This window comes from Fischerella sp., assembly GCF_013388695.1.
Taxonomy (GTDB): Bacteria; Cyanobacteriota; Cyanobacteriia; order Cyanobacteriales; family Nostocaceae; genus PCC9605.
This window is the reverse complement of sequence record NZ_JACAEU010000187.1, coordinates 1-51,744: the sequence shown is the minus strand read 5'-3', so window position 1 is coordinate 51,744 and position 51,744 is coordinate 1. Positions and strand designations below refer to the sequence as shown.

The 51,744-nt window shown below is 43.0% G+C and carries 36 protein-coding genes and 3 pseudogenes; 22 read left to right on the top strand and 17 right to left on the bottom strand.

Annotated features, from left to right (window positions below; translation table 11 throughout):
• Positions 1-667: 667 nt before the first annotated feature.
• The gene (locus HXY43_RS25090) at positions 668-3,631 is read right to left on the bottom strand and encodes a methyl-accepting chemotaxis protein (protein WP_290889409.1); all 2,964 of its coding nucleotides are present in this window, start codon (positions 3,629-3,631) and stop codon (positions 668-670) included.
• A gap of 1,214 nt (positions 3,632-4,845) precedes the next feature.
• Between HXY43_RS25090 and HXY43_RS25085 the strand changes: the two genes are divergently transcribed.
• On the top strand, positions 4,846-7,266 hold the full coding sequence (locus HXY43_RS25085) for a sucrose synthase (protein ID WP_290889406.1): 2,421 nt from the start codon (positions 4,846-4,848) through the stop codon (positions 7,264-7,266).
• A 90-nt stretch (positions 7,267-7,356) separates the two neighbouring features.
• Here HXY43_RS25085 and HXY43_RS25080 read toward each other — a convergent pair whose 3' ends face one another.
• Positions 7,357-8,859, bottom strand: coding sequence for a biotin/lipoyl-binding protein (locus HXY43_RS25080; RefSeq protein WP_290889403.1), 1,503 nt, complete (start codon positions 8,857-8,859; stop codon positions 7,357-7,359).
• Between the two features lie 747 nt (positions 8,860-9,606).
• Between HXY43_RS25080 and HXY43_RS25075 the strand changes: the two genes are divergently transcribed.
• The 10 genes and pseudogenes from HXY43_RS25075 to pstB all read left to right on the top strand — a co-directional run bounded on the left by HXY43_RS25075 (position 9,607) and on the right by pstB (position 21,752).
• On the top strand, positions 9,607-9,774 hold the full coding sequence (locus tag HXY43_RS25075) for a hypothetical protein (RefSeq protein WP_290889400.1): 168 nt from the start codon (positions 9,607-9,609) through the stop codon (positions 9,772-9,774).
• A gap of 236 nt (positions 9,775-10,010) precedes the next feature.
• Positions 10,011-12,167: a peptidase domain-containing ABC transporter gene (locus tag HXY43_RS25070; RefSeq protein ID WP_290889397.1), complete on the top strand. Its 2,157-nt coding sequence runs from the start codon at positions 10,011-10,013 to the stop codon at positions 12,165-12,167.
• 270 nt (positions 12,168-12,437) lie between these two features.
• Positions 12,438-13,505 (top strand): tRNA 2-selenouridine(34) synthase MnmH, encoded by a 1,068-nt coding sequence (gene mnmH, locus HXY43_RS25065; RefSeq protein ID WP_290889394.1) that lies wholly within the window; start codon positions 12,438-12,440, stop codon positions 13,503-13,505.
• Positions 13,506-13,667: 162 nt separating this feature from the next.
• Positions 13,668-16,304 carry a DNA mismatch repair protein MutS gene (gene mutS / locus HXY43_RS25060; protein ID WP_290889391.1) on the top strand — a complete coding sequence of 879 codons (2,637 nt, stop codon included), beginning with the start codon at positions 13,668-13,670 and terminating at the stop codon, positions 16,302-16,304.
• A gap of 113 nt (positions 16,305-16,417) precedes the next feature.
• Positions 16,418-16,705, top strand: a pseudogene (locus HXY43_RS25055) (CHAT domain-containing protein); the annotation flags it as partial.
• 12 nt (positions 16,706-16,717) lie between these two features.
• Positions 16,718-17,284, top strand: a complete 567-nt coding sequence (locus HXY43_RS25050) for a CapA family protein (protein WP_290889418.1) — start codon at positions 16,718-16,720, stop codon at positions 17,282-17,284.
• Positions 17,285-17,861: 577 nt separating this feature from the next.
• Entirely contained in the window at positions 17,862-18,893 is a 1,032-nt protein-coding gene (locus tag HXY43_RS25045) for a PstS family phosphate ABC transporter substrate-binding protein (protein WP_290889388.1), read from the top strand.
• A 213-nt stretch (positions 18,894-19,106) separates the two neighbouring features.
• Complete coding sequence (gene pstC, locus HXY43_RS25040) at positions 19,107-20,033, top strand: phosphate ABC transporter permease subunit PstC (protein WP_290889385.1); 927 nt, start codon at positions 19,107-19,109, stop codon at positions 20,031-20,033.
• Position 20,034: 1 nt separating this feature from the next.
• A complete protein-coding gene (gene pstA, locus HXY43_RS25035; protein WP_290889382.1) occupies positions 20,035-20,958 on the top strand; it encodes a phosphate ABC transporter permease PstA in 924 nt (307 codons plus the stop codon).
• Positions 20,952-21,752, top strand: a complete 801-nt coding sequence (gene pstB, locus HXY43_RS25030) for a phosphate ABC transporter ATP-binding protein PstB (RefSeq protein ID WP_290889379.1) — start codon at positions 20,952-20,954, stop codon at positions 21,750-21,752. The genes pstA and pstB overlap by 7 nt, the downstream gene beginning before the upstream one ends.
• A gap of 345 nt (positions 21,753-22,097) precedes the next feature.
• On the opposite strand, the gene HXY43_RS25025 is transcribed toward pstB, so the two are convergent.
• The 3 genes from HXY43_RS25025 to HXY43_RS25015 form a co-directional block, all read right to left on the bottom strand.
• Positions 22,098-22,229, bottom strand: coding sequence for a hypothetical protein (locus tag HXY43_RS25025; protein WP_290889376.1), 132 nt, complete (start codon positions 22,227-22,229; stop codon positions 22,098-22,100).
• Positions 22,230-22,285: 56 nt separating this feature from the next.
• A complete protein-coding gene (locus HXY43_RS25020; RefSeq protein ID WP_290889373.1) occupies positions 22,286-26,527 on the bottom strand; it encodes a filamentous hemagglutinin N-terminal domain-containing protein in 4,242 nt (1,413 codons plus the stop codon).
• 266 nt (positions 26,528-26,793) lie between these two features.
• Complete coding sequence (locus HXY43_RS25015; protein ID WP_290889415.1) at positions 26,794-28,443, bottom strand: S9 family peptidase; 1,650 nt, start codon at positions 28,441-28,443, stop codon at positions 26,794-26,796.
• A gap of 66 nt (positions 28,444-28,509) precedes the next feature.
• On the opposite strand from HXY43_RS25015, the gene HXY43_RS25010 reads away from it, so the two are divergent.
• Together HXY43_RS25010 and HXY43_RS25005 are read left to right on the top strand one after the other, a co-directional pair.
• On the top strand, positions 28,510-29,241 hold the full coding sequence (locus tag HXY43_RS25010; RefSeq protein ID WP_026735650.1) for a cytochrome c biogenesis protein CcdA: 732 nt from the start codon (positions 28,510-28,512) through the stop codon (positions 29,239-29,241).
• An 81-nt stretch (positions 29,242-29,322) separates the two neighbouring features.
• A complete protein-coding gene (locus HXY43_RS25005) occupies positions 29,323-30,741 on the top strand; it encodes a cytochrome c biogenesis protein (RefSeq protein ID WP_290889368.1) in 1,419 nt (472 codons plus the stop codon).
• 284 nt (positions 30,742-31,025) lie between these two features.
• On the opposite strand, the gene HXY43_RS24995 is transcribed toward HXY43_RS25005, so the two are convergent.
• The 8 genes and pseudogenes from HXY43_RS24995 to HXY43_RS24960 all read right to left on the bottom strand — a co-directional run bounded on the left by HXY43_RS24995 (position 31,026) and on the right by HXY43_RS24960 (position 40,571).
• Entirely contained in the window at positions 31,026-31,481 is a 456-nt protein-coding gene (locus HXY43_RS24995; RefSeq protein WP_290889412.1) for a Clp protease N-terminal domain-containing protein, read from the bottom strand.
• A 162-nt stretch (positions 31,482-31,643) separates the two neighbouring features.
• A pseudogene (locus tag HXY43_RS24990) lies at positions 31,644-31,892 on the bottom strand (ArsR/SmtB family transcription factor); the annotation flags it as partial.
• 307 nt (positions 31,893-32,199) lie between these two features.
• Positions 32,200-33,189, bottom strand: a complete 990-nt coding sequence (locus HXY43_RS24985) for an aspartate carbamoyltransferase catalytic subunit (protein WP_290889365.1) — start codon at positions 33,187-33,189, stop codon at positions 32,200-32,202.
• Positions 33,190-33,517: 328 nt separating this feature from the next.
• A complete protein-coding gene (locus HXY43_RS24980; protein WP_290889362.1) occupies positions 33,518-34,873 on the bottom strand; it encodes a glycosyltransferase family 4 protein in 1,356 nt (451 codons plus the stop codon).
• Positions 34,874-35,031: 158 nt separating this feature from the next.
• Entirely contained in the window at positions 35,032-35,742 is a 711-nt protein-coding gene (locus HXY43_RS24975) for a glycosyltransferase family 25 protein (RefSeq protein ID WP_290889359.1), read from the bottom strand.
• A 129-nt stretch (positions 35,743-35,871) separates the two neighbouring features.
• On the bottom strand, positions 35,872-37,062 hold the full coding sequence (locus tag HXY43_RS24970) for a DegT/DnrJ/EryC1/StrS aminotransferase family protein (protein WP_290889356.1): 1,191 nt from the start codon (positions 37,060-37,062) through the stop codon (positions 35,872-35,874).
• A gap of 216 nt (positions 37,063-37,278) precedes the next feature.
• Positions 37,279-38,970 (bottom strand): phosphoenolpyruvate carboxykinase, encoded by a 1,692-nt coding sequence (locus tag HXY43_RS24965; RefSeq protein ID WP_290889353.1) that lies wholly within the window; start codon positions 38,968-38,970, stop codon positions 37,279-37,281.
• 335 nt (positions 38,971-39,305) lie between these two features.
• The gene (locus HXY43_RS24960; RefSeq protein WP_290889351.1) at positions 39,306-40,571 is read right to left on the bottom strand and encodes a hypothetical protein; all 1,266 of its coding nucleotides are present in this window, start codon (positions 40,569-40,571) and stop codon (positions 39,306-39,308) included.
• A gap of 788 nt (positions 40,572-41,359) precedes the next feature.
• On the opposite strand from HXY43_RS24960, the gene msrB reads away from it, so the two are divergent.
• Positions 41,360-41,773, top strand: coding sequence for a peptide-methionine (R)-S-oxide reductase MsrB (gene msrB / locus HXY43_RS24955; RefSeq protein ID WP_290889348.1), 414 nt, complete (start codon positions 41,360-41,362; stop codon positions 41,771-41,773).
• Between the two features lie 98 nt (positions 41,774-41,871).
• Here the strand turns inward: msrB and HXY43_RS24950 are convergent.
• Positions 41,872-42,033 (bottom strand): annotated as a pseudogene (locus HXY43_RS24950) (cytochrome b/b6 domain-containing protein); the annotation flags it as partial.
• Positions 42,034-42,371: 338 nt separating this feature from the next.
• On the opposite strand from HXY43_RS24950, the gene nuoF reads away from it, so the two are divergent.
• The 6 genes from nuoF to HXY43_RS24920 all read left to right on the top strand — a co-directional run bounded on the left by nuoF (position 42,372) and on the right by HXY43_RS24920 (position 48,355).
• Positions 42,372-44,087 carry an NADH-quinone oxidoreductase subunit NuoF gene (nuoF, locus tag HXY43_RS24945; protein ID WP_290889345.1) on the top strand — a complete coding sequence of 572 codons (1,716 nt, stop codon included), beginning with the start codon at positions 42,372-42,374 and terminating at the stop codon, positions 44,085-44,087.
• 116 nt (positions 44,088-44,203) lie between these two features.
• Positions 44,204-44,923: a bidirectional hydrogenase complex protein HoxU gene (gene hoxU, locus HXY43_RS24940; RefSeq protein WP_290889342.1), complete on the top strand. Its 720-nt coding sequence runs from the start codon at positions 44,204-44,206 to the stop codon at positions 44,921-44,923.
• A gap of 106 nt (positions 44,924-45,029) precedes the next feature.
• Positions 45,030-45,575 carry an oxidoreductase gene (locus tag HXY43_RS24935; protein ID WP_290889339.1) on the top strand — a complete coding sequence of 182 codons (546 nt, stop codon included), beginning with the start codon at positions 45,030-45,032 and terminating at the stop codon, positions 45,573-45,575.
• Between the two features lie 86 nt (positions 45,576-45,661).
• On the top strand, positions 45,662-46,282 hold the full coding sequence (locus tag HXY43_RS24930; RefSeq protein WP_290889336.1) for a CBS domain-containing protein: 621 nt from the start codon (positions 45,662-45,664) through the stop codon (positions 46,280-46,282).
• Positions 46,283-46,383: 101 nt separating this feature from the next.
• A complete protein-coding gene (locus HXY43_RS24925; RefSeq protein ID WP_290889333.1) occupies positions 46,384-47,832 on the top strand; it encodes a Ni/Fe hydrogenase subunit alpha in 1,449 nt (482 codons plus the stop codon).
• 64 nt (positions 47,833-47,896) lie between these two features.
• Entirely contained in the window at positions 47,897-48,355 is a 459-nt protein-coding gene (locus tag HXY43_RS24920) for a hydrogenase maturation protease (protein WP_290889330.1), read from the top strand.
• A gap of 13 nt (positions 48,356-48,368) precedes the next feature.
• On the opposite strand, the gene HXY43_RS24915 is transcribed toward HXY43_RS24920, so the two are convergent.
• The gene (locus HXY43_RS24915; RefSeq protein WP_290889327.1) at positions 48,369-48,725 is read right to left on the bottom strand and encodes a hypothetical protein; all 357 of its coding nucleotides are present in this window, start codon (positions 48,723-48,725) and stop codon (positions 48,369-48,371) included.
• 290 nt (positions 48,726-49,015) lie between these two features.
• Entirely contained in the window at positions 49,016-49,435 is a 420-nt protein-coding gene (locus HXY43_RS24910; protein WP_290889324.1) for a KTSC domain-containing protein, read from the bottom strand.
• Positions 49,436-49,680: 245 nt separating this feature from the next.
• Here HXY43_RS24910 and HXY43_RS24905 point away from each other — a divergent pair, with 245 nt between their 5' ends.
• The gene (locus tag HXY43_RS24905) at positions 49,681-50,358 is read left to right on the top strand and encodes a polysaccharide deacetylase family protein (RefSeq protein ID WP_290889322.1); all 678 of its coding nucleotides are present in this window, start codon (positions 49,681-49,683) and stop codon (positions 50,356-50,358) included.
• A 145-nt stretch (positions 50,359-50,503) separates the two neighbouring features.
• Here the strand turns inward: HXY43_RS24905 and HXY43_RS24900 are convergent, their stop codons facing one another.
• Positions 50,504-50,842, bottom strand: coding sequence for a helix-turn-helix transcriptional regulator (locus tag HXY43_RS24900; RefSeq protein WP_290889319.1), 339 nt, complete (start codon positions 50,840-50,842; stop codon positions 50,504-50,506).
• 504 nt (positions 50,843-51,346) lie between these two features.
• Between HXY43_RS24900 and HXY43_RS24895 the strand changes: the two genes are divergently transcribed.
• Positions 51,347-51,706 carry a hypothetical protein gene (locus HXY43_RS24895; RefSeq protein WP_290889316.1) on the top strand — a complete coding sequence of 120 codons (360 nt, stop codon included), beginning with the start codon at positions 51,347-51,349 and terminating at the stop codon, positions 51,704-51,706.
• Positions 51,707-51,744: the final 38 nt, after the last annotated feature.

The following is a 51,744-nucleotide window of genomic DNA, read 5'->3' as shown; positions in this document are numbered from 1 at the left end:
TGGAAGTCATCTCACTTATCTTGCTCTGATGTCAAGTACGTTTTTTACACCGCTGATTATTCTTGTCTTGTTTAATTTGTCAAGCTATTTTTATACTAAATTAGATGAGCTTACCCTGCGTTTTTAGAGTACCGATAGAAAGTCTCGGAAGTCTGTTTCAATCCCTAATAGGGATTAGTAAAAGTTTCAACCTCCACAAGTGTCTGTAATCTTATTTTACATTGTTTCAATCCCTAATAGGGATTAGTAAAAGTTTCAACTATGGGGTACTATCAGAGTGGGCATACTCACTAGGTTTCAATCCCTAATAGGGATTAGTAAAAGTTTCAACATTACCTGATTATCTCTGAGGAAGTGCAACCACGTTTCAATCCCTAATAGGGATTAGTAAAAGTTTCAACTGCGGCAACCCAAAAGCCAATCTGTATTCTGTTTTCAAGGTTCGTTTGCGCGGATGGGTCAATCATAGCATGAGAAATTGGGATTGTCTAGGGTGAAAGTGGCTGAAACTCAGTCTGAGTAAGGAGCGCGGATGGTCTTGGTGGTGCGATCGCCCTCAACCCTTCTACCAAAAACAATTCAGCCATTTTTTCTGAGACTTCTTTTCCAACACCTACCCATCCGCGCATTAGACAAAGAAAATGAGGCTGTCAAAAGGCTGTTTACCCTAATTCACCTTAAATATCTCGACAGTTTCCTTTAACTGCTGGGAAATTTTCACCGTTTTTTGCAAAGATTTGGAAACTTGCACTGATGAGTCGCTGGTGTGCTTAGAGGTGGCGGCGATTTGTTTGATTAATTCGCTGACAGTTTGCGATGTTTGAACTCCATACACGCTAGCAGTAGATATCGACTGAACTAAGGCATCAATTTGCCGGGAGATTTCCAAAATTTGACTGAGGCTGTGCTTGGCATCCTCTACGATACGCATTCCCTTTGCTACCTCGGTAACTCCTAACTGCATCGCTGCCACAACTTCGTTGGTTTCCTGCTGGACATTTTCCACAATTTCTTCAATTTCTTTGGTTGCCTGTGCCGATCGCGCTGCCAGTTCGCCGACTTCTTCAGAAACGATAACAAAACCTTGACCTTCTTCACCTACACGCGCTGCTTCAATACCTGCGTTGATAGCTAACAAGTTAGTTTGCATGGAAATCTGGTTAATTAATGCCACAACACGAGAAATCTCTTGTGTAGATTCTCCCAAGCGCTTGACTTTCTTAGCAGTGTTGCTGACAATTTGCTGTAAATGCGAAATGTTTTCTACCGTTGTATCTATTGCTTCTCCACTCTTGGTAGCATTGTTAGTGGCTGTATTGGCAACTTGTGCAGCTTGTTGGGCACTAGAAGCTACTGCTTGCATTGCCGAGGTCATTTGATCCACAGCATCCAGGATACGACTAATTTCGGTAGTTTGTGTTAGTGATTCTTGTGCAAGCTGGCGGATCGCTGTCTCGTTACAGCCAATTGCCTCATTTACCTGTATGGCTGATACCTTCACTTTCGCGATCGTGTCCCGCAGGCTTTCAACGATGGAGTTAAAAAAGTCGGCAACAGTACCAATTTCCCCTTCACTCACATCAGCACGCACCGTCAAGTCACCTCTGGCTGCACCTTCAACACGATCCAGCAATTCTATCAGTTGAGTAGTTTGTTGGATTGGTTTTTGTTGCTGTTCCTCAAGGAAAACTGTTTCTGTGGTATGACGCCTTTGTTCTACTTGTTGAGTCAATTCTGCCTGTTCGAGAGCATAACCAGTTTGAATAGCTATCTGTTTAAACAAATTAATTTCTGTATCTCGCCAAGAGCGATCGCTCGAACATTGATGAGCAACTAATAAGCCATATAGTTTCTTGTTAAAGAAAACAGGTGCTAGTAAATATGCTTGGACACCCAGTGCTTCGAGTTGCTGAAAATAAGCATGACTAAAGTTATTTTCATAAATATTGTCAACTACTTTGACAGTACCTATTTGCAATTCATCAGAATACTCTTCAGCTAGAAAAGGGTCAGAATCTTTTGCTCCAAAAGCTGCTGAACAAGAGTATTCAACAGATTCAGCAATCATCTTACCTTGCCAATGTTCATCCAAATAATAGAAAAGAACTCGCTCGACTTGGAGAGCATCTCGCGTTCTCGATACTGCTGTTTTCAAGATTTTTTCACTGTGAAATAGTTCCCGGATGTGAGCAGTAATTTCATTAATTTGCAGTGCCAGTTTTGCTTCACGTTCTTGATGGTGGGCTTGTTCTATAATTCTGTCTGCCATTGTGTTAAAATCAATGGCGAATTGACCAATTTCATCATTAGCGAAAACTTCAGCCCGACAAGAGCGATCGCCTGTAGTAAATTTTTGAGCAGTTTGCAGTAAATTTTTGACTGGTTTAATAATTGCCCGTCTAAACATCACCGCCCAGATCGCAATCAAAAACGCAGCTATAACAATAATAAAGGCTTGTAAGATCAAGTTGTGTGTCAGCAAAGTATTGAGAGTTGTTTCGGGAGTTCCCCGCACTAAAATAGCCATTGGCTGCGTGTCATCAACAACTCTAGGCCCATCAGCTTCTTCAATAATCGTATTAGGTAAAGCCTTGGCTGCCATTGCGTAAGCTTGATTACCTATAACCATGCGTTGTGCTACTGTCGTGCCAGCACTGGCTTCGGCTGCTGCTGATAGTAAAGATATACCTGCTTGCGGCAACTCTACATTTGGTTGACTCTGATTGAAATCTTCTGACTGAGTTTGCAGCAGAGATGTTGCTAGAGTAAATTCTCCACTGGGTTTGCGTAGATAAACGGCACTATATCCCCCCCCAGTCGCTTGCAGTGTTTCTCGGGCGATCGCATCTTTGCCATTCACAATGTTACCAACAACTAAAGCGGCGATAACTGCTTTTGTGCTTGGGTCTTTAACAGGTGTTACCGTATAACGAACTAAGACATCTTGTTTGCTAGAACTAGCCGCTAAACGTGGGAAATCTTGATTTAATTCTGACCGGCTAATAGTTCTATTAGCTTTAATTTGTTGATTATTTTTGAAAACTTCTCTGACTAAATTACTAGGATTAAAAAATTTCCCTTGACGACCGAAATCGGAACTATCAATAATTTTTAAATCTTTTCCAACCAAGGTGGCATACTCTATTTTTATATCCTTGGCTTTATTTTTGAGAATTCGCTGAACTTCTGATTGCAAATCCTGACTTAAAGATTGACCAGAGTTATGGAGAATAGCCGCTTGCAAGATAGCAGGATTATCTGAGTTTTGCTGCGCTCCAAAAGTCATTTGATTGAATTTGTTATTGTAATTAATATCTGTAATTGTTAACTCTGATTTAGCTTGTTCTAGTAACTGAGTTCGCGCTCCTTGAGTAATAATTAATATGGCTCCAATCCCTACTCCTAAAATTGATAGCAATTCACAAGCAAACAAACCTACTAACTGTTTGCGACTAATAGGAAGATTATAAAACCACTGGAATAAGGACTTTTTGGTTGGAATACAAGTAGCAATACTATGTTGATTTGGTTGTGGAACCTGAGAATTATCAATCATTAATTTATATGAAGATTGGGAATGTATAAAATTGGAATTATCATCTTTGCTAGCACCATTAAATCTATAACTCATACCCTAATCCTCTGGATTACAAAATTTTTATTCTTAAAGACTAAGTGCAAACCAATCATGAACATAGTTGTGTTTAAATTTGTGCATTTAAAGATTAGCAATCTTTTTGCCTGTCGCATATTCTCTCAAATAGGTGACTAATTTAGATATTAATAACCCCAGAGAATCAGAAAAAGTATTTTCTTGTGATTTTTTATACAATTTTTGTGAACTGTGTATGATGGGAGAGCCAGAGGATCTTAATTCTCACCTGCCAGGTTCAACTTGGCAACAAGGGTTTAGAGGCTCTGCCTCCGACAATGTTTATAAGTTATGTATGGCTTATATCATTTGAAAAATTTTTGGCAAAAGATAAATACCTCTTGAACTCTACCTTTTGTGGGAAGGGTTTTGAGGTAATTACGGGTAGCTAAGTAGACATGATATTATACCAAGGCTTTGCGAATATCAATAAGAGTAGTATTATACAAATACTGTTTGTCAATCCCTGCTTACATCCCTCCACTTAGTAGGGAATTTGTTATTTGAATACATGGGTAAACCGTGCATGAAACTTTGGTATACACATAAGTTCCTCAAATTGCGTCTGTTAAATTTTGTTGACAAATCAAATATTGGTACGAAATTCGGTTAAAACCATTAATTGGTTGAGAAATTTAGTCTAAAAATCGTCTAAATATTAAGACCTAGACTGTACAATTCAAGTTTTTTATAGAAAACTTGTAATATAGTTCCAGTCATTACTTAGTGGGCTTTATTTAATTCGTGTGGGTAAAAATTATCTTGATTCACAGGTGGTTGTTGGCGCTATTTACTGAGGGTGCAAGAAGTCAGCGTCTACTGACTGTAAATGCGAATGTCAAAACCTAAAGAAAGTGATATTCGACTACAAGAAATTTATTTCAGGAAATATAATCTCCTGGTGGGGTGATTCTTAAGCAGGTATGTGCTTGGGATAATCACAATTCCTGCCAACAAAAAATGTAAAAGCTTAGCTCTCTTGCAAAATTACCTTTTGCCAGAAAAGGTAGGCGTTAAAGGATTATTTAGTTCCTTTAGCCTTGCCTTTTATTGTTATGACTGCTAAGATAAACATTTTTTCGGTACTCAAGATAGGGGTTGTTACTTGTGTGATTAACCCCTGTGTTCTGTTGTCTTTTCAATTCAGAATCTAGAAACCAAAGTTTCGGTTATTTGTGGACGGAGGAGTGTTAATGACTGATTTAATTCAAGATGTTTTAAATAGTGATGAAAAAAAGAATTTACGTCAGTTCGCAATTCTGTTGCGCCAGTCAGAAAAAAGGTATCTGTTACGTAACGAAATTCTCAATACTTTCCACGACTACTGTAAACAACAAGCAAATTACGAGCATCTCTATCACAACTCTTACTTGAGTAAATTGGTTTATTTTACTCAAGAAATTATTCTGGATTCTGAAAGCATTTGCTTGGTTATCCGTCCCCGCATTGCTACTCAAAAAGCCTATCGGCTGTTAGATGATTTCACAGTAGAATCGGTGAGCATCCAAGAGTTACTAGACTTACGCGATCGCCTTGTTAACCGCCATCATCCCCAAGAAGGCGGCGTGCTGAAAATAGATTTTCAACCTTTCTATGACTATTCCCCCGTCATCCGTGACCCGAAAAATATCGGTAAGGGTGTAGCTTTCCTTAACCGCTACTTGTCCAGCAAATTGTTTTACGATCGCCGTCAGTGGCAAGATGCTTTGTTCAATTTTCTGCATCTGCACCACTACAAAGGCCATCAACTGCTGATTAGCGATCGCATTCAGACTCAGCAGCAGTTATCTAACCGTGTGAAGCAAGCGTTAACCCTACTGTCTCACTACCCCGCCGATACACCTTACGAAAACTTCCGGTGGGAATTGCAGAATCTCGGTTTTGAACCTGGTTGGGGAAACACCGCCGATCGCGTACACCAAAGTCTGGAAATGCTTGACCAATTGATAGATTCTCCAGACAATCAAGTGCTAGAAGCCTTTCTTTCCCAGATACCGATGATTTTCCGGATACTTCTGGTGTCGCCTCACGGTTGGTTTGGACAAGAAGGAGTGCTGGGAAGACCGGATACAGGCGGACAGGTGGTCTATATCCTCGATCAGGTGAAGGGACTAGAAAAGCAACTTCAAGAAAACATCGAACAGACAGGATTAGATGTGCTTGGCATCCAACCCAAAGTGATTGTGCTGACACGTCTAATTCCCAACAGCGAGGGTACAACTTGTAACCAAAGGCTAGAGAAAATCTACGGTACTAGCAATGGTTGGATTTTGCGCGTCCCCTTCCGAGATTTCAACCCCAAGCTGACGCAAAACTGGATTTCCCGATTTGAAATTTGGCCCTATTTAGAAACCTTTGCCATTGATGCACAAAAAGAATTGCTGGCAGAGTTTCAAGGTAAACCCGATCTGATTGTAGGGAACTATACTGATGGTAACTTAGTGGCATTTCTACTCGCAAGGCGGATGAATGTCACCCATTGTATAATCGCCCACGCCTTAGAAAAATCTAAATACTTATTTAGTAACCTCTACTGGCAAGACCTAGAAGATAAGTACCACTTTTCATTGCAATTCACCGCAGACTTGATGGCGATGAATGCGGCGAACTTTATTGTCAGCAGCACTTACCAAGAAATTGTTGGTACACCAGACAGCATTGGTCAGTACGAATCTTACCAGTCTTTTACCATGCCGGATTTGTACCATGTGGTGAGTGGCATTGAGTTATTCAGCCCCAAGTTTAACATCGTACCTCCTGGTGTCAACGAAGATGTTTACTTCCCCTACACCAGGACAGAAGAAAGAAAATTGAGCGATCGCCAACGCTTAGAAGACCTACTGTTTACCCTCGAAGATCCGACGCAAGTTTTCGGGAAATTACAAGACCCCAACAAGCGTCCCATCTTTTCCATGGCCAGACTAGACCGAATTAAGAACCTGACCGGTTTGGCAGAATGTTTTGGTAAAAGCAAAGAACTGCAAGAACACTGCAATCTCATCCTCGTTGCTGGTAAACTCCGTAGCGAAGATTCCACCGATCACGAAGAAATTAGCGAAATCGAGAAACTTTACCACATCATTGACCAGTACAACCTGCACGGCAAAATCCGGTGGTTGGGGGTACGTCTACCCAAGGGTGACTCTGGCGAAATCTATCGAGTAATTGGCGATCGCCGAGGAATTTTTGTCCAACCAGCCTTATTTGAAGCCTTTGGTTTAACCATTCTCGAATCAATGATTAGCGGACTTCCTACCTTTGCTACTCGCTTCGGTGGCCCGTTAGAAATCATCCAAGATAAAGTCAATGGGTTCTACATCAACCCCACCGACCAAACAGAAATGGCAGATATTATCTTAGAGTTCATTGCCAAGTGTAACCATGACCCCAACTACTGGAACGAAATCTCACAACGCAGTATCGAACGAGTCTACAGCAACTACACTTGGAAAATTCATACCAACCGCCTGCTGTCTCTGGCAAAAATCTACAGCTTCTGGAACTACACCTCTCAAGAACAACGCGAGGATCTGCTACGTTACATTGAATTACAGTTTCATATGATTTACAAGCCAAGAGCCAAAGCGCTTTTGGATAAGCATATGCAACAGTAAGCCAAAAAAAGGATTTTGCTTGGTGTCTTAGTGTCTTGGTGGTGAAAAAATCATTTTTGAAACACAAAGACACTAAGACACAAAGAACTGTTACAAATTTGTGAGCAGTCTTGCCTTTCTCAGAATAAATATCAGTAAAGTCTCTTGTTTAGAAATAATGTCAGCTGTCACTTCCATCCCTGGTTGAATGGGATACTGCTGATTATCTTTCTCTAAATAAAGTCTCTCTGGCTGAATTGTCACCTCGTAGTAAGGCACAGTTGGGGCGTTGCCGTTATTTTGTGGTGTAATGGCATCGACAGTTTTTGACCTGACAGCACCTAGTAGTGTGCCATAATCCGGGTAAGGATAGGCAGAAATTCGCATTTGCACTTTGCCTGCTTGACAATCTGAGACTTTTTCTAGTTTACAAACTTGAACTTGGCTAATATCTTGAGCGGTTACACGGGCTTTTATTACCAAAGGGGCTTTGCTGGGGGCAATTTGGGCGATCGCATCTCCAGGACGCACTACTTGACCGGGGTTTCGCAGTTCCAGTTTGAGGATCGTGCCTGCCTCTAAAGTACGAATTATAGTTTTTTGCAGTTCCGTTTCAACTTGTTTTAGTTCTTTTTGGTCGCGGCTAATTTGATTTTGAATTTCAATTTTACGCTGTAGCAGACTTTCTCGTTCTTGGTTAAATCGGGCTAGGTTAGTTCCACCTATGGCACGTTCAGTGGCAATTTTCTCCTTTGCCATTGATATCACTGCGTTACTTGGATTCAGTGCAGAAGCAGCCCGGTTACGTTTGGCAATTGCCGCTTCCACAGCTTGCTTTTGACTTTCAATCACTTGTTTTTGACTCTCCACAGTCGCTTTTTGCGATTCCAAGCTTTGTTGTTCCTGAACAACCGCCAGTTGTGCTTCTTCTAGTTGATTCTGAGAAATAGAGCCGGATTCGGCTATGGATTGATAGCGATCGCGCTTGACCATAGCTGCTTTTAATGCAGCTTCAGTAGCTCTAACGTTAGCTTCGGCTGATTTTAACTCGGCTTGCGCTTTTTGCAATTCATCCTGGGCAATTTTGATGTTAGCTTCGGCTTCTTGCACTTCGCTTGTGGTAGAGACTTTTTTTTCTTGATAGTCGCGTTGGGTGCGGTTGAGTTCTGCTGAGGCGGAGGCGACAGCGCGGTTGCTACGCTCAGTTTCCGCCGCAACTTGCCCATCTAAGGCACGAATTTGGGCATCCAGCTGCGCCAGTTGTAACTGACTTTGCTCGATATTCCCTTGCAGCTGGCTTTTTTTGGTTTGGAGTTGGGAGTCATCGATGGTGGCGATCGCATCTCCCTGTTTGACCACCTGATTCTCTTTCACCAAAATGCTCTTGACCATCCCTTCACCTGCTGCCTGAACGATTCGCAGTTCTCCTGTAGGACGGATGGTAGCAGGAGCTTTCACCGTGACATTATATTTGACGACAGCAGCGATCGTGAAGGCTACGCCAACAGTTCCGATTAAAAAAAGACCGCCGAGTGTTGTCCAAAGGCTGATACGAGGGAGAAACTCATCGTTTTGGACTTGGCGGAGTAGGTCTGGGGTCGGGTCACTCAGCATAACTCAGCATGAGCAATAAATTTAGTGTTATTTAATTATTTAATCTTGGTATCAGATTCATTTTATTTGAAATCTTTCTTAACTTTTATATTCAAAATATGTTTTATAGTATACTCGCATTCCTTTATGACATTGATTGTTTTGTAATAACTTTTACAATTATCTGTAAGCATTTATTTATGTCGCGATGATTCGTTTGATGCTCAGATAACTCGCGTAATTATCATTACTTGCTCGGAACTTTTCAGACATCCTCTAAGCTGTTAGACATTGATTATATACCTTAGCAGTTGCAGTGATTTTTCCTGCAACTGCTCCTTATTTGTGTGGTTGTTATTACCCACATCTTCTGAAAAGCTAATTCTGGTTAGGAGCGGGTTTAGCTAGAGAGTAGAGCTTTTACCCGATAGTTCATAGTAAAAAACTCGCCTCTATAAAAGAGGAGGTAAAGTGTAGCATTTCGGTGAGTAATTTTACATAAATTAATACTTGTTTTTTCTCCGGAAAGACAATTATAAAAAGGTATTTATTTATTCTAGAATAAATAGGCAATAACAATTAAGAAATATACTAAAACTTATCATCAAATAATTTTGATAATACACTACAGTTGGCAATACCAAAATCTATGATTTCGTTACTAATTTGTCACTTTGTTAGATGTACAAATTTAAACATAGGAATAAATTTATTTATTCCTAGTAATTTCAGTCGAATAAACTTGCGATATTTGACATAGAGGAAAACATGAAATCCAATCTCACAAGTCCATTGTTCACTGAACTGACTACCAGCGAAGAAGAAATTCTATCTGGTGGTAGTTGTTACTACGACGACGACAAGTTTGACGACGACGATGATGACGATGACAAGTTTGACGACGATGATGACGACGACAAGTTCGGCGACGACTAGGGCAACGAAGATTAATCGACTTGTCCTTAGTCCTTTAAACCGAATCAAAAACAGAATGGGGTGTAGAAGCTTTAACTATTTCTATTCTTACATTTTGTAATATCTGATTGTAATATTAATTGGCAGGGATTTTCCCTTTGAATGCTCTCATTTTAAATGAGTGTTTGTTCAGGGAATAATCCCTGCTTTTTTGCCTTTGCTAAATTTCCTATTGGGTACTGCGGTATAAGTTGCAAATGAAATATCAGGTTGTTCTACAGCATAGTCAAGCAGATTGCGGGGCGGCTTGTATTGCTTCTATTTCCAAATATTATGGGCGTACTTTTACGCTCAACCATACCCGTGAACTAGTAGGTACTGGACAATTAGGAACAACTTTGTTAGGTCTAAGGCGCGGGACAGAAATCTTGGGTTTCAACGCTCGCTCGGTTAGAGCATCCGTTGAGATCCTACATAGAATCAAAGAAGTGCCCCTACCAGCAATCATTCACTGGAAGGGCAATCATTGGGTTGTTTTGTATGCTCAGCGCGGCAGAAAGTATGTCATTGCCGATCCTGCCGTCGGCATCCGTTATCTCTCCAGACAAGAGTTAATGGAGGGTTGGACAGATGGGGTGATGCTTTTACTGGAGCCAGACGCGATTCGCTTCTTTACACAACCTGATGACGTAGAGATACGCTATGGCACGTCTGTACAGCGATTTCTGATGCGTCTGGTGCCTTACCGAGGCATTATTTCTGAAGCTTTTCTGTGCGCTCTCACGATCGGTCTGCTCTCTTTAGCTTCTCCTTTTCTGATCCAAATCCTCACGGATGATGTCTTAATTCGAGGTGATATCGAACTTCTTACAGCTGTAGTGCTCGCGGTTGTGGCAATGTACGTTGTCAGAGCAGGTCTGGCACTAGTTGAATATAACCTGATTGCACATTTTGCCCAACGGTTGGAGTTCGGGTTAATCCTAGAGTTTGGGCAACAAATCATGCGGTTGCCTCTGACTTATTATGAAACTCGTCGTAGCGGCGAAATTGTTAGCCGACTGCGAGATATTCGTCAGATAAATAGGTTAGTCTCACACGTGGTCGTAAGTTTACCGAGTCAGTTTTTTATTGCGGTGGTTTCTTTTAGTTTGATGCTGTTCTATAGCTGGAAACTGACCCTAGCTGCCGTGGTAATTGCTGTGACGATGACGCTATCTACAGTTGTTTTCCTGCCCACTTTACAGCAAAAGACTCGCAGCCTACTGGTTTTAGAAGCAGAAAATCAAGGCGTTCTGGTAGAAACTTTTAAGGGTGCATTGACGGTGAAAACTACTACCGCTGCTCCCCAATTTTGGGAAGAATTCCAGAGCAGATTTGGTCGTCTCGCAAATCTGACATTTGGCACTACTCAAATTGGGATTTTTAACAAAGTATTCTCCAGATTAGTTTCTGATGTTGGTGGCGTTACGTTGCTTTGGTTGGGTAGTACTCTGGTGATCGGCAAGGAATTAAGCATCGGTCAGCTACTGGCATTCAATAGCCTGAATCGTAATGTTGTCTCTTTAATTACTTCTTTAGTCGAATTTATAGACGACTTTACTCGTGTTAAAACTGCTACCCAACGCCTCAACGAAGTTATTGAGTCCACTCCAGAAATTCAAGGTGATGCTAAAAAGCCCTGGGCTAAAATTCCCGATCGCGCTGACATTATTTGCACCGACTTGAACTTTTATTACCCTGGCAGAACTGAATTACTAGAAGATTTTTCCCTCACTATCCCTGGTGGCAAAGTTATTGCTCTGATCGGTAAATCAGGTTGTGGTAAAAGTACGCTGGCAAAATTGATTGCTGGGTTATATTCGCCTCAGTCTGGCAATATTCGTATTGGCGTTTATAATCTGCAAGACCTCTGTTTAGATTGTCTGCGCCAACAAGTTGTCCTTGTTCCCCAAGACGCGCACTTTTGGAGTCGTTCAATTATTGAAAACTTCCGCTTGGGTTCTCCTCATCTTAGCTTTGAGAGCATTGTTAGAGCTTGCCAAATTGCCGAAGCTGACGAATTTATCAGTAGACTACCTGATAAATATCAAACAGTCTTAGGAGAATTTGGCGCGAATATTTCTGGCGGACAACGGCAACGACTGGCGATCGCTCGTGCGATCGTCAACGATCCATCGGTACTGATTTTGGATGAATCAACCGCTAGCCTCGACCCCGTGAGCGAAAGCCTTGTCTTAGATCGGCTCCTGTACCATCGCCAAGGCACAACCACTATCTTAATCAGCCACCGCCCTAGAGTAATCAATCGGGCTGATTGGATTGTACTGCTGGAAAATGGCAAGCTGAAAATGCAAGGTTCTTTAGAGGAGTTGCTTTCCCTACCAGGCGACCATTTAGACTTTTTAACTCCTTAACCAGGAGGAAGATTGACACTCCCCAGATTTTCTGCATGAATTTTGCTCTGCTCATTCATGCGGAAAATCTGGGAATTCTGATGTGATTTGATGACAAATTGCAAAAGTGGCAAAATCAAATTATCCCATTCACACAGTAATAGCAATTCTTAACATAGTTCGTAGTAAGCACAAAGCGTGCTTACTACAAGCCAAGAAAATTTGTAGTCATTTTTTCGAGAAGCAGTATAACGAGAGTGTCAAAATTGAGCAACATAGTGTCTGATTCAAATGCCACCTTTACCTACATATACCCAACAACCTTGGATAGAAACTTACAGTGAAATCATTGATGTTCGCTCTCCCAGTGAATTTGCGGAAGACCATCTCCCAGGTGCAATCAATTTACCAGTCCTGGATGATGCCGAACGCGCCGAAGTAGGGACGATATACGAACAAGTTAACCCCTTTAATGCCAGGAAAATCGGCGCTGCATTGGTAGCAAAAAATATCTCTCAGCATCTGGTTCAACACTTTGCCGATAAAGAAAAAAACTACCATCCTTTGGTGTACTGCTGGCGGGGTGGACAGCGTTCTAATAGTATGGCTTCGGTACTTAGCCAAATTGGTTGGCGAGTAACGTTACTCGCAGGCGGTTACAAGACTTATCGCGCTTATGTGCGTCAGCAATTGGAAGATTTGCCCAAAAAATTTACCTACCAAGTAATGTGTGGTCTCACTGGTAGCGGCAAGACTTATATTTTACGCCAGATGTGTAAACGTGGCGCTCAAGTTTTAGATTTGGAAAGTTTAGCTAACCATCGCGGTTCTCTTTTGGGTGAAGAGTGGCAAGGTAAAGCTTCACCCCAACCTTCACAAAAATACTTTGAATCTCTGTTACTGCAACAATTGCAAAGCTTTAATCTTGAACAGCCAGTGTGGGTAGAATCGGAAAGTCTGAAAATAGGTAGTATATATTTGCCCCAGTCTTTGTGGGAGAAAATGAAACAAGCAAGCTGTGTAGAAATTCAACTACCCATCACTGCAAGAGTTGAGTTTCTCTTACAGACATATTCACATCTGGTAAATTATCCCGATATTTTAAAAGCGAAGCTAGAAAAACTTAAATTCCGCTATGGCTGGCAAAAATTAAACGAGTGGTATCAATGGATTGATGCTGGCAAGTGGGAATTATTTATAGAAGATATCTTGCAGTTTCACTACGATCCAACCTATCGCAAGTCAATCCAACGGCATTTTAGCAATGTAGAACGAGTGCTCTCAATACCAGATTTATGCGATCGCAGCGTGGATCAATTGTTAGATTATGTCTGCTCGAATACTTATACTATCGCTTAGGCTGCCCACAGGTGATGACGGACTCAAGGCATACCAACCCACAACCCCAACTTTAACTCCTCGACGAAAAAAATAAATAAACCTTGATCGATATTCCTGGTAGCGCTGATTACGCGCTATCATCGGATATTGGCATGTTAAAATGTGTATCCCTGAACATCCATGACCGCTTCTTACTCTTCATCCCAATCCAACACAAACAACAGTGCGAACACATTTATTACCGACCATCGACTGGTGGATCGCAGTAAGCTAACCCAAATGTTTCAGCACTATGTCGAGACGAAGGAGAAGTATCCACACGCGGTGTTGCTGTATCGAGTGGGAGACTTTTTTGAATGCTATTTTGAAGATGCTGTGACTCTGGCGCAGGAATTAGAACTTTACCTCACCAGCAAGCCAGTCGGAGAAGTAGGAAGGGTATCAATGAGTGGTGTACCGCACCACGCTTGGGAACGCCATGCTACCCAGTTGGTTGAAAAAGGATATGCGGTTGTAATTTGCGATCAAGTGGAAGATGCGGCAGAAGCTGCTGGTAGGTTGGTGCGGCGAGAGGTAACGCGCGTTCTGACTCCTGGCACTTTGCTGGAAGAAGGAATGCTAAAAGCTAGTCGCAATAATTACCTCACGGCTGTGGTAATTGCTGGGGAACATTGGGGTTTGGCTTATGCAGATATCTCTACAGGCGAATTTCTGACTACGCAAAGCAGTAATGTAGAACATTTGACACAGGAATTAATGCGCTTGCAACCTGCGGAGGTGTTAATTCCTACTAACGCTCCTGATTTGGGTAGTTTGCTGCGTCCGGGGGAGAAATCTGAGCATTTACCGGAATGCTTACCACCTGCGTTTTGTTATGCACTGCGATCGCAACTTCCTTTTTCTGCTGGCGAGGCCAGATCGAGATTGTTGCAGAAATTTAAAGTGCGATCGCTCGAAGGTCTTGGTTGCGAACATCTCCCTTTGGCAGTGCGTGCGGCTGGGGGTTTGCTGGAATACCTGGAAGAAACCCAAAAAGAAAATTCCGTTCCCCTGCAAACACTCCGCACCTATACTATTACTGACTACCTGATTGTAGACCATCAAACGCGCCGTAACCTAGAAATTACGCAAACAGTCCGTGATGGTAGTTTTCACGGCTCCCTATTGTGGGCGTTAGATAGAACTTCTACGGCGATGGGCAGCCGAGCTTTACGACGATGGTTGTTACAACCGCTACTTGATACCAAAGGCATTCGGGCGCGGCAAGATACGATTCAAGAACTAGTGGAAAATACGCCCTTGCGTCAAGATTTGCGGCAGTTGCTACGGCAAATTTATGACCTGGAACGCCTGACGGGACGGGCTGGGTCTGGTACTGCTAACGCCAGAGATTTAGTAGCTTTAGCAGATTCTTTATCTAAATTACCAGAAATAGCACTGTTGGTAATGGAAGCTCACTCTCCGTTCCTCAAAGCCTTGCAGAAAGTGCCGCCTGTTTTGGAAGAGTTGGCAAAAAAAATCCAGGCTCATATTGTTGAATCGCCGCCGATACATATCAAAGAAGGCGGGTTAATTCGTCCTGGAGTTAATCCGCAATTGGATGAGAGACGGACTTTGGTGGAGGAAGATCACAAATGGATTGCCAATTTGGAAGTAGATGAGCGAGCTAAGACAGGTATTCCGACACTGAAGGTAGGATTTAACAACACTTTTGGTTACTATATCAGTATTTCCCGAGCCAAATCCGACCAAGTACCATCTAACTATATCCGCAAGCAAACCCTCAAGAATGAAGAACGCTACATTACCCCAGAGTTGAAGGAACGGGAAGTGCGGATTCTCACAGCGCAGGACGATTTATATAAGTTGGAGTATGAAATTTTTGTAGCGTTGCGGGAAGAAGTCGGACAGCAAGCGGAGGCTATTCGTAACCTTTCTCGGGCTGTGGCGGCGGTAGATGTGTTGTGCGGTTTGGCAGAATTGGCTGTGCATCAAGGTTACTGCCGTCCACAGATGGTGGAGGGACGAGAGATTTATATTGTCGATGGGCGTCATCCAGTCGTGGAACAGTCTTTGCCAGCAGGGTTTTTTGTGCCGAATTCCACACAATTAGGGAATAGGGTTGAGGGAATAGGGAATAGTAGAGAAGAAAATTCCCCCCCTCTCCCTCTGTTCCCCTCTCCCACTCCTGATCTAATCATCCTCACAGGGCCGAATGCGAGTGGCAAGAGTTGTTATTTAAGGCAGGTGGGGTTAATTCAGTTGATGGCGCAAATTGGTAGTTTTGTGCCTGCTAGGTATGCCAAGTTGGGAGTGTGCGATCGGATTTTTACGCGTGTGGGTGCAGTGGATGACTTGGCGACGGGTCAATCTACATTTATGGTGGAGATGAACGAGACGGCGAATATTCTCAATCATGCCACATCGCGATCGCTAGTTTTGTTGGATGAAATCGGCCGGGGAACGGCAACTTTTGATGGTCTTTCGATTGCTTGGGCGGTAGCAGAGTACTTGGCAGCGGAAATTCAAGCGCGGACGATTTTTGCTACGCACTACCATGAGTTGAATGAATTGGCGTCACTATTAGATAATGTGGCCAATTATCAGGTGACAGTGAAGGAGTTACCTGACCAAATTATCTTTTTGCACCAAGTCCAACCAGGAGGCGCTGATAAGTCTTATGGTATTGAAGCGGGACGGTTGGCAGGTTTGCCAGCAGTGGTAATTCAGCGGGCAAAACAAGTGATGGGACAAATTGAGAAGCACAGTAAAATCGCGATCGGTTTGCGTGAGGGTCTTCAGGAGAATGTCGATTGACTAATTATTTGGAGTCTTGTCAACTTTTGATACTGACTTGGAAATAGATTTCTATTTCGGTTCTTCAGTAGCTGTTATGCCAAACTATTAGTTATAGCCTCCAGAGAAACATTAAAAATTTGCGATTTTGGAATCTCAATAACGCTGATTTAGTAGTATTGAGTGCCTGCGAAACCGGGTTAGGAGGAAAGTTAGGCGACGGGATTGAGATTTTGGGATTTGGCTATGTTATGCAAGAGGCGGGTGCAAAAGCTGCGATCGCCTCATTATGGCAAGTAGCTGATGACGGTACGCAAGCACTGATGCATAATTTTTATACAACACTGCAACAAGATAAGCTGAGCAAAGCTGAAGCACTGCAAAAAGCGCAATTAGCGTTAATTGATGATGTATACGATCATCTGCCAATACTGATGATTTTCATCCTATTGATATCTGGTTGCGATCAACAAATAAATCTCAATAGCAGCGCCGCTGAACTGAAAGAATCAGAATCTGACACGGAAGCGAGATTGATTGCTGTCGGTGATATTTTGATGCATATGTCTGTTATTCGTTCGGGGTACAACCCAAAAAAGAAAGTTTATAACTTTAAGAACATTTTTAAGCAAGTCAAGCCGATTATTTCGACAGGAGATTGGGCGATCGCTAATCTTGAAACAACTGTAGCCGGATCTAAATTGGGCTATTCCGGTTATCCTCTTTTTAATGCGCCAGCGCAAATAGTAGATACAGCCAAATGGGCTGGCTTTAATGTTTTAACAACGGCGAATAATCATACGCTAGATAAAGGAGAAAAGGGACTGATTAACACGATTAAAAATATTCGTGCGCGGGGAGTTGTGCCCGTTGGTACAGCTACCTCACCTCAAGAAGCCTCAAAGATTTTAATTATTAAGAAAAAAATATTTCTATGGCGATTATGGCTTACACCTATGGAACAAATGGCATTCCTATCCCCAGAGAAAAGAATTATCTAGTCTCGCTCATCGATGAAGATAAAATCCTCAAAGATATCGCCAGAGCGTTGAAATTTCGCGTTTTGCCAATTGAAGCTGTTGTGACTAGTTCAAACAATTCACTTATTCCAACTCCCATGTATCCAGTTCTAAACAATTATCTTCTAGAATAAATAGCCATCTCAAATCCCTAAGCAATCAAAAATAATTTTTTTAGCGACATAACAACTTGAGCTATAATTTGTTTGCAATCAGAACTTAAACAGTTCAAAATTTAACTATTTTTTATAGTTTAATTAATTTTTTCATAACCTGTTCTTAACCAAAAAGAATGTAGTTTATATCTCATGCTGGTGTTTCAGTAGAAACCGATCGTTAAAAAACGAAAAATGTGAATTTTTCTATCATCATCTTGAATCGTGTAGTTAGTTGTGACAACAGCAGTTGTATCTAGTGTATGTTCTGTGGCGATCGCCTAAACCGTAACTTGGAACGGTAGTTCAAAGAGTAGAAACCAGCATTTCCACTGGTTTTGAGTGGCAATTGTTTAAAAACGACTTAGTTTCAATCAAGATTTAGCATCAACGGAGCAAATATCATGGTGGTCAAGGGAATGAAATTGGGGCTTAACCGCTTTACGTTGGCTGTCTCATTAACACTAACAGCAGCGACTTTCGCTGCGTCAATGCCTTCAGTCAAATCTCAAGGCACAAACACCATTGCTATTGATGGTTCCAGCACTGTTTACCCAATTACCGAAGCAGTAGCGGAAGACTTTCAAAAGCAGAAAGGAGGTGCAGTTAAAGTTACGGTTGGTGTTTCTGGAACTGGAGGCGGTTTCAAAAAGTTTTGCAGCGGACAAACAGATATCTCTAACGCTTCCCGCCCCATCCTCGCTAAAGAAATGGAGGCGTGCAAAAAAGCTGGTGTTCAGTACATCGAACTGCCAGTGGCTTACGATGCTTTGACAGTTGTTGTCAATCCCGCCAACAACTGGGCAAAAAGCTTGAGTGTCGCTGAACTCAAAAAAATCTGGGAACCAGCAGCACAGGGCAAGATTAAAAATTGGAACCAAGTACGCCAAGGATTTCCTAACGCTCCCCTAACACTCTACGGCCCTGGCCCAGATTCTGGTACATTCGATTATTTCACCGAAGCCGTTAATGGTAAGAGCAAAGCCAGCCGTACTGATTACACACCTAGTGAAGACGACAACGTACTAGTTCAGGGGGTTAGCCGTGATAAAAACGCCCTTGGCTATTTTGGCTATGCCTATTACGCAGCCAACCAGAACAAAGTGAAGGCTGTGCCAATTGATGGCGGCAAAGGCCCAGTGTCTCCCTCCAAGGAGACAGTAGAGAATGGAACTTACCAACCCCTGTCTCGACCCATATTTATTTACGTTAGTGCCAAAGCGGCGCAGCGCCCAGAAGTGAAGGAATTCGTTGAGTTTTACCTGAACAACGGTGCTAAATATGCACAAGAAGTCAACTATGTTCCTCTACCAGCCCAGGCTTACAAGATAGCACTAGGACATTTCCAAAAGCCCAAACTCGGCACTGTCTTTGGTGGAAAGGAAGCAGTAGGGCTGCAAGTTAATGAACTGCTACAGCGCGAGGCACAGCAGTAGACTGATTGCAGAAGTTAGGGGAAAGGGGAAAGGGGAAAGGGGCATGGGGCAAAGGAACTGGAAAAGTAAAAAGTAAAAAGTAAAAAGGTAAAAGAAAAAATTCTTTCTTTTTACTTTTAGCTTTTAACTTTTGACTTATTTTTGCCCAATCCCCAATTCCCAATCCCCAATCCCCATTTTCAAGACCTGGGCTGAATGAAATGTTAATATTCCATGTACCAGCAAGCTGAGACGTCTAAACAAATTTCCATATCCCCAAAGTTAGTGCGGGATTTGCGAGAACGGGTGATAGAGTTCCTGTTATTATTTGCAGCTCTATCTTCAGTGGCAACGACTGTTGCAATTATTGTTTTATTGATATATGAATCTGTAGAATTTTTCAGTAAAGTTTCCCTGTGGGAGTTTATCACAGAAACCCAATGGTCGCCTTTGTTTGCTGATGCTCATTATGGAATCTTACCCCTTGTTTCTGGAACTTTGGTGACAACCGCCATCGCTTTATTAGTAGCAGTACCGTTGGGTACGATAACAGCGATTTATTTGAGTGAATTTGCTGATGATAGGCTGCGGGAGGTAGTTAAGCCCTTCCTAGAGTTGCTGGCAGGTATTCCTACGGTAGTGTATGGTTATTTTGCCCTGTTATTCGTTACCCCGCTGTTGCAGATTTTTCTTCCCAATCTACCCGGGTTTAATATGTTGAGTGCGGGATTAGTCATGGGCATCATGATTATTCCTCTGGTTAGTTCTATTAGTGAAGACGCCATGCGGGCAGTTCCCGTGCACTTGCGCGAAGGTTCCTATGCAATGGGGGCGACACGCTTACAAACAGCCTTGCGAGTAGTATACCCCTCCGCCATTTCTGGGATATTTGCAGCTTATATTTTAGGGATTTCTCGGGCTGTTGGAGAAACAATGATAGTGGCGATCGCAGCTGGATTGCAACCAAATTTAACCTGGAACCCAATGGATCAGGCTGCAACAATCACCGCCTACATAGTGCAGGTCAGTTTAGGAGACCTTCCTCACGGCAGCCTTGAGTACCAAACGATTTTCGCTGCTGGGCTGACCTTGGTACTGATGACACTTATATTTAACATTATTGGGTATTTTTTGAGCAAGCGCTATCGGGAAATTTACTAGTATGTTAGGAGACGAACTAGAGGAACTCCGAGCCAATATTTCTCGCCGCAAATTGCTAGATGCTATTTTTGCCATCCTTGGCTTGTTAACAATTCTCGTAGCAGTCATTACCTTGCTGGCGCTGATAATTCGCTTGGCGATCGATGGCTCACCCCGTTTAGATTGGCAGTTCTTTACTTCTTTCCCCGGCCGCAAACCCGAAGAAGCTGGTATCCTCTCAGCTTGGGTAGGAACCAGCTTAGTTATGTTGGTAACGCTTGTTGCTGCAATTCCATTAGGTGTAGCCTCTGGTATTTACCTGGAAGAATACGCCCCCAAGAATTGGCTGTCTGCACTGATAGAGATCAATGTCACCAACTTAGCAGGTGTACCTTCGATTATCTATGGTCTGTTGGCACTGGGTTTGTTCGCAGATCGGTTAAAATTGGGTGAAAGCATTTTAACAGCAGGTTTAACTTTAGCCCTATTGGTGTTGCCAGTCGTGATCGTGACAACGCGCGAGTCTCTGCGAGCGATTCCCAACAGTATCCGTGAAGCCGCCTACGCGCTGGGAACGACCAAATGGCAAATGATCTGGGATCATACTTTACCCTATTCGATGGGTGGCATTTTAACGGGGATAATTGTGGGCTTGGCAAGAGCAATTGGTGAAACTGCCCCCCTCATCACCATCGGTGCTCTAACTTTTATAGCCTTTTTGCCAGAGTCTCCCATCAAAAGCGAGTTCCCTTTTATCTCCCTAGAATGGTTAAAAGCACCGTTCACAGTCATGCCTATCCAGATGTTCAATTGGGTATCTCGTCCGGAACCAGCATTTCAGCTGAATGCAGCAGCAGCAGGTGTCATACTCATTGCCATGACCCTTGTTATGAATGGAATTGCTATTTATCTACGCTATCGTTTTCGTAGGGGTATTAAATGGTAGAAGAAGCCCAGGATCGCAATACACCAACAAAACTTCAACCCAAGGCAACGGTCAATCACCTCAATTTCTACTACGGTTCTGTCAAGGTGTTGAAAGATGTCAACATGGTAGTAACCAAGAACATGGTAACTGCCTTGATTGGCCCTTCTGGGTGTGGTAAAACAACCTTACTGCGGTGTTTCAATCGTCTGCATGACCTCTACCCAGGCAATCGCTATGAAGGAGAAATCTTACTAGACTCCTCTCCCGTTAACGTTCTCAGTCGTAAGGTTGACCCAATAGAATTGCGGATGCGGATTGGTATGGTATTTCAAAAACCCAATCCCTTTCCCAAGTCAATTTATGAAAATGTCGCGTATGGTTTGCGAGTACGGGGTATATCAAAGCAAAGTATCATTGACGAAAGAGTAGAGCAAGCCCTTCGTGATGCTGCTTTGTGGGATGAAGTCAAAGACCGTTTGAAAGACTTGGCTTTTCAGCTTTCCGGGGGTCAACAGCAGCGCTTGTGTATTGCTCGTGCTTTAGCAACCAATCCAGAATTGATTCTTTTTGATGAACCAACTTCTGCTCTAGATCCCAATGCAACTTCTAGCATAGAAGAATTGATTGGTCAGTTGAAACAACAAGTCACCATTTTGATTGTCACCCACAGCATGCAGCAAGCAGCCAGGCTTTCTGACTACACAGCTTTCATGTACTTGGGTGAATTAGTAGAGTTTGGGCTGACAAAGGATGTGTTTAGCAGTCCCAAGCAGCAGCGGACAGCCGAATATGTGTATGGACATATTGGTTAGCTTGTGTAGCGATTTTGGAGCAGTGATACCAAGTTGCGTTCTAACATGTCATTCTGAGCGCAGCGAAGAATCTCCAAGATGCTACTCTGCGAGAAGCCGCCCTGCGGGCGTCTACGCTGCGCACCCTGCGGGAAGCCGCAGAAGCGTCTACAGCATGACAGATTACTTCTTTGACTGCAACTTGGTATGACAATGTTAGGTTTAAACTTCGTGTATCGTCCCGTAGAGAAATTAAACCTAATAAAATCCCGAAAATCTTAATTTTTGTTCTTTCAGCCGTGTAAATTAACTTTTTGAGTCGTAAATTAACTTTTTGAGTTGTAAATCAAGTTTGTGAGTCGTAAATTAACTTTCTGAGTTGTAAACTTGTTTTTGTACAAAAATTTGGGGCGTTGCATAAATGCGGGATGATTTTCGCTTTGTCATGCTGAGTGCAGCAACGCGGAACGAAGCATCTGCCGAGATTCTTCGCTTCACTTCGTTACGCTCAGAATGACAATTCAACCTACAGTAAGCTTGAGAGAGCCATGCAGTTAAAAAGGTGCAGGACAACCCGCAGTTGTTTGAGAAGTGCGTTGAGGATTGGTAGCGGTGGGATCGTAGGCTGTAAGCACTACCTCACCTTTGTTGTTATACACCCATCCTCGTGCCGGGATAATCTGTTTGGAAGTAGTATCAACGATTGGCTGATTGATTTTTGCACTTTGGGAATTGCTTGTGCTGGTGGTAGGTTCTACTAAATCAACGCGAACATTATCAGTTTTTAAGCTTTGATTGGGACTGCTTGGCAAGCCACCCCGTCCGGTGACGACGAAGGTACTATTAACACCTCGCTGACAAGCATTTTCGGCAATTTTGTCACTCGGATCTGTAACATTTTCAGGTAGTTCAGTTAATCCCTGACTGGGGTTAATATCTGGGGTGTTGATTGTAACAGTACCGCTCAAGGTTGGATTTTGTTGCGAAATGGCAGTGATGTCATTAGTAGGTAGCTTATTTGGATCTAATTGCACTGGCTCTGTTGTGTTCAAAAGCCGCTCTAGTTCTGCCCGACTACGCACCACCATTCCAAACAAAGCTTGAGTGTTAATTGTGATTTTTCCACCGCTTCCACTGAAAGCATTGGCGGTGATGTCGCTATTTTCGTTGGGAAAAGCAACGATGTTGTCGGTATTAATAGTGATATTTCCACCCGCAGCAGTGCCTGTAGCGTTGGTGGTAATGTTGCTGTTGCGACGCAGGATTAAATCACCGGAATTGAGGAAAATATTTCCTGTTCCGCCTGTTGTATCAGCAACAATTTTACCTTTGTTATCCAGCAGAACAGATTTCGCTGTAATGTTTAGATCACCTGCGCTTCCCGATTCTTCTGTACCTACACTCACTACACCGCTATTTCTTATATTCAACTTGTTTGCTTCAATTGTTAAGCTTCCACCCTTACTTGTACTATTTCCACCAACTCCTGCACTTATTTCTGCTGGATAATTTTGATTTGGGGATGTTCCTATTCCAGAGACTTCTATTTCATTAGCTTTGATTCTTAAATTTCCGCCTTCACCTTCTCCTGATGTACGGACTGATATTTCTCCACCATCTCTTACAATTAAACGTCTAGTTTCAAGATTTACATTACCTCCTTTCCCCACTGCTACTCGCTCAACAGGTGCACCTATATTACTTCTCTCTCCATAACTACCTGCACCGGTTACTTCTATTAAATCGGAAGCACGAATGGTCAAATTCCCTGCATTGCCAATGCCAATGGTGGATGTGTCTACCGTTCCTCCATTTGTTATTCGTAAACTTTCAGTATTTATCGTCAGACTTCCGCCTGCACCTCTACTGAGTTCCGTCTGCCTTGGGTCTAGTCCTACCCCAGCAAATATACCTGTAGAATAGTAATAAGCGGCATCTGGTGTATTAAAAATATCTATTTGTTGAGCATTAATTATTAAATTACCCGCATCCCCTCCTCCAAAAGTAGCAGCTTGCACTTTGCTACCGTCACTAATACTTAAATACTTAGTTTCAATAGTCAATGTGCCTCCACTGGAGAATTCTTTGCTTCCTAAGTCAGCTGTAGCCAATATACCGCCAGGTCTAAATTCTGGTTGATCTCCACTCAGTTCTACTGACTCGGAAGCATAAACTGTCACATCTCCTGCCTTTCCTATATTGTCAGTAGAACTATTAATAAATGAACCGTCCTGACTAATTAATCTGCGAACGTTAATTGTGATATCGCCACCATTACCATTACCAGAACTACTGGTATCTATTCTTGCCTTTTTTTGAAGGATTAGGTCTCCAGTATTAGCATTAATAGTTATCTTTCCTGCATTCCCCTGTCCAGAAGTTGAGGTTTCAAGCCGAGCACCGTCTTTTAGTGAGAAGGAACCTGCATCGATGGTAATACTGCCTCCATTACCAACAGTTCCTGTATAGACTGAACTGCCAATCCCACTGACAAAACCATTTTTCTCCCCAGCAATATCAACAGCACCAGTCACTTTAACATTCACATTGCCTGCATCTCCCCTTCCTGCTGGTAAAGTATCAGATGCCGCACGAGTAAAAGTTTGTAGCTGACCGTTGTCTCGTAGTGTTAGACTTGCAGCAATGATGTCAATGTTGCCACCCTTACCCACTCCCCCTGAATCCAGGTTGCTGATAATAGCACCATCTATAAGAGAAACACTATCTTTTGCACGCACTGTCACGTTCCCTGCATTCCCCTCTCCAGAAGTCGAAGTAATAAGTTGAGTGCCATCTAGTAGTGAGAAAGAACCGGCATCAATCGTAATATTTCCCCCGTTGCCTTTTGCTCCTTCTAACACATCGGAGAAAATTGCACTAACATTTCCGTCTTTACTTCCAGAGACTGTCACCGCACCAGTTACATTAATATTGATATTCCCGGCATTCCCCTGTCCACGAGTTGAGGCATTAAGCCGAGCGCCATCTCGTAATGAGAAGGAGCCAGCATCAATCGTAATATTTCCCCCGTTCCCAACTGTCCCCTCTGATACTAAGCTGCGAATCCCACTGGAAAAACCATTTTTCTCCCCAGCAATATCAACATTACCAGTTACTCTAACATTGACATTGCCAGCATTACCCTGTCCAGCTAGTTGGTTATCATTTGCTTCACGAGTAAAAGTTACCAAAGTTGCGCCATCTCGTAGTGTCAGTGAAGCAGCATTGATGTCGATGTTGCCACCGTTACCTACACCTCCTGCTTCTACTGTGCTGAAGATGTCGCCATCTGCAAGAGAAACAGAATCTTTTGCCCGTATTGTCACATTCCCCGCATTCCCTTGTCCAAAGGTTGAGGTTGCAAGTCCACCAGCACCATCTCCTAACTTGAAGGAACCAGCATCAATGGTAATATTTCCCGCATTGCCAACTGTCCCCGTATCCACTCTGCTGTCAATCGCACTGGGAAAACCGTTTTTCACACCAGTAATATCAACAGCACCAGTCACTGTTACATTCACATTCCCTGCATCCCCCCTTCCTGCCAATTGAGTATCAGATGCACCGCTAGTAGCAGTTTGTATTCGAGCACCATCTTGTAGCGAAAGAGTCGCAGCATTGATGTCGATATTGCCACCCTTACCCACACCTCCTGCTTCCACCGTACTGAAGATGTAGCCACCTGCAAGAGAAACAGCATCTTTTGCCCGTATTGTCACATTCCCCGCATTACCTTGTCCAAAAGTTGAAGCAATTAGTCGAGCGTCATCTCGTAATGAGAAGAAACCAGTATCAATGATAATATTACCCCCATTGCCTTTTGAACCCGATTGCACTGAATTACGAATTTGGCTACCAGAATCAGCAACTCTAATTTCTCCAGTTGCATTAAGCGTAATATCCCCCGCAACAGTTTCAGGTGTTCCCAAACCTTGATCAATACCAGCAAAAAGCCTACTTCCTGACAAAATTTCTAAATTTCGAGCATTAACTGCAATATCACCGCCACCAGCACCTTGTACACGTATAACTGCTTGATTGGTAAGCGATACATCTGCACGAATCACATTTTCAGGAAACCCCAACCTGAAATTATTCCCATCAAAGAGAAGATTTACATTTCCAGGTTCTGCCAATCCTCCCAACTCAACTCGTCCTTCTGGCGCTGTCAGTTCTCCTTCATCTAAGCTGACGTTACCACCCACCAGTGCTAAAGTTTTTCCTGGTTGTACTTGAAGACCAACATAGTTGCCGTTGATATCCTGAACTATAGATTGATTGGTAATACTCCCCGGATTATCCCGAAATCTTAACCCAATCGGAATATTCACACTCAACAACGGCGGTGCTTGTAAATTAGTAGCACTAAACTCTACCCCATCTGGAAATAACAAACTATTAGCCGTCGTGCCAAAAAATGAACCACCGATATTGAGACTAGCATTCGGCCCAAAAAATATCCCGGCTGGATTGAGTAAAAATAAATTCGCGCTACCTTGGGTTCTAATCAAACCATCAATATTAGATATAGAACCACCAGTCACCCGACTGATGATATTTTGCACATCAGGATTTTGAAATACCGCCGAACCACCAGTAGGAACAGAAAACTGACTAAAGCTGTGAAAAAGATTTCCCCCGGCTCGATCGCCATTTTCAATGGTGAAATTTGAGCCATCAGGGCTAGTAACAGTAGTAGATAAACTTCCATCGCTTGACACTTGCGCTCTGACGGGGTTGATAGATGCAACAAAGCCCAAAATAACTAAAGGTAAGGTGACAAAGAGCGATCGCATATAAGATATTCTGTTATTTACGGTAATATACCGAATTTCTCCGTTTTTTATTAAACAGCGATTGAAATAGAAAATCTACTACTAGATCCTCATCGGTGTGTATCTGCGATCGCTTTAAATAAAAATAATCTGTGTTATAAACAGACTTCCTATATATCAATAGGCTTGGCGATCAGAAAATTTGCTCGATTTTGCAGAATCTGTAGAGACGCGAAATTACCCTGCGGGAACGCCTGCGGCGTACGCGTCTCTACATCCAGGAATTCTTACTTCAGCAAAAACTCTTTCACAAACATCACCGTTGCATAAAATTGGTAATCAATATTTTTCTTCTTACTAAACCCGTGTCCCTCATCCTTCGCCATCAAATACCAAACTGGTACATTATTCTTTCTAACTGTCGCCACAATTTGTTCTGCTTCCTTGAGGGGAACGCGAGGATCGTTTTTACCGTGAATGACAAATAGAGGTTTTTTGATACTGCTGGCGTTATTCACTGGCGAAATCTTCAGCAGGAATTCTCGCATTTTCGGATCGCGTTCATCACCGTATTCTACCCGTCGCAAATCGCGCCGATAGCTCTCAGTATTTTCCAGGAAAGTGACAAAATTAGAAATGCCGACAATATCAATGGCAGCACGAATGCGATCGCTATATTTCATTGCCACTGCTAAGGACATATAACCGCCATAGCTACCCCCTGTCACCAAAATGCGGTCTTTATCCAAATCTGGTTGAGTAGCTATCCAGTCTAGGAGTGCTAGGATATCTTTAACAGAATCTTCCCGCTTATAGTCATTATCTAATGTCAGAAAGGTTTTGCCGTAACCTGTAGAACCCCGGACGTTGGGAAACAGCAAGGCAACACCCAACTCGTTCAAGTAGTAATTATAGCGCCCTAAAAAGGATGGGCGAAACTGTGCTTCCGGCCCGCCGTGAATATCAATGATTACCGGACGTTTACCTTTAAATTTGGCTGGGGGAGGATAGAGAAAACCGGAGATGGTTCTACCATCAAAGCTTTTCCAGCGTACTAGTTTGGCGTCGGAGAAATTTGCTGTATTCAAACCGCCAGTTTCGCTTTCTGTCCAGCGTTCAACTTTATTAGTGCGGATATTCAGCGAGTACACGTCTGCGGTGGAACGGGCCGACATCAGGGTAAAGCCTAAATCTTCATTATTGCGATGCCAGGTAACACCATATACTTGCCCTACTGGTAATTTGGGTAAGGGTTTTTCTTGTTTCGTTGCCGTCTCCAATAGGTGCAGTACGCTTGTCCCATCTTCATTGGTAACAAAGGCAATATGCTTACCATCTTTTGTTAGGTCGAAATCTTCCACATCCCAAGGAATATGGCTAGTCAGATAAGTATGTTGTTTAGTAGCTAAGTCCACATATGCTAACCGAGTAAATTCGGAATCGCGATCGCTGATGACATATAAGCCTTTTCCATCCTTGCTAAACAAACCCGCGTCATAGGCGACTTTCTCTTTGCCTCCTTTGGGTGTAATCAGTGTTTTCTCTCCTGAGTTGGTATCCACCACCCAGAGATAACTTTCATTGACGGAAATGCTTTCTATTGCCAGTAATTGACGATCGTCGGTTGACCAGTCCAAGGGGCCCCAACCGCCACCTTCCACCTGTGCTAAAAGCTTGTCGCTTTGAGTATTTTTCGGGTCGATAATGTAAAAATCGTTATCTTTACCCGTACGACGGGTGGAGGTGTAAATCATGCGATCGCCTTTGTTAGACCACACGCCCCAACTGTTTCTTGACTTGCCATCGGTCAGCAAGGCGATCTCTCCTGTCCCTAAATCAAAGCGGTAGTTTTGGTTAAATTCATTACCACCAATATCTTTACCTAAAATCCGAGAGAATGCTCCCGCCACAGTCGAAGACTTGGCGGCGAGATGAATTCCCACGCCAAAACGCAATTTAAGCTAAAATTCGAGCAGTTCAAGGATTTTCCCTCTATGTAACTCATGTTTGAAACTCTGCAAACTCAACTATACGAACTCGAACAATTCGCTAATTCTCTTGTTTCCAATCAGCTGACGCATCTGAGTTTATTGAGCATCGGTATCATATTTGTTGCTGGGTTGCTCACTAGTCTCACACCCTGTATGCTGTCTATGTTGCCTATCACCATCGGTTACATTGGTGGCTATGAAGCGAAAAACCGCCTGCAAGCAGCTGCCCAGTCTACTTGGTTTGCTTTGGGATTGGCAACTACGCTAGCAAGCTTAGGAGTGGTAGCAGCTTTAGTCGGAAGAGTCTATGGGCAAATTGGAATTGGTTTGCCAATTATTGTCAGTATTATTGCTATTTTGATGGGTTTGAATTTATTAGAGGCCTTGCCCTTGCAAATGCCTTCTTTTGGAGGTACTGAGTGGATTTCTCAAGAATTACCCCAAGGAGTGCGAGCCTATGCAATCGGTCTAAGTTTTGGTTTAGTAGCCTCTCCTTGCAGCACACCAGTTTTAGCCAGCTTACTGGGTTGGGTTGCCAATACGCAAGACCTAATTTTAGGCGGAATGCTGCTAATTTCCTATACAGCAGGTTATGTAGCACCCTTAATCTTGGCAGGTACATTTACTGCTTCTATTAAAAAAATATTAGAATTGCGTCGCTGGTCTGGTTGGATTAACCCAATTAGTGGAGTATTGTTAGTAGGATTTGGTGTTTTTTCTCTGATTTCTCGGATTCCTTTTTAAGAGTTAGTAGATAGTGGTTAGTAGATAGTGGGTACTAACTACCAACTACTAACTACTAATAATTTACTTTTAGTAATTCAAATGACTTTAGATAACACAAATAATTCAGCTTCAGAAAAATCAAATTGGTGGTCAGTTGTCGGGCAGGTTTTGCGACAGGATTTTTTGCCTGTATTGACAGATTTACGCTTGGCGATCGCCCTACTACTTCTCATCGCCCTCTTCAGCATTAGCGGTACGGTAATTGAACAAGGTCAATCACTATCCTTTTATCAAGCAAACTACCCAGAACACCCAGCTCTATTTGGCTTTCTAAGTTGGAAAGTTATTTTAACTCTGGGCTTAGATCACGTATATCGTACTTGGTGGTTTTTGTCCTTACTTATCTTTTTTGGCACTAGCTTAACTGCTTGTACTTTTACCCGTCAGTTACCAGCTTTAAAAGCCGCCCGTCGCTGGAAGTTTTACGACAAACCCCGGCAATTTACAAAACTCGCGTTGAGTGCAGAAATAGATAACCAAACGTCAAATTCCGCGTCTCTACAAAACCTGACGCAAATATTACAGAATCGCCGCTATAAAGTTTTTCAAGAAAAAGGCAATATTCTTTATGCCCGTAAGGGAATAATTGGACGCATCGGCCCAATTATTGTACATATAGGTATTGTAGTAATTCTCTTGGGATCAATTTGGGGAGCAATGACTGGGTTTATGGCCCAAGAAATGGTTCCCAGTGGCAATACATTTCAGGTGAAAAATATTATTGATGCCGGCCCTTGGGCAACACTACCAACTAATAAAGATTGGTCTGTGCGCGTCAATCGTTTTTGGATTGACTATACTCCTACCGGCAGTATTGACCAGTTTTATTCAGACTTGTCTGTTGTGAATAAAGAAGATCAGGAGATTGACCATAAAACTATTTTTGTGAATCAACCTCTGCGTTATCAAGGTCTGACTTTTTATCAAACAGACTGGGGAATTGCTGCTGTAAAAGTGCGCGTCAACAATAGTCCAGTTTTCCAACTACCAATGGCATCATTGAACACCAATGGCAAGGGACGCATCTGGGGAAGCTGGATTCCGACCAAAACAGATTTAAGTGAGGGAGTCTCCTTGGTGGTTAAGGATTTGCAAGGCATGATGTTAATTTACGACAGCAAAGGCGAACTGGTTGACACTGTGCGTAATGGCATGTCTACCCAAGTTAATGGTGTCAAGTTGACTGTTCTGGAATTAATTGGCAGTACTGGCTTGCAAATTAAAGCCGATCCAGGAGTACCCATTGTCTATGCGGGGTTTGCCTTGCTGATGCTGGGTGTGATGATGAGTTACTTCTCCCACTCCCAAATTTGGGCTTTGCAAACAGATGGTCGTCTCTACGTGGGTGGCAAAACGAATCGCGCTCAGGTAGGATTTGAACGAGAGATGTTGGAAATATTCGATCAGCTGAGTTCTCCATCAAAAGATAAAGAAGAGGAAAAAGCAGCGATCGCTTAAATTATCGAAGGTTGTACCTTGACAGGGATAGTCCCTAACTTTTTTGGCGATCGCCTGCGCTTGCGATGTCATTTGTTCCGAAATTCCTGCTGGTTGCCAAGATTCCTGGTAATCTCCTCTTTCTTGACGATGACCAATATGTAAACGCTAAATACAACATTGCACAAATTCGTAACGAATTAAATTTGGAAAGACTCTGCGCCCCTCCGCGTTCACTTTGCGTTCCTCTGCGTTTAAAACTGCCACTCTTTTACGCAAAGCCCTACCAAGTTATCAGAGGTAGTTCATGTCAAAGCTCTCCGCAGTCTTTCTTCAAAAGAAACTAAGTCTACTCCCAGATTTTGCAAAATTCTAATTGCTGCTCCCCCTCCCTCATGGAGAATACCTAATAGCAAATGTTCTGTACCAATATAGTTGTGACCGAACTGTCGAGATTCTTCAACCGCTAGTTCTAACACTTGCTTAGCTCTTGGTGTGAAGGGAATATCTAAAGGCGTTAATCCTCTACCTCTGCCAACAATTTTTTCTTCCTCAATCTTTACATTTTCCAAGTTTACCCCTACAGAAGTGAGAAACTGGGATGCAAAGCCACTGCCTTCTCCTACTAATCCTACTAAAAGCTGTTCAGTGCCAACATATCTATGTCCCAAGCGGCGAGATTCATCTTGAGCAATATTGATAGCTATGACAGCTTTTTGAGTGAATCTTTCAAAACCCTTAAGGTGGAATCTGTCAGACACAGATCCTAAGAGTTTTTCAAATATAGACTCAAAAAATTTTTCAAACATAAACCCTTCCTGCGTCGATGTATGGTTTACTGATTCGAGGGTGCTTTCCTTGGAGACGTTGCGAAGAAGTTCACCTTTAGTTCTCCCTGTCGATAAAAAAGCCAGCAAATCCTCCATCGTCTCAGCGTTAGCTGAGTACCGTAGAAATTGCTTTTCTTTTTGGCAATTTACTAATCCCTCAATCCGCAGCTTCTCCAAATGATGAGATAAGGTTGAGTTCGGGATTTTTAGCTTTTCCTGAATCTCACCTACAGTCATCCCGTCCGGATAAGCTGCAAATAGCAGTCGCATTATTTCCAATCTTGGCTCCGACCCCAATGCAGCAAAGATATCTGCATATCGAGCCGTGTTGTTTATTTCCATAATTCTAGAATAACTGAAATATTCAGAAGAGACAAATCAATATTCATATTAGGGACTTCCAATTCAAACAATATCCAGCCAATGGTTGTAGGGTGCGTTAGGCTTAACGCCGTAACGCACCCTACGTAATTATTTTTTGGTAAAAGGATAAAAAACTCGCTATGGAGCTGGAGCTGTTGAGCCGCTTTAAACCCTTGCCTAGAGCGATAAATCCTACCCCACGGGAAGCCGCCTTGACGGGCGTCTACACTACGAACAAAAGTTTTATCTTATATTTAACTACGTCCACTACTTGGCAGCGGGAGTATCAAGTCTTCCCACTCCCTAGCAAATATAGTAGCGCCATACGCACGGCGACACCGCTGGTAACTTGGTTCTGAATCAGGCTAAATTCTGGGTCATCCATTAAGTCAGAGCTAATTTCGACACCACGATTTACCGGGCCGGGATGCAAAACTTTGACATTGGGCTTGCACAGTTGCAGTTTTGAACGTGTGAGCCCAAACAACTGATGATATTCTCGTAAAGAAGGTAACAGATGTGCTGTCATACGTTCTTTTTGCAAACGCAAGGTCATGACAAAATCAGCATCCCTTAAAGCAGGTTCTAATTCCCAATGGAGAAAAAGTTTACCTGGTCTATTTTTGCCATAGTCTGCAAATAATCTCGGTAATAAAGTGGGTGGTGCTGCTAAATGCAGTTCTGCACCACTAGCGGTGAAACTCCAAATATTTGATCGCGCTACACGTGAATGCAGAATATCCCCAACAATAGCAATCTTTTTATCTTTAAGAAGTTCCAGGCGGGGGTAATCTGGATCGAGCAGAGTACAGATAGTAAATAAGTCTAGCAAAGCTTGAGAAGGATGCTCGTGTTGACCATCACCAGCGTTGAGAACGCTAACTTTTACACCTAAACGATCCATTTCCTCGGCGATCGCATTAGGTACTCCCGCCTCCCGATGGCGGATGACCATTATATCAGTTCCCATCGCCAAATAGGTCTTGGCCGTATCTAGAATAGTCTCTCCTTTAGTCATCGAAGAGGTAGCAGAGGCGAAGTTCAGCGTATCTGCCGAGAGGCGCTTGGCAGCAAGCTCAAAGCTGCTACGAGTGCGAGTGGAAGGCTCAAAAAATAAATTTGCCACCACCTGTCCCTGTAAAGTTGGCACTTTCTTTGTCCGCCGTGATAGCACCTCCTGAAAACTGGCGGCGGTTTGCAGTACGATGTCGTATTCAGCTGGGGTAAAGTCAGCAAGTGTAAGAACGTGGTGGCGAGTCCAATTAGTAGTCGGCATAAACAGTTATTAGATTTTTGTAGAGTAGCTACGTTTACGCGACTCTACAGTTTTTTAATTTACATATGCAGAGGAAATATTACCATCTGATCAATATCACAATAGATACCAGCTTATATAAAGGCTGAAGTACAAAGTATGAGATATTCACATCTGTCTTGAAAGATGGCCATGGGGAAATGGGCATCGGCAAGGGGTTTTCTTCCAATTCTCAATCCCCGATTCCCGATCCCCAATCCCTATTTTCGAGACAAGGGCTAGTGTTAGCCCCTGTGACTTTGTTCAATCTCTCTGGATAAGGAATAGCAAATTTCTAAAAATATTCGCATTAGTTGGGATGGATTAATCCGTCCTTCTCACGAACTTCTGTGAATTCAGAAACTTTCTTGAGAACTTTAGAAGAGGCTAAAGCAACTGTTTCTTTTAAAATTTCGAGGACACGTTCCGTCTTAGATTCCCAGTCAAAATAATTCTGTGTCACCCGTCGTGTACTTCCTTCACCTAGACAACGGCGTTGTTCTGGTGATTTAGCTAAAGTAATCATTGCCTTAGCAAAACCGTTAATGAAGTCTTCTTGAGAGGATGGTTCGACAAGAATGCTACAAGTATCATTCAAATATTCAACCGGACCCGCCCATTTAGCAGCAATAACGGGCAAACCGACAGACATCGCTTCTAATAATGCCAGTCCGCCACATTCTCGTAGGGAAGGCATGACATAGACATCGCTTTCACAGAAAAGCTTCATACACTCTTCAATAGGAATACGACCATGAAAGTTTACAGAGTCTTGAATTCCTAATTCTTTAACCCGTGCTTCAATCGACTCTTTGAGTTCGCCATCACCAATCAACTCCAGCACAGAGTTTGTCTGTTCTACCACCGGCTTAAAGGCTTCAACTAAGAACTGTGCCCCTTTCCAATCCACCATTCGTCCGCAGAAAACAAATCGAACTGGCTGATCCGGCTGAGGTTCTCTCGCTTTCATTCCCTTCCAACGAGAAAGATCAACCCCACTTTCAACCAATTCATACACCTTACCTCTGTATCCTTGAGGTAAAGCCTTGGCTGTACGTTGGTTGCCAACGAGTAACACATCAGCCTTTAATTTCCCAGGTACTAAACGGTGTCCAATCCAAGATAAAAAGCGGGCTGCTTCTATAAAGAAATGAGTAAAGGGAGAGTCCATATAGCGAAACGCCGGAGGAAGTTCTAAGCCACCACACATCGGTCCGATCGCGACTGGTACGCCCAAATCGTACATGAAACTTAGACCTTTAGGAGTAATGGGCGTGGGTTCAAAGACAATGGAAATATGATGTTCTTTGATGAGTTGCTTTACCCGCGAACGAGCTTGCCATTGGGTAATTAGGTGTATCATCTGGCCAAAAATCAAATCCTCTATTCGATAGGGAAACAACTGCCCCATCTTATAGATCGCGACTTGCAGCCAATTATCTTCTACAAAACTAATTTTTTTGAATATCTCCTCTGAAAAGATCTCTTGCAGTTCATCCCTAGTGCGGGCGTGGCAAACCATCCAGACATCATGACCGCGGGCTTGCAGAAGTTTAAAATAATAGTATGGGACGCTTGTCTCTCCGCTCATCCGCAACGATACATTTTCGGTAACAATAACCACCCGTAGCGATTCTTGACGAGGTTTTTCATTTGTTTGAACCATACTAACTCCAGAAAGGATTTGTATAGTACGTTTATAAGAATAATTATTGGTTGTGTTGCAAAAATAAAGATTCAGTTGCAATAATTTGAAATTATTGATAATTAATCTGTTTATAAGATGTTAACAACACCCTAATAACAGCATATTCAGAGCAATTACTACTTCTTCAGCAATGTCCTCATGACACTTGCAATTTGTTTTAGAAGAGGTATTCGATCAAACCATTTTGGAGTAACATCACTACGTGAACTCCGCTGATCTCCAAAACTTGGAATAGAAATTAGCCTAACGATATCTGAATGTTGTGATTGGAAGATATTATAAACTCCATCTGGTGATATCGGACCACCGTCAGGATGACCAAGAGGTTTCTTTAGTGATAACTCAAAGAAATTAATCAATCGCTCAAAGACTTTACTGTTTACTCCGTAAAAGTGAGCTCCAATTATCTCTGTAGATAATGGTTGAAGTGTCGCAAAAATATCTTCATTCGGATTGATGACTTTTTCAGAAAAGTATCCAAAGTGCACAATATCCCAGTTGGTTTGATGCAGTTGCTCGACAAGTACATCCTCATACTGCTGAAAATTCTTTGACAAAACCAGATCGTCTTCCATAATCAAAACATTACTAAGCTTTTGTTCTCTTGCTAGCTTTAGTACAGACAAATGACTTAAAAATGCCCCCTTGTATCCTATTTTCTCAAAGGGGGTAGCACTATCTGGTCTGATTGCTGCAAAAAGCTCAACCTTTCCTGGAGTAAATGGCATTCCTGCATTCTCCAGTTCTTTCTCCATAGTTCTGCGTCGGTCTACTCTATAAGGTAAGTTGATAACGTAGATACGATCAAAAAACTCTATAAATTTCATTTGTTTCCAGGGATTTATTGTAGTCTACTCTGTAACTGCTGTGCCAAGATTGTGGCAAACCGTGTCTCCCAATCTTTTTCTTTCCAGTTAAATTCTTGGCTACCGCATAGGTTTACACCCATACTTGCTTTATAAGCATCTCTTCACCGCTGCAATCACATCCTCTACATCCGCATCTGTCAACTTTGCTGATAGAGGCAAACTCACCGTCTGCCGTCCGATACGCATAGCATTGGGATAATCTTCAGGCTGCCATCCAAACTTTTGTTGATAATACGGCTGTTCTGGAATACTGAGGTAATGTACTCCCACTCCAATGTTCTGACTATGGATTGCTTTCAGGAAAGCGTCACGGCTGATACCAGTTTTAGTCTTGTCTATAAGAATTGTATATAAGTGATAGCCATGAACAGTATCAGGCTCTGGTGCTGCGGGCAGGCTAATGGGCAAATCAGCAAATGCTTGATTGTAGAGTTGCCAAATCTCCTGGCGACGCTGCCAATAGGGTGTGACTCGCTGCAATTGATGGATGCCGATCGCTGCTTGCAAATCCATCATGTTGTATTTGAAACCGGCCTCTACTACTTGGTAATGTTTGTAGCCTTCGTCACCAAATCGCTGCCAAGCATCCTTGCTCATGCCGTGCAGTGCTAGTATTTTCAATCGGTCAGCATCTTCTTGACAACGAGTGAGAATCATTCCTCCTTCGCCCGTAATAATATTCTTGGTGACATAAAAACTGAAACAGCCAAATTCACCGATAGTGCCTGCCTTGCGTCCTTTGTATTCGGTTTCTACTGCATGGGCACAGTCTTCAATCACCTTCAAATTGTAACGATCGGCAATCTCACCAATAGCATCCATATCACAGGGACGACCCGCAAAGTGCACAGGCACGATTGCCTTTGTCTTGGGGGTGATCCTAGCCTCTACCTGCATCGGATCGATATTCATCGTCACTGGGTTTACATCCGCCAGCACTGGTGTAGCACCTGCGTGAATAATCGCATTGACTGTGGCACAAAAAGTCAAGGGAGTAGTAATTACCTCATCCCCCGGTTCTAAGGAGGCAGCCAGCATGCTCAGATGTAAAGCAGCGGTGCAAGAATTGACTGCTACTGCATACCGAGCACCTTTGTAAGCTTTGAAGTCGTTTTCAAAGCGCATCACCTTTGGCCCTGTACCCAACCAGCCACTTGCCATCGTGGCAAGTACTTCCTGAATTTCAGCGTCTTCAATTGCCGGAGCTCCAAAAATCAGGAAATTGTCACGACGAATACCAGCAGTGGTAACTGCTGACTGGTCGAATATATTAGTCATGCAAATAACCTTTTGATAATTGCACTTTGTAAGGTAATATCTTTTCGCTCTTCTACAAGATTACCGCTTTTATAACCACTTTTGACGAATACTTAGCACTATTTGATAGAACAATTAGCACCATAAATTTAGTTTGCTCCATTGCCTAGCTTTAAGTATTGAGGGCGTTTGAGTTAAATTATTTACTGCAATAAACTAGATGTTTTGAAAAATCAGTTACTTTCTTTTTCCTATCAGAGGTCCGCCTAGTAACACTTGGGGTGCAACCGCGTCTGCAAACTGCTTAAAGTTGTCCACAAACATTTCTGCAAGTTTATAAGCTTGGACATCATAGTCATCAGGATTGTTCCAAGTCAAACGAGGAGTCAGCAACTTGTCGGCTACCCCAGGACAGCGAACAGGGACACGTAAACCAAACACTGGATCAACCGTTGTCGGTACTTCGTTGAGCGCCCCACTCAGTACTGCTGTCAACATCGCCCGGGTTTGCTTGATCGGGATGCGTTCTCCCACACCATAAGACCCTCCTGTCCAACCTGTATTCACCAACCACACTTTCACCTTGTGATGTTCTATTTTCTGCCCCAGCAAACTTGCATAAACACTAGGGTGCAGTGCCATAAAGGGTGCGCCAAAGCAGGCACTAAAAACAGCTTCTGGTTCGTGTCCCAATCCTTTTTCTGTGCCAGCTACCTTCGCTGTATACCCACTCAAGAAATGATACATCGCCTGCTCGTGAGTCAACTGGGCGATGGGTGGCAATACTCCCAAGGCATCAGCGGTCAGAAAAATAATGTTTTGTGGATGACTAGTTGTGCCAGTCGGGCTAGCGTTACTGATGTATTCAATTGGGTAAGCTCCACGGGTATTTTCAGTGAGGCTGGCATCATTTAAATCTAAATGCCTAGTCAGGGGATCAATAGCAACATTTTCCAGAATGCTACCAAAGCGTTGCGTTGTTTGGTAAATTTCTGGTTCCGCTTCCTTGGAGAGGCGAATTAATTTGGCATAGCAGCCACCCTCAAAATTGAAGATACCGCGATCGCTCCAGCCATGTTCGTCATCACCAATCAGTGTGCGCTTGGAGTCAGCGGAAAGCGTGGTTTTACCAGTACCTGAAAGTCCAAAAAACAGGGCAATATCATCACTATGACCAGCATTAGCAGCACAGTGCATTGGCAAGACGTGATGAAGAGGTAACAGATAGTTGAGTGTTGTAAATATCGATTTTTTAATCTCGCCGGCGTAGCTGGTGCCGCCAATTAAAATTAGTTTGCGGGCAAAATTTAAGATAATAAAGACATCTGAATGGATGCCATCAATCTCTGGTCTGGCTTGGAAGTTTGGTAGAGCAATAAGAGTAAAATCAGGTACAAAATTTGCCAGTTCCTCCGCCGATGCTCCCACGAATAGGTTGCGGACAAAGATGCTGTGCCATGCTGTCTCGGTGATGAAGCGAATGGATAGCCGATAGGTGGGATCGGCGCCAGCATAACGGTCTTGAATAAACAACTCTCGTCCTTGCAGATATGCCAGCATCCTGGCATAGAGAGCCTCAAAACGATGCTCGCTGAGGGGATGATTTACCTTGCCCCACCAAACTCGGTCGGCGCTGCTGGATTCGCGGACGATGAATTTGTCATTTGGCGATCGCCCCGTATGCTCACCAGTACGCACAACTAGGGGGCCCAAATGCGCCATTACCCCCTCTTGCCGTCGAATTGCTTCTTCATAAAGAGCTGGGGTCGAAAGATTCCAATAAACAATGCCTGTGTTGAGGATGCCTTGCTGTTCCAGACTGAAATTACTGTGCATCACGTTGTGTTCAGCCGTTGCCGACTCTATTAAACTACCGTTAGGTAGCGGCACGCGGTTAAGTCGGCTCTGTACAAAAATATTTTGTGTCATTGTCCCATTTTTTGTTATTCAACGCTGTAGTAATAAGCCAAAGACTGGCAGTACTTCACCAACACAAAATTGACGGGCGTTAGTTGAGGAAAGGGTAAAGATGATTACAAATCTTTTCCCTTTGTCCCTTCACCTTGTCCCATACTATTAGTGCTATTTCTGCGGCCCATGTCCCAATATCACAATGCAACAGCAGGGGATGCGGAATGCAGTTGGTTGCAGAAAATTTAAATCGCATTTTTAATTCAATTTATTACTAGACTATGAAAAGAATGTGAGGAACTTGTGAGGAACGAGCTATTTTTCCTACTGTTGAGGTAGGTTTGTCAACTTACTTAAACTGAGTTTTTACACTCATCTAGTGGACTTTTTTCCTTTGCAGGTTTCTTGGCTATTTCTACCCAAACAGTCATCAGTCCTAATTCATTATCAAATTTGAACTCAGGTGTGTTGAGGATTTGAGCTAACTGTTTGATCTTATCAGAGTGTTCGTTGAGGTCTTTAGCCCTAATTAAACGAGTATTTCGGTCAATGTGAAAACCTAGATTTGCTTGCCACTGTTCGTAATCACTATGAGCGCGGTCTAAGATAATTCCTAACTGTTCAAAATAACCAATGATGATATTTGCTACCCATAGATCGTCGCGAGTTGGTGTAGACCAGTATTGAGGGCGTTTGAGAGCTTTGATTTCTTCATCTTTTTGAGCTAGTCGCTCCATAGCTTTTTCCAATTCTGCGATGATGTGTTTTATGTATTGCTCGTTCTTCGCTGCTATTTGCTCCGAACCTTCTAGTTTTGCCATTACATCATCATAATTACCCTTGTGAGCATTTACTAATTGAAATAATGCGCCTTTGGATTTTTCTTGATTGAGAATCCTCTGAAATTTTAAGCGTTCACTCACACCTAAAGTTCTGATGAATTTAACTTTCAAAGTTGCTAACTCATTATGAATTTGATTGAAAACCTCTATAGTATCATTCACAAAATCAAGGCTTATATTGCATTCAATATTTGCTATCCAAACTTTGTAATTTACAGATCTAATCTCAATTTCACTCTTAAATTTATTCAATTTAGTTAGAATGCGTTCATCTTGAATTTGCCGGATCTTAGCATCTACTGAGGTTTTCAAATTTTCAATAGTTTCTTCTACTTGTGCGCTCAACAATTCTTTTATCTTGACTAAAAATGTATCTAAAATAGCATCAGCAAATAGCTTTTCTTCCTCTGTTTTACTTTGATAACTTTCTAATTCAAATTTAAGTTTGGCGATTGTCTCTAACAATTTCTTGTTAGCTGACTGCGCTTGTCTTAATTTTCCACGTTTTATCTCCACTTCCCCAGTCAATTCAGCAATTTTCTTATCCCTGGGTTTAATAAAAGCATCTATCTGATTATTGGCATTGTCTTCATACAGATGAGAACTAGCTTCATTGACTACCCCAATAGCGGCACTGCTTACAGCCACAATCCAAGCAAGTGTTTTAGCCTTAGGATTGTCACTTCTGACAGCCGTTACCGCAGCTAACAAGGTGATAACACCAGCGATCGCATTAATGATAATTCTGGGCTGTCTTAGAGAAATTTTGTGTGTCATAATAGTGTCCTCAATTTTCTGTCTCGCGCATGTGCCAAACAGATTGCAAGTCTCACCTAAAACCATAGATGAGAGTGAAATTATTAGATGGCATATCAACTTTATCTTTCAGATCCAGCCCTACTTGTGCGCTGCCCCAGTGATGTCTGCAATATCTTGTAGTTCTCATAGCTCCCATTCCGGCACTTTGTAGGTTGGGTCAATTGCCTGATATTTTCAAGCAAATAGCTGCTCATTCACATCCTGAGCATATCCCGAGGCTGAAAACTTCGGTGCTGGACACAAAGAGCGAAGTAGAAAAATAGATATTCGATAATCGGCGAATACGAATGCTTTATTTACGGGCATTTTTAAACTAATCCTGAATTTTCTCAATTATTTTCCCCTATAAAAGGGAAAATTTGCTCTATTAGATCCTAGACTGTCCCTAATGAGGATGTTTGGGGGGAGTCGCCCCTCTATCCTCGATACAATGGAGCAAAATTTAATATGCCGCTAGATTAAGGTAACTTGGGCATATCTGCTTGTGCAAACAATCGATACTCTACTTAATTTTTATTGACGTGCTCTCATTTATCTGCAATTTATATTTCTCCAATGTTAAATTAATAAAACTTAATAAATAATAGAATATAAACAGAAGACAAGGAAAAATCAGGTGTAGCTATACTTACAACTTGCATGCCTATGCAACTGCGGTAACGAGAACTAGAACCAGAGGCTCGTATAGAGAAAGGAATGAAAATCTCTTCCCCAATCCCTATTTTCAAAACAGGAGACTAGATGTTATGACAACTTCCCATAGTGAAAAGTTTGAAATTAATAAAACCGATGAAGAGTGGCGCAAAAGTTTGACACCGGAACAGTTTCGCGTTTTACGCAAACACGGTACAGAACGTGCTGGCACAAGTCCATTAGATAAAAATTATGCTAGCGGTACTTACGTGTGTGCTGGCTGTGGTCAGCCACTGTTTACATCAGAAACTAAATTCAACAGTGGTACTGGCTGGCCGAGTTTTTACGCCCCCATTGAGAATGCAGTTGGCACAACAACAGATAGGTCATTTTTTATGACTAGGACTGAAGTGCATTGTAGCCGCTGCGGCGGACATCTGGGTCATGTGTTTGATGACGGCCCTGCGCCTACTGGCCAGCGCTACTGCATGAACGGTATAGCAATGAACTTTGTTCCAGAAGGGTGATTTTTGTGTATTGATGAGAATGCGATCGCCTGATAAATGACTGATGTGAGCAATCCCCACCGATGACTCGTTAGTCACGGCGGGGAGCTTTAATAGACAATCGAATTACGGTTAGCTTTCGTCAAAGAAAGACCGCCAAATCTTCCATCCCAACTGTCGTAAACTAAAAAACCCGTAATCGCCGCACCAATGATTAATACAGCATTGACACCGTGAAGCAACCGCAGAAGTAGTGGTTGATATGGCTTTGAACGGGGCATGACCGTCTTTTCCTTAGCTCTATCTAGAATCCTAATATTTACCGAATATCTAGCACAACCTATCTTTTCCCCCTACTCGCATCCCGCAAAGCACCAGCAGTATCCAATACGCTTGGCGATCGGAAAATTTGCCCAATTTTGCAGCATGTAGAGACGCGAAATTACCCTGCGGGAACGCCTGCGGCGTACGCGTCTCTACATACCATGAATTCTTACTAAAAAACCTTAACTGAACTGCATTGCAGCCGTATCTGCCTAATTTCCTCACAAGTTCCTCAATATTTCCCCCTAACCTCAAAGGTGGAGCCAAAAATCATGGCATAGGAGGCGGTGGGAAAATGGATTTGACTGAGCTACAGGAGATAGCAGAACAAGAACGTCAGTCTCAGAAACCCGTGCAGATTCGCTGTTGTGTTGCTGCTGGTTGTCTGTCTGCTAACTCCGCAGCTGTGAAAAAGCAACTTGAGGAAGCTGTTACAACCTCTGGTTTAGAGGACAAAGTACAAGTTTCTGGTGTGGGTTGTATGCGCTTGTGCTGTCAGGGGCCGTTAGTGCATGTGAAGGGACTAGGGACTGGTGAGACCACTTCCCGTCTTGGCTTGGTGCCAGATGGGAAAGTGGCGAACCCGAAGGGGGATTGGGGACTAGGGAAAGAATCTACCCAATCTCTAGTTAATCAAGCTGAACCAGAAAGCTTGGGTACACTTTACGAGAAAGTCACTCCTGAAGATGCACCCTCAATTATCACTGCTCTCAATGGAGGAGAGACTACGGTAAAACGCGGAGATCTGACGCATCCATTTTTTACTAACCAAATGTCGATTGTTTTGGAAAACAGCGGTAAAGTCGATCCCGAACGTATCGAATCTTATATTGCGGCTGGGGGCTACCAAGCGCTTTACCATGTTTTGCGAGAGATGAGTTCGGCTGAGGTGGTGGATGCCATTACCCGCAGTGGTTTGCGGGGACGAGGTGGTGCTGGTTATCCCACGGGTGTAAAATGGGCAACGGTTGCGAAGGCGAAAGGCGATCGCAAATTTGTCATCTGCAACGCAGACGAAGGCGATCCGGGGGCATTTATGGATCGCAGCGTCCTGGAAAGTGATCCCCATCGCGTTTTAGAAGGAATGGCGATCGCCGCCTATGCTGTGGGTGCAGCCCAAGGCTATATTTATGTCAGAGCAGAATATCCGATTGCCATCAGTCGCCTGCAAATTGCGATTCGCCAAGCCCAACGCTTAGGTTTATTGGGCAGTCACATTTTTGAGTCACCCTTTGACTTTAAAATTGATATCCGTATTGGTGCGGGGGCTTATGTTTGCGGCGAAGAAACTGCCTTGATGGCGTCAATTGAAGGCAAACGCGGTACTCCTCACCCCCGTCCGCCCTACCCTGCTGAGTCTGGTTTGTGGGGATACCCAACTTTAATTAACAACGTTGAAACCTTTGCCAACATCTCACCAATTATTCGCAAAGGTGCTGACTGGTTTGCCAGTATCGGTACGGAAAAAAGTAAAGGTACAAAAGTATTCGCACTAGCAGGTAAAATCCGCAACACAGGTTTGATAGAAGTGCCGATGGGAACGCCACTAAGAGCGATCGTGGAAAAAATGGGCGGCGGTATCCCCGATGGCGGAACAGCAAAAGCTGTACAGACTGGCGGGCCTTCGGGAGGATGCATCCCCGCTTCAGCTTTTGATACTCCTGTAGACTACGAATCTCTCACTGCCTTGGGTTCAATGATGGGTTCCGGTGGCATGATTGTCATGGATCAAAATACCAACATGGTGGATGTTGCCAAGTTTTTCATGGAGTTTTGCATGGATGAATCCTGCGGCAAGTGTATACCCTGTCGTGTGGGTACTGTCCAACTCTATCGCCTGTTGACTAAGATTCGCGAGGGCAAGGCAACCTTTGCTGACTTGGAACTGCTGGAAGAACTGTGTGACATGGTAAAAAACACCAGCTTGTGCGGTTTGGGTCAATCTGCACCGAATCCGGTGTTTAGTACTTTGCGTTATTTCCGAGAGGAATATTTGGCGTTGATTAGGTAAGCGTATCTTAACTCAACTTAAGCTGCATCCTGGATTCCTTGAGGAAATTGGTAATAGTCTCGTAGTGAGCGCTTTAGCGATCACTTTCGTAAAAAAAGTATAAATAATAAGTTATCATGACTGTAAAAACACTTACAATTAACGGTCAGTTGATTAGCGCCCGCGAGGATGAAACCGTACTTGAAGCAGCGCGGGATGCGGGAATTCATATTCCCACACTGTGCTATCTAGAAGGAGTCTCAGAAGTAGGTGCTTGTCGCCTTTGCTTGGTAGAGATTGCCGGCAGCAATAAACTGCAACCAGCTTGTGTAACAAAAGTTACTGAAGGCATGGAAATTCAGACAAACAGCGATCGCTTGCAGAAATACCGTCGCACGATTGTAGAAATGCTGTTTGCGGAAGGCAATCACATTTGCTCAGTGTGCGTGGCGAATGGCAATTGCGAGTTGCAAGACTTAGCAATTGAAATGGGTATGGATCACGTGCGGCTAGACTACCACTTCCCCGATCGCAAAGTCGATGTTTCCCACGATCGCTTTGGCATTGACCACAACCGTTGTGTTCTCTGCACTCGTTGCGTCCGTGTTTGTGACGAAATCGAAGGCGCTCATACCTGGGATATGGCAGGTAGGGGTACAAATTCCCATGTGATTACTGACTTAAATCAGCCTTGGGGAACTTCGCAAACTTGTACTTCCTGCGGCAAGTGTGTGAATGCCTGTCCTACAGGTTCAATTTTTTACAAAGGTTCGAGCATCGGCGAAATGAAACACGATCGCGCCAAACTCGACTTTCTTGTCACTGCGCGGGAGAAACAGCAATGGAATATTGGTTAGTGGTTAGTAGTTAGTAGTTAGTAGTTAGTAGTTAGTAGTTAGTAGTTAGTAGGCAGAAAACAACTGATTACACTTCACCAACTATGAACAAGCACAAGGAGAAAAAATGGCTCGTTTGAAATTAGCAACAGTTTGGCTAGGTGGTTGTTCTGGCTGTCATATGTCCTTTCTTGACTTGGACGAATGGCTGTTTGATTTAGCCGCACAGGTAGATTTAGTTTATAGCCCCTTCATGGATACGAAAGAATACCCAGAAGGGGTGGATGTAGTATTAGTCGAGGGTGCGATCGCCAACGAAGAACATTTGCATATGATTAAAACAGTCAGAGAGCGATCGCAAATACTTATCTCCTTTGGCGACTGTGCTGTTACTGGCAATGTCACCGCTTTACGCAATCCCCTAGGCAGTGCCGAACCTGTTCTTCAGCGTTGTTACATTGAAGCCGCAGATATCCACCCGCAAATTCCCCAAGAACCAGGGATTGTACCGCAATTACTAGATCGGGTTACACCCGTACATGCAGTAGTACCAGTTGATATCTACTTACCAGGATGTCCGCCATCAGCAACTCGCATTAAAGCGGCACTAGAGCCAATTTTACACAGACAAATCCCACAACTAGCAGGACGCGAATTTATCAAATTTGGCTAGGTAGGGAAAGTGAAGGAGTGGAAAATATATTGAATTGTTCAGTTCCCCCATCACCCCATCACCCCATCAATTTTTAGGAGGTTACTATGCTCAAAGCCGCAGACATTATGACTAAAGACGTTGCCACTATTCGCAGTTCAGCAACGGTGGCTGAAGCAGTCAGGCTGATGAGGGCGAGAGACTGGAAAGCGCTGATTGTAGATCGTCGCCACGAACAGGATGCCTACGGGATTATTACCGAAAGTGACATTGTGTATAAAGTAATTGCCTATGGCAAAGATCCCAATCGAGTGCGTGTATATGAAGTAATGACCAAGCCTTGTATCGTTGTCAATCCTGACCTTGGTTTGGAATACGTAGCGCGGTTATTTGCCGATCGCCATATACAGAGAGCGCCCGTTATCCACGGTGAATTGCTAGGTATCATTTCGCTAGCTGACATTCTGGCTCATAGTGACTTTCTCGAACAACCCCGGACTATCCTGCTAGAGCAACAACTTCAGGACGAAATTAAAAAAGCTCGCGCTATTTGCACTCAAAAAGGTATCCGTTCAGAAGACTGTGCCGCAGCTTGGGATGTGATTGAAGAAATGCAAGCTGAGATAGCCCATCAACGAGCAGAGAGAGTTGTCAAAACAGCCTTTGAAGAATACTGCGATGAGTATCCAGACGCAAAGAAAATCTATGATGACTGGTGCAGTGGTTGACATTCCTTTGTGTCTTGGCGTCTTGGTGGTTTTTTCAATACCAAGACACTAAGCCACCAAGAAAAATCTATTTCCGATCCCAGTTAGGCAGCAGTACGGTTATGAAAAAAGTAATTATTGACCCAGTTACCCGCATCGAAGGACACGCCAAAATAACCATTTATCTTGATGATACGGGACAAGTCAGCGATGCTCGTTTCCATGTAACCGAATTTCGTGGGTTTGAAAAGTTTTGTGAAGGTCGCCCTTTGGCGGAAATGCCAGGAATTACGGCGCGGGTGTGTGGCATTTGTCCGGTGAGTCACTTGCTGGCTTCTGCTAAAGCGGGCGATCGCATTCTTGCCGTTACCATTCCCCCCGCAGCTGCTAAATTGCGCCGTTTGATGAACTTGGCGCAGATTATTCAATCCCATTCTCTTAGTTTCTTCCATCTCAGCGCCCCAGATTTTTTGCTGGGGATGGATAGCGATCCCTCCAAACGTAACGTTTTTGGCTTAATCGCAGCCGATCCAGAACTCGCCCGTGGGGGTATTCGCTTGCGGCAATTTGGACAAGAAATTATTGAACTGTTGGGAGGACGCAAGATTCACCCATCTTGGGCAGTTCCGGGAGGTGTCAGAGAACCTTTGTCAGGGGAGGGACGCACCCATATTCAGAATCGTATCCCGGAAGCACGCACCACAATACTTAATGCACTGGCTCTATTTAAGCGCTTGCTTCAGGATTATGAAAGAGAAGCGCAAACCTTTGGTAATTTTCCCAGCTTGTTTATGGGGTTGGTTACTCCTGAGGGTTTGTGGGAGAATTACGATGGGTATATCCGGTTTGTTGATAGCGCAGGCAATATCATTGCCGATAAACTCGATCCGACTCGCTATCAGGAATTTATCGGCGAAGCAGTTGAAGCTTGGACTTACTTAAAGTTTCCTTATTACCGTCCTCTTGGTTATCCCAGCCAAAAAGATCATTGCCGTATAGATAGTGGTATTTATCGGGTAGGGCCTTTAGCACGTCTGAATGTTTGCAGCCACATCGGTACACCTCTGGGCGATCGCGAGTTGCAGGAGTTTAGAGACAGAGGTAAAGGGACTGTCACCTCATCATTTTTCTATCACTACGCCCGACTCATCGAGATTCTTGCATCCATTGAAAAAATTGAAATTTTGCTCGACGATCCTGATTTACTATCAAATCGACTCCGTGCCGATGCTGGTATTAATCAACTAGAAGGAGTTGGAGTAAGTGAAGCGCCACGCGGCACTTTGTTCCATCATTATAAAGTTGATGAAAATGGCTTGATTTTGAAGGTAAATTTGGTGATTGCTACAGGACAAAATAATTTGGCAATGAATCGCACAGTCGCTCAAATTGCCCGCCATTTTATTAACGGTTCGGAAATTCCTGAAGGAATGTTGAATCGTGTAGAGGCTGGAATCCGAGCATTTGATCCTTGTTTGAGTTGTTCAACTCATGCAGTCGGGCAAATGCCTTTGCACATTGAATTAGTGGGAGTAGATGGGACTGTTGTTGATGAAGTTTGGCGGAATTAAGCATAATTAAGGGAAATAACTACATAAAGAATAATTATCATTTGGTCATTAAAAGCTAATAACGATGAACAAAACTATCTTAGTAATTGGTTACGGTAATGATTTGCGTAGCGATGATGCAATTGGACAACGGGTAGCAGAAAAATTTGCCTCTAAAAATTTACCATATGTAAAGTCCCTTAGCATCCATCACCTTACCCCCGAACTTGCTGAAGCTTTGGCAAGTGTTGATTTGGTAATCTTTGTCGATGCTTGTTTGACTTCTGAAACTTCTGATGTGCAAGTAAAATCACTCTTACCCACCGCTACTAACTTTCTCCCAAGTCATACGGGCGATCCACAAGCGCTTCTCGCTCTCACCAAAGCCATTTATGGATATTGCCCTAAAGCTTGGTGGGTAATTGTACCAGGAGAAAATTTTGAATTGGGCGATCGCTTGTCACCAATTGCTGAGAATGGAGTGGCGATTGCCCTTGAAAAGATAGCCGATCTGATTCAAAAAACGCACACGATTATTCACTAGTCCCTAATCCCTTTCAACCAAACCAATGAGAAGGAGTCAATCCAGGTTCAATTTCTTCAGGTATTTGCAGACTTAGCTGTTTTTCCTGTTTGTACATAATTATCTCAATGCCCTCATGAATCAAATCTTCTATACATGACCTTTCTTTGAGAGAGCAAGCTAAAGACTGATAGTCAACTGATGGTTGTTGACCTTCTTCTACAACCACATAGCAATTAGATACGTGACTAAGGACATGAGCAATTAGTTCTTGGCGAAAGTCAGGAATAGAGAAAGCTTGCTGATAGGGATGATGAGGATAAGTTTCCAAAACATCCTCTATGAGGCTAACAACCAATGGCAGTGTTAAATTAAAAATTGCTTTAGTCATAATTTATCCCCTCTCAGCTTCTAATTTCCCTGTTTATTTAAAGATGTGAACGGTAGAGCTATAACTGTAAGGCGTAGATAGACAGGCTTTATTTTAAATTTAAATAAAGAATTTGAGGAAGTTGTGAGGATATTAGGTAATTGTTGTTTGTTGGTGGTTGGTGGTTGGTTGGAATAAATACCAAACATCAAACTACTATCAACAACCAAGATTAAATGAAGTAAAGGCTAATCACTAATAAAAATTAGCAATTAGCCAGAAGCACCAGGAACACTTAAAAAAGGTAATTATCAGCAATAGTCATTATCTATACGCTCTGACTGATATTTACCTCTAATTTTTTCATTGAAATATTTACCAACTGAATCTGCTTGATGTAAATCTTCCCAAGTATCTTCTTCTATACCCGAATACTGATAGACTGCACCGTTATGAAACTCGATTTGTAAAATATTTTTTTCGTCGTCATATCCCACTGCATTCGCCATTGATGAATTTGTTGGCAACATTGCAATTGATTCCTCGTATGAAGGCAAAGCTTTGACTTCAGCTACTATCTCATTCAAATGTTGCAATCCTTCAAAAGCCTCGACTGGTGCAGGAATTTCTAAAAACTCTAGTTCATGGCCTAAATCCAGCAATAACTGCAAATGTCCCTCAGAGTGAGCGATCGCTACTACATTGCTCAAATCAAGTTTCGATAACTTCATCGGTATTAGTTTTTATGCAAGAATGAATTTATATAGAACATATGTACTATATATCTCGTCACTGGTCAAGCCTTGCCAAGAAAAAACTCGGTATTGGGTACTGGATACTGGAAATAGGGGATTGGGCATTGGGAATGGGTGACAATTATGAATGATGAATGCGATTGGGCTGAAAATTTCATAATTCATAATTCATAATTCATAATTTTTATGCCCCAGTCCCTTCCAAAGGAAGTTTACTAAATATGCAGTTTTATCCTCTATTTCCGGTTTTGCACCCCATTCTCAAACCAACGTTTCCCAGTTGTCTTTGGGGAGGTGATTGTAATTCCAAAGCGATCGCCCTATCGTTTGATGATGGCCCTCATCCACAATACACACCCAAACTGTTACAAGTATTAGACCGTTACCAGATTACAGCAAATTTCTTTTGGTTAGGTGCTTGTGTTAACCGTTCGCCAAGCATAGCCAAAGAAATATGCGATCGCGGACACTGGGTTGGACTGCACGGGTACGATCATCGCAATTTTCCTTTGCTTTCTCCTAAAGATCTCAGAGACAGCTTAGAAAAAACTCAAGCAGCCGTCTATCATGCTTGTAACCTGCAACCCGAACAAGTACGTGATGTCCGACCCCCGAACGGTTTATTTACACCCACAACTTTGAACCTGCTACATCAGTGGAATTACAGAACCGTGATGTGGAGTGTCGTACCAGAAGATTGGGTAAGACCGGGAGTTGCTACCGTTGTACAGCGAGTTCTCAAAGAAGTAACTAATGGCTCCATTATTGTGTTGCACGACGGCGCTTGCGGCGGAGAAGATGTAGCCGAAATCACAAAAATTCTTATTCCCAAACTATTGCTACAAGGCTATCAATTTGTGACAGTGGATGAATTGTGGCTGCAAGCTAGGAGGAGATAGGGTGACTGGGAAAGTGGAGATGGGGAGAAATAACCACTAACCACTAACCACTAACTACTAACTACTAACCACTAACCACTAACTACTAACTACTAACCACTAACCACTAACCACTAACTACTAACTACTAACCACTAACCAATGACTAATGACTAACTTGCCGCTCTTGATCTGCTTTCGAGTCGGTTTGGGCGATCGCCGAAGGGTTCTCAGTTCCCAACAAATTATGTATATCACTTAAAGAACTAGGTTTTGCTGCCGACTCTTGTGGTGAGTGGCTCACATACTCAATTAGGTCTTCTACTTGGCAATTCAGCGCTTTACAAAACTTAATAATTCGTTCTATCTGTTCTGTTCCAGTCCTACCACTTTCCCAATTTTGGATAGTGCTTTCGGTCACGCCGACAATACGTGACAATTCCAGCTGGGTTAACCCTGCCTTTTCTCGCAGAAAAGCGATCCTTGGTTTTGCCTTCTGTTTCACAGCTACAGCACTTATGGTTTACCTATATCTATAGTCGTAGATCCTAGCACCAAAAAAATCTAGTGCCCAACAAATTTAACCAAGCTCTTGACGACACTTAAGATCTTTGGTTAAAACTATTAAGTGTAACTCTCATTACTATTTTACACCTCTTGCAAAAATAATTTTTGTAAGAGGCGGGAAAAGGCAAAAGGGTTAAGGGGAGAAAAATCCCTTTATTTTTACACCCTATTCCTTGCCCCAACTTCTGTAAGAAGTCGTTTGATCGGGAGGTTCAAATTGAGGGCGGACAAAGCACGGGCAAAATTTTTCCAAAAATCTTTCAGACTAATCCGGAATGAACAGATTTGACTTTGTAGCTCTCATTAACAAGACAAAGAGACACATTAAAACAACTCCTCAAGGTCGAGAAATAAATAACCTACACAAGGAGTGATAGGTGTAAACCCTCTGACCGAAAACACACAACACACAAACAACACACAACTGATGAGGTCTAACAACATGTTGAAGAAGTCTTTTGCTTTCGGTCTTTTAGCTGCTGGTTTGTTAATTGCTCCCACTGTAGCGTTTGCTGGCGAACAATCTCAAGAAAATATTCAGGAAACAGTGCAAGAGGGTGCTGCCGTCGGTGGTAGTACCAACATTCAAAACTCCAATAGCATCAACCGCCAACAGCAATTTCAAAGAGGTAGTCGCAATACTCCTTACTGGTGTGGTACTACTTCCTCTGTCGATCAAAGACAACGTTCTGCTCAGTTTACAGGACAAAGTGGTGCAGCAGTAGACGGTTCTGTTAACGTTCAAAACAGCAACACCGAGAGCGATCAGCGCCAAGTTGCACTTCGTAAAGCTGGCTGCTAATTCATCAAACTATAAGGCGTTACTTCTAAAACAGTAAC

What these genes read in the sequence shown, in the direction of transcription:
- HXY43_RS24975 (WP_290889359.1), bottom strand. Translation starts at nt 35,742, where the DNA reads ATGAAATTTATAGAGTTTTTTGATCGTATCTACGTTATCAACTTACCT.
- HXY43_RS24985 (WP_290889365.1), bottom strand. Translation starts at nt 33,189, where the DNA reads ATGCCGACTACTAATTGGACTCGCCACCACGTTCTTACACTTGCTGAC.
- HXY43_RS24970 (WP_290889356.1), bottom strand. Translation starts at nt 37,062, where the DNA reads ATGACTAATATATTCGACCAGTCAGCAGTTACCACTGCTGGTATTCGT.
- HXY43_RS24915 (WP_290889327.1), bottom strand. Translation starts at nt 48,725, where the DNA reads ATGACTAAAGCAATTTTTAATTTAACACTGCCATTGGTTGTTAGCCTC.
- HXY43_RS25085 (WP_290889406.1), top strand. Translation starts at nt 4,846, where the DNA reads ATGACTGATTTAATTCAAGATGTTTTAAATAGTGATGAAAAAAAGAAT.
- pstA (WP_290889382.1), top strand. Translation starts at nt 20,035, where the DNA reads ATGTTAGGAGACGAACTAGAGGAACTCCGAGCCAATATTTCTCGCCGC.
- HXY43_RS25010 (WP_026735650.1), top strand. Translation starts at nt 28,510, where the DNA reads ATGTTTGAAACTCTGCAAACTCAACTATACGAACTCGAACAATTCGCT.
- HXY43_RS25080 (WP_290889403.1), bottom strand. Translation starts at nt 8,859, where the DNA reads ATGCTGAGTGACCCGACCCCAGACCTACTCCGCCAAGTCCAAAACGAT.
- HXY43_RS24925 (WP_290889333.1), top strand. Translation starts at nt 46,384, where the DNA reads ATGAAAAAAGTAATTATTGACCCAGTTACCCGCATCGAAGGACACGCC.
- HXY43_RS25045 (WP_290889388.1), top strand. Translation starts at nt 17,862, where the DNA reads ATGGTGGTCAAGGGAATGAAATTGGGGCTTAACCGCTTTACGTTGGCT.
- HXY43_RS24960 (WP_290889351.1), bottom strand. Translation starts at nt 40,571, where the DNA reads ATGACACACAAAATTTCTCTAAGACAGCCCAGAATTATCATTAATGCG.
- HXY43_RS25005 (WP_290889368.1), top strand. Translation starts at nt 29,323, where the DNA reads ATGACTTTAGATAACACAAATAATTCAGCTTCAGAAAAATCAAATTGG.
- HXY43_RS24930 (WP_290889336.1), top strand. Translation starts at nt 45,662, where the DNA reads ATGCTCAAAGCCGCAGACATTATGACTAAAGACGTTGCCACTATTCGC.
- pstB (WP_290889379.1), top strand. Translation starts at nt 20,952, where the DNA reads ATGGTAGAAGAAGCCCAGGATCGCAATACACCAACAAAACTTCAACCC.
- HXY43_RS25020 (WP_290889373.1), bottom strand. Translation starts at nt 26,527, where the DNA reads ATGCGATCGCTCTTTGTCACCTTACCTTTAGTTATTTTGGGCTTTGTT.
- HXY43_RS24905 (WP_290889322.1), top strand. Translation starts at nt 49,681, where the DNA reads ATGCAGTTTTATCCTCTATTTCCGGTTTTGCACCCCATTCTCAAACCA.
- mnmH (WP_290889394.1), top strand. Translation starts at nt 12,438, where the DNA reads ATGCCACCTTTACCTACATATACCCAACAACCTTGGATAGAAACTTAC.
- hoxU (WP_290889342.1), top strand. Translation starts at nt 44,204, where the DNA reads ATGACTGTAAAAACACTTACAATTAACGGTCAGTTGATTAGCGCCCGC.
- HXY43_RS24910 (WP_290889324.1), bottom strand. Translation starts at nt 49,435, where the DNA reads ATGAAGTTATCGAAACTTGATTTGAGCAATGTAGTAGCGATCGCTCAC.
- HXY43_RS24965 (WP_290889353.1), bottom strand. Translation starts at nt 38,970, where the DNA reads ATGACACAAAATATTTTTGTACAGAGCCGACTTAACCGCGTGCCGCTA.
- HXY43_RS25075 (WP_290889400.1), top strand. Translation starts at nt 9,607, where the DNA reads ATGAAATCCAATCTCACAAGTCCATTGTTCACTGAACTGACTACCAGC.
- HXY43_RS24980 (WP_290889362.1), bottom strand. Translation starts at nt 34,873, where the DNA reads ATGGTTCAAACAAATGAAAAACCTCGTCAAGAATCGCTACGGGTGGTT.
- HXY43_RS25090 (WP_290889409.1), bottom strand. Translation starts at nt 3,631, where the DNA reads ATGAGTTATAGATTTAATGGTGCTAGCAAAGATGATAATTCCAATTTT.
- mutS (WP_290889391.1), top strand. Translation starts at nt 13,668, where the DNA reads ATGACCGCTTCTTACTCTTCATCCCAATCCAACACAAACAACAGTGCG.
- msrB (WP_290889348.1), top strand. Translation starts at nt 41,360, where the DNA reads ATGACAACTTCCCATAGTGAAAAGTTTGAAATTAATAAAACCGATGAA.
- HXY43_RS24895 (WP_290889316.1), top strand. Translation starts at nt 51,347, where the DNA reads ATGTTGAAGAAGTCTTTTGCTTTCGGTCTTTTAGCTGCTGGTTTGTTA.
- nuoF (WP_290889345.1), top strand. Translation starts at nt 42,372, where the DNA reads ATGGATTTGACTGAGCTACAGGAGATAGCAGAACAAGAACGTCAGTCT.
- HXY43_RS25070 (WP_290889397.1), top strand. Translation starts at nt 10,011, where the DNA reads ATGAAATATCAGGTTGTTCTACAGCATAGTCAAGCAGATTGCGGGGCG.
- HXY43_RS24935 (WP_290889339.1), top strand. Translation starts at nt 45,030, where the DNA reads ATGGCTCGTTTGAAATTAGCAACAGTTTGGCTAGGTGGTTGTTCTGGC.
- HXY43_RS24920 (WP_290889330.1), top strand. Translation starts at nt 47,897, where the DNA reads ATGAACAAAACTATCTTAGTAATTGGTTACGGTAATGATTTGCGTAGC.
- pstC (WP_290889385.1), top strand. Translation starts at nt 19,107, where the DNA reads ATGTACCAGCAAGCTGAGACGTCTAAACAAATTTCCATATCCCCAAAG.
- HXY43_RS25050 (WP_290889418.1), top strand. Translation starts at nt 16,718, where the DNA reads ATGATTTTCATCCTATTGATATCTGGTTGCGATCAACAAATAAATCTC.